Raw genomic sequence first — 57,671 nt, forward strand, 5'->3', positions numbered from 1 at the left:
AATCAGTACGAGGCTTTGTGTTTTTGGTTTTCTTAGAACGTCATGCGTACGCCGCCGCGCCAGATGCGGCCGTCGTAGGCAAGGGCATCGTTCTCCTTGTTGAAGATGTTGTCGACGCCGAGGTAGGCGCTGAACTGGTCGTTGAATTTCTTCGTAACGACGAAGTTCATGAGTCCGAGAGACGCGTCTTTGTAAATGGTTCTGGCAGCCATGCCGCTTCCAACCCGCTCCGCATAGCGGTAGCCGGAGATCCAGTCCTGCCAGAGCGTTGCGTTCCAGCCGTGCCTCGGGTCGTCATAGCTGAGCTGGAGGCTTGCCTTGTGGCGGGCACGCCCGACCAGCCGAATATCTGCCTTGTCGTCATGCGCATCAAGGTAGGTGTAGAGACCGCGCAGAGAAAATCCGCTGCCGAGATCCTGCCGTGCCTCCAGCTCGATTCCCTGAATCGTTGCGCTGTCAATGTTCTGATATGTGCCGGTTGCAAGCAGGCGCGGCGGAAATCCGGGAAGGGTGGTTATGACCGTATTGATGTTGATCAAATCCTCCACCTTATTGCGGAAGTAACTGAGTTTTCCAGAAGTTTTTCCACGCTCAGCCTCGATGCCAATATCGAAGTTGAAGGATTTCTCGGGTTTCAAATTCGGATTTCCAATAATGTGGACATCCATTCGAGCATTCGGTGTATGCCGCCAATCAAAGTACAGTTCGCTCGCTGTCGGAGCGCGGTAGGCAGTGCCGATGTTCGCCTTGAAGCGCAGGTTCTTGCTCACCTTATACGTTGTACCGAGCTTGCCCGTGATCTCGCTGCCGAATATTTCGTTGTAGTCCCAGCGAATGGACGGGATGAGCAGCCAGCGCGGGCTTGCCACCCACTCGTCCTGGAGATAGAGAGCGGCGTAGTTCATCGAGCTGTCGCCAAGCTGATTCGTCATGCCTTCGAGTGTTTTGGTTTTTGTTCCACGAATGCGTGTGCCTTTGTAATCCTCCTTGCGGTACTCGCCGCCGACGGTCAGCAAATGGTCCTTTGCAATCTGCATGGAGCGTCTGCCGTCGAAGATGAGAGAGTTGAACGTCATGTCGTCAAAACTGTGGAGGCTGCCGCTTGCGCGGTTTCGCGTGCGCTGGTTCTTGTCGAAATACGTGTAGTATGCCTGCATCTCGTAGTCGCCGCGGCGGTCACGTCCGGAATATTTGACACCCGTGGAAAAGCGGTCGTGGTCATAACTCGTGCCCTGCGTGAGCGAGTCCTTCATATAGAGGTCTTCCTTCAGATAGTCGAAGAAGACGTCGAGCCATTTGTTTTGTGCCACATCCATACGGCCGTCGATGTTGAAGAAATACTTTTTGCCGTGCATGTTGCTTGTAACATTCGTTCCGCGTTCACGTATATCCATATGCTTGAAGCTTGTGCTGAACGCCCATTTTCCGACCTTTCCGGAGTCGAGGCGGATGCCCTGATCGCTCTGCCGGGTGGTCCAGTCAAGTGTCAGCGAAGCCTGTGCCTTAGCAGGGCGCTTCCGAATGACGTTGATGACGCCGCCAAGCGCCTCCGAGCCATAGAGGGAGCTGACAGCGCCGCGCACAATCTCGATGCGTTCCACGTCGTCCATATTGATGCGCTGGAGTTCGTAGTAGTTCATCGTTTCGCTTGTATTCTCTGTCCGGACACGGCGGCCGTCGACGAGGATGAGCGTCTGGTTGGTATTCATGCCGCGGAGGCCAGAGCGGTTGCCGACCATCGCGTTCTCCTGTATGTCGATGCCGATGGCCAGCTTCAGTGCCTGAGCGAGTGTCTCTGCGCCCATCTTGTCAATATCGGCGCGCGTGATGACCTCAACGGCACTGGGCGTTTCCTTGACCTCCTGCTCTGTGCGGGATGCCGTAACGACAATGTCCTTCGTTTGTACATTTTTGCCCTCTGCCTGATCCGTGCTCTCTGCTGCGTAGGCGGGAACAGACATCGCACCGAGGACGGCGGCGGTCAGAAGCAGGTTTTTCTTCATGTATTTTTGCAACATTTTTCATCTCCGATCACTGGATACCAATACGGCGCACACAGCGCCTCCGCTGCTCGTTCGGCTCTCCTAAAATGCTGCATTTTTTTGTGCGTATTCCTCCCCTCACTGCGGTGCAGGATACATGATGTCTGCAAGCGCCTGGAGGGCGTCGGCTGCGCGAACGCCCGGGTTCACGGCGAAAAGATCGTAGGGCAGGACGTAGACGCGGCCGTTTTTGACGGCGTCGACACCGGCCCAAGCCTCGTTTTCCTGCAGATCGCGGCGCATCTTCGGTTCGAGCGTCTCTGCGGGTCCGTGTACGATGACGAAGATCACGGCGGGGTCCTCACGTGCAACAAACTCCATGGAGATCGGCAGATAGGCACCGTCGCCCTCCGCCCGGTCCGCGATGTTGCCGCCGCCGAGCATGTCGATGAGGCCGCCTGTGAAGCACTTTGATGTGCCCATGTTAAAGCTGTCCGGCGCGCCGAAGATGAGAAGGTTCTTCGGTGGAGTGCGGCCTTCGGCCTGTTTTTTTACGGCATCGAGTTTCTCCTGTATCAATGCGGCCTGTGTGCGGGCAGTCTCCTCATTTCCCGTGAGCCTGCCGTAGAACTCGAGTGTTCCGAGCAGGGCAGGCACGTCATCGAGCGCCTGAATATAGAGCGGAATGCCGGCATTGCTGAGCGTTTCCTCAAGTCCTGTGTGGAACGGCACATTTGTACCGATGACAAGATCGGGCTGCAGTGCAAGAATTTTCTCGATGTCGGGCTGGTGGATGATGCCGACCTCCTCCGCCGCGGCCGTCTTTTCCTTCACCGTCTCCGAGAGCGTCTGTGAGGTCGGCTTTCCGACGATGTTCTCGGCGCCGCCCGCCGCAACGTAGAGATCGAGGTTCGATGGATTGAGGATGACGACGCGCTCGGGATGCGACGGCAGTGTAACCGTACGCCCCGTGCTGTCCGTCACCGTCAGCTCCTTCTGCTCCGGCGGATCCTGCGCCCGCGGCCAGAGGAGAAATGCCGCAGCTGCCGCGAGGCAGAGCAGAGCCGTGATGATACCGATTTTTCGCATAGACACCTCCGATGCGATATGATCAACTATGAAGCCGCTTCGTTGACTGCCGTTTCCGCGACGCGTTCCGGCAGGCAGAGTTTCGTGCGGCGGCCTGCGATCTCAATGTCGCTGACGCGGCTTTCCACGCCATAGAGATCGCGCACTAGTGCGCGCGTGAAGACCTCGTTCGGCGGACCGTCCGCGAGGAGCTCTCCGGCACGGACGGCAATGATCCGCCGCGCATGGCGCACCGCCTGATTGAGATCGTGCAGCACCATGACAACAGTGAGACCGAGTGCATCGTGAAGATCCTCCACAAGCTCCATCAGAGCGAGTTGGTGACGAATATCAAGATACGTTGTCGGCTCGTCGAGGAGCAGAATCTCCGGCTGCTGTGCAAGTGCCATAGCAAGACGCGCCCGCTGGCGCTCGCCGCCAGAGAGTGCACGGATCGGGCGCATGGCAAAGGACTCCATCCCCGTCCGCACCAGTGCTTCGCAGCAGATTTCTTCATCCTCTTTCGAGAATGTATCCCAGAAGCTCCGATGCGGCAGGCGTCCCATGCGGACGAGTTCGAGCACGGTGATGTCGCCGGGCGGCTCTGCACTTTGCGGGAGAAAGGCAATCCTCTGCGCGACCTCCCGTTCCGGCTTGCTCCAGATATCCGTGCCAAGGAATTCCACTGTGCCGCTGCGCGGCTTTAAGAGGCGTGCAAGGGCCTTTAGGAGCGTCGACTTGCCCGAGCCGTTCGGCCCGATGATGGCGGAGATCTCCGCGCGGCGGATGGAAACGTCGACCGAATGGATGATCTCCGTGCTCCCATACGCAACGGAAAGTCCACGCGCCCGCAACAGTTCCTCCATATCGTCACCCCCTTCGCATGCCCTTCTTAAGCAGGTAGAGAAAAAACGGTGCGCCCAAAAAGGACATGAATACACCCACCGGAACCTCTATCGGTGCGAAAGCGACGCGTGCTGCAGCATCTGCGCCGGTCACGAGCGCCGCACCCCAGATCGCTGATACGGGCAGCAGCCAATCAAAATCAGAGCCGGTCAGGAGACGCACCATATGCGGGACGACGAGACCGACGAAGCCGAGCATGCCCGCGGCACTTACGGCGGATGCGGCAAGCAGCGCAGCAAGAACGAGGAGGATCAGACGGGCCCGCGGGACGTTTACGCCGAGACTACGCGCCGTCTCCTCGCCCAACTGCAGCGCATTCAGCCAGCGGCTGCCGAGCAGTGTTCCTGCAAGGCCAACGAGCGTGTAGGGGAGAACCATTTCCGCATGACTCCAGCTGCGCCCGGCAAAGCCTCCGGCCATCCAATTCACCGTGCCCTGCACGCGATCGGAGTAGAAAACCATCAGCGCCGTCATTGCCCCGCCGAAAAAAGCTGCGACTGCGACGCCTGCGAGGACCATGCGCATCGGATGCACGCCGTTTTCCCAGGAGAGGACAAAGACAAGCGCAACGGCGATCATTGCTCCGACGAACGCGCCGAGCGGGACGAATTTCGTCTCGGCCGGCAGCAGGATCATGATGCACATGGCGGCAAGCCCCGCACCCGCAGAAACGCCGATAATGCCGGGATCAGCGAGCGGATTTTTCAGGATGCCCTGGAGAATGCAGCCGGCCAATGCGAGGTTGATGCCCGTCAGTGCGCCCGTGATGATGCGCGGCAGACGGATGTGCCAGAGAATGCGGTAGTCCTCCGGCGTGCCGTTTCCCAGAAGCGTCGGCAGCAGATTGTGCGGAGCGATCTCAATTGCACCTGATGAGGCGCTCACGACCAGAGCGCATATGAGTACGAGGAAGCCAAGCCCCAGCGCCAACCGCCGTCCCATTGTGCGCGGGTGCATATGGGGGACCTTTTCCAATGCTTCCATATAGATAAACTCCATTCTGTAATCTGTGAGAGGTGTAATTATTATCAATAATGAGCGAAAAGAAAAAGGGACTTATCCCTTTTTTGAATGCAATAAACGCTCTGTATTCTTTGCTGGCAATCAAATCGCTATATTATAATAATTTTGTCATCTGTTCATTGCTAGGATACCCTATCCCATTTCTCTTGTCAACTTAAAACGACAAACAGAAAACCGCCGTATTTCAACCTCAATACGACGGTTCTGAGTTTCCCATATTTTATTCGCCCATCACAACAATTGTGCACTTGCGCGTGCGCGCACGCGTGCGGTCGAAGTCGGCGAAGTAGCAGTAGCCGGTGGTGCCGACGCCGAGCTTGCCATCGGTGACCTCGAAGGTCTCCGACGAGCCGATGAGGGTTGCCTTGAGGTGGGCATCGCAGTTCCAGAGTGCCGTGCGGTCGCCGCCCGGGAGGTATGCCTCCGCATCGGGCCAGCTCTCGACCGCGCGGTAATGCTCCTCGCCCGGATACTGGTACTGGTTCCAGCCTGTCTGGTCGGGGATGATCTTCTCGAGGACGGTGTTCAGATCGTTCTGCAGGAACTCGGTGCCCGTCTCGTCGACATCGTGCACGAACTCCTCGAAGAAGACGGCGCAGGTGGTGTGCGGTGAGATGACCGTTGCCGTGCCTTCCTTGATGCCGCTCTCGGCGATGGCCGCACGGAGTTCCTCGGTGATGTTGATAAAGGTCGGCGTTTTGCCGTGGGATTCGAGCGTCAGTTTTTTCTTAAAAACAGTCATGCCTGCTCTCCTTATGCTGCGCTTTCCTCTGCCTGACGTACCTTGGCAGCGCGTACAATCGCCTTTGCCATCTCCATGATGCGTTCCGCCGGGTCGGGGGCGTTCAGAATGCCGCTTGTTGCGCCGCTGCCGTCGGCACCGAGGCGGACAACGCGGTAGACATCGTCCGCCGTTGTAATGCCCGAGGCAATCATGACGGCAATCGTCGGATCAATGCTGCGGATCTTTGCGACGATCGAGGTCGTGTAGCTGTCGTCTGCAGTCCTGCCTGTCCCGATGAGATCCGTCGGCTCGCAGAGGAGGATGTCAGGGCGGAATGCAGCGATGGCCGTGCCCTCGGCAAGCGAATCGGCGCATGCAATCGTCTCGATGCCGAGCTCTCGTGCGCGGGCGATGGTCTTTGCGAGTTCCGCCATCGTCATCGGGTTCTCTGCATGGTTGAGGAACGTCGCGCGCGCGCCTGCGTCATAGAGCGCCTCGGGAAGGAGATGCCCCATGCCGCGCCCCGGTTTCAGGCTCTCCATCGCCTGTGCCGTGACGATGATTGCGTCTGTGTTCTCGCGGATATAGCGGATGTCGGGGAAGGGACAGGTGAAGTAGATCTTCAGCCCCGTCTTTTTGGCGGCATCGTCAGCAGCCTTTGCAAGTGCAAGCGACTCCTTGCCATAGAGATAGGATTTCGGATTGACAACGAGGAATGGCGCGAGACTGCTCTTCATGATGACTCCTCCTAATCAAAATAAAATTACCATTGGATAATTAAATGTTACCACAGGTAAAATCCCATTGCAACCGTATTTGTGTTGACAAAAGGATAAGTAATCAAATACTATAACAAAAGTAAAAGAAGCGGGAGGCACATCTATGACGAGCAGAAAGCAGCAGCGCCTGCATGAGAAAATCCGCGATGCGATGGAGCGGCAGTTTGCCGACCTGGCGTATTTCTCACCGATCCCCGGCGAACGGGAACTGTGCCAGCAGCTGGGGGTGAGCCGCCCGACGGTGCGCAAGGCGCTCGAACTGCTTGAGGCAGAGAATAAGATTGTCCGCATGCAGGGACGCGGCTCGTTCTACACAGGGGAGAAGATCCCCGTCGACTACGCTGCAGCGGGCGAGCGCGGCTTTGGGCTTGCACAGATGTTCTCGGCAGAGGGGCGTGTGACACGCAGCACGGTGCTTCAGCAGGTGGTTGAGACGGCGCGCGGCAACCTTGCGGCGATGCTCGGCATCCCTGCGGAGACGCTGGTCTTTCATCTGAAGCGGCTGCGCTATGTGGATGAGCAGATCTATGCAGTGACAGACGACTATATCCCCCTTGCACTCTGCCCGGAGCTTGTCCGCACGGACTTCACGAAGAACGGCCTTTTGCGTACGTTGGAGGCACATGGCGTGCATGCCTACGCAGAGGATAAGACGATCGAGGTCATTCACGCCGCACCCGAGATTGCACTCTATCTCGAGGTAGAGGAGCAGGCACCGGTCTTCGTTACGCGGATTCTGACAACGGACCGCGAGGGACGTGTTATACAGTATGCGACCGCGCAGGCAGACGCGTTCCGCAGTCGCTTCCGTGTACGTTCCACGATAAAAGAATAACCACTGGTAAATAAAATGATTGACAAAAGGATTGCCCTGAAATATGATAGGCACACAATGAACGTGTTGTCAGACAAGGGGGAATTCTCATGCTGATCGATGGAAAATCCGTGCTCGATGCGGCAAAGGCAGGCCGTTACGGCATCGTCGCGCCCGATTTTTTAACACTGAACGCCGCGCGTGTCTTTGTGCAGACTGCGGATGCGCTCAAAACCCCGATTCTGCTCTCTTTTGCACAGGGGCATGCGGGCCTGATTTCCCTTGAGGAGGCGGCGCTCGTCGGCAAGTACTGGGCGGAAAAGGTCGATACGCCGATTGTTCTGCATCTCGACCACGGGCAGGATTTTGACTTCCTGCAGCGTGCCGTCGAACTCGGTTTTACCTCGGTCATGCTGGATGCCTCGATGAAGGACATGGACGAGAACATCCGCCTGACCAGGGAAGTCGTCGCCTGCGCGCATGCAAAGGGCGTGAGCGTTGAGGCGGAGATCGGTCATGTGGGCGGCGCATCGGAGGGGATCGAGGGGGCGACCACAGACAGTGTCTACACGACGGTGGAGGAGGCAAAGACCTTTGCTGCGGCCACGGGGGTTGATTCTCTCGCCGTATCGATCGGTACGTCGCACGGTGTCTATGCGGGCAGCCGAACTCCGGAACTGAACTTTAAACGCCTGCAGGAGCTCGCTGCCGCCGTTCCTGTTCCGCTCGTTCTGCACGGCGGTTCCGGCACGGGCGATGAGAATCTGCGCCGTGCTGTGCGCGAGGGGATTACAAAGCTGAATGTCTATACAGATTTCCTCGTCGGTGCGATGGCGGAGATCAAGGCGGCGGAGCCGGATTCACTGGTCGAACTGCAGAAGGCTTCGGATGAGGGCATGCGCAAGGTGCTGACGCACTACATCGAGCTGATCTCAAAGCAGCCCTGAGAAGAATTTCATACAAAACGCTGTCGATTTGATCGACAGCGTTTTTGTATTGGAACAAATGACAAGGCGGTCCGAATCAGAAGTTTACATTTACAAAAATTCAACAAAGTATTTATTGTAAAAAATGTTTCCCGATGCTATAATTTAAAACATCACAGAGAAAATAAATGCCGAAGGGGGAGGGGATTTCTTGCAGACAGAGATGCTCCTCGGCGGACTGTTCCTGCTCTTTGTTGTTCAGGTTGTCGGAACGCATCTGCAGGTCAAGGAGTACAAGCGTGCCGTGCGCGAGATGCACAAGCTGGGCAACGTCGGCATCGGCTCGCGCCGCCGAAAGCTCGGCCCCTCGAACATCGTGATCATCGCCTGCAATTCCGACGGTGAGATTCTGGATGGGCGCATGATGCAGGGGATGACCATCCTCAGCCGTTTTCGCCCGATCGAAGGGATCACGGGACGGACGATCTATGATTTACATGCGGAGTACGCTGCGCTGCCGGATAAGAGGCGAGCGCATTACAAGGGGCATATCGCGGCGCTTGACGCGCTGATTGCTCGGCTTGGCGGCGTGCAGCAGAAAAACGGTGCCGACACATGACAGCGAAAATTTATAGAATTTATTGATGATTAGGAGGAAGGCGTATGTTCAAATCCGTGAAGATCGTTGCCGGCAACGGCGGCTGGGGCGGCCCTCTCGTCCTCGTGCCGACCGAGACGCGCAATAAGATCGTCAGTATTACAGGCGGCGGTATTCATCCTGTGGCGGCGAAGATTGCCGAAATGACGGGATGCGAAGCGGTGGACGGGTTCCGCGCGGGCGTGCCGGATGAGGAAATCCTGCTCGCCGTTGTGGACTGCGGCGGCACGGCGCGCTGCGGCGTCTATCCGAAGAAGGGGATTTTGACGGCGAACCTCCTGCCCGTCGGTAAGATGGGTCCTTTGGCGCAGTTTATTACGAAGGAGCTTTACGTCTCGGCGGTGGATGCATCCTGTCTTTCTTATGCGGACGAGGCGGAGGCCGCCGCCGTACGCGCGGCGTCGGACTACGTGCCAAAGACCAAAGAGCAGGCAAAGGCGGAGGTCGCCCGCCTGCAGGGCAGCCGCGACAAGAATTTCGTCACGCGGCTCGGCATCGGCATCGGCGGCGTGGTCAATAAATTCTACGCGGCGGGGCGCGAGACCATCGACATCACGATTAAGAGCATCCTGCCGTTCATGGCGTTCGTCTCGATGATTCTCGGCATCATCAGTGTGTCGGGGCTCGGCAATGTCATTGCAACGACCATCTCCCCGCTGGCGAGCACGCTCCCGGGGATGCTCGTCATCTCGCTCATCTGCGCGATCCCGTTCATCTCCCCGGTGCTGGGCCCGGGCGCAGTCATCGCGCAGGTCGTCGGCACGCTGCTCGGCGCGCAGATCGGCATGGGAAATATCCCGCCGCAGTATGCGCTCCCCGCGCTCTTTGCCATCAACGCGCAGGTCGGCGCAGACTTTGTCCCCGTGGGGCTGAGTCTCGGCGAGGCGGATCCCGAGACCATCGAGCTGGGCGTTCCCGCCGTACTCTATTCGCGCGTGATCACGGGACCGCTGGCGGTGCTCATCGCCTATGCGGCGAGTATTGGACTTTACTAAAGGGGGGCATGGATATGGAACTCATTGCGGCGGCAGCCAACGGCTTTATGGAACTCTTCCGCGCGGGTGCGGCGACGTTCACCTCGTGGGTCACGGGCATCATTCCTCTGCTCGTCATCATGATGACGGCGGTCAATTCGGTCATCAAGCTCATCGGCGAGGATCGCGTGAACGGCGTGGCGCAGCGTGCGACGGAGAACATCATCACGCGCTATACGGTGCTCCCCGTGCTTGCCGTGCTCTTCCTCGGCAATCCCATGTGCTACACGTTCGGCAATTTTGTTGAGCAGAGATATAAACCCGCGTACTATGATGCGGCGGTCAGCTTCGTCCATCCTGTGACGGGGCTCTTCCCACATGCGAACGGCGGCGAACTCTTCGTCTACATGGGGATCGCGTCGGGCATCACAATGCTCGGACTGCCGCTCGGCGATCTCGCCGTGCGCTATTTCCTCGTCGGTGTTGTCGTCATCCTGATCCGCGGCATCGTCACGGAGAAAATCTATCTCTATATGACGCGCCGTGAGGAGAAACGGGCATAAAGAGGAGGAAGCGGTCATGAAATTCTACTGCGAAATCACGAGCTGGGGCGAAGAGGCACTGCACTTCCTTGACGATCCGAGCGCCAATTTCATTGTTATCTTTGACAATAACGCGCCAGCGGAGCTGGCGGAGTTTTCCGTCCTGCATACGACCGCGAACTATAATGAAGATCCGGCGGTCGGCGATACGATGATCATCTGTGACAAGGCGTTCGACATCACCGCGGTCGGCGAAGAGGCGCTGCACACGCTGCGGCAGATCGGTCACTGCACGCTCTCGTTCAAGGGTGGTACGGAGCCGGAGCGCCCCGGCTGCATTATGCTCACGGGGGATACGCCGCTCACGACTGCGGATTTCAAAATGGGCGCGACCATCGAGGTTTACTGATCTTTTTTAAGATATTCCGGGGGCTGGCGCACGGACAGCCCCTTTTTCACACAGTTTGATAGAAAAAATGTCAACATTAAGAATAAATCTTGCAATAATTTCTATGCGCTTCGGTTATGAAAGGAGGGGCTTGTGAAGAAGATTATTGACGATGTACGTCTCATATTCAAATGCTGCAGTCTCTACTATCTCGACGGCCTCGGACAGAAGGAGATCTGCGAGACGCTCGGCATATCGCGCCCGACCGTCTCGCGTATGTTGAGCATCGGCAAGGAACGCGGTATCGTCCGCATCGAGATACAAAATCCGGACAACATCGCCTATGGGCGTATGGAGCGTGACCTGGAGCAGAAATACGGTTTGCAGGAGGTTATCGTTGTCCCGTCCGCCCCTGTCTCGACGCCCGGGGAGGCTGCGCGCTCGGAGGTTGGCAGCGCCGCGCTCGAGTATCTTGCGCGCATCCTCGCGGACGGCGATCTTGTCGGCATTACGATGGGCTTTACCATGCAGCAGATCGTACGGTCGGATTACTTCATCCGCAGCGCCATCAGGGCGACTTTTGTCCCTCTTGTCGGCGGGGTGGCGGAGAGTCGCCTCGATATTCACTCGAACTATCTGGCGCAGGAGTTCGCCGACCGGTTTGCGGGCGACTGCGTGCAGTTCTTCTCGCCCGCTGTGTTCTCGCGCCGCGAGGTGCTCGAGGGGTTCCTTGAGGAGCGCACGATCCGCAATGTGACGCGGCTCTACGAGCGTCTTGACATTGTGCTCATGGGGATCGGCGTCCCTTCCGTCGATGACTCGACCATCCTGCAGACGGGCTATGTGGACGGCACGATGCTCGACGACTTTACGGCACACGGCGCGGTAGGAGATATAGCGCTGCGCTACTTTAACAAAGACGGCGACACGGCGCCCTTTCGTGCCTTCAACGAGCGCGTTGCGGGCATCCCGCTCGATACGCTGAAAAAAATCCCGCGGCGCGTGGGCGCTGCGGGCGGCAGTCAAAAGACGGAAGCGGTGCGCGGTGCGATCCGCGGCGGATTCATCAATGTACTCATCACCGATATTGACTGCGCGCAGCAGCTGCTCTGACCCAACGGCCGCACATTCGCCTAGAGGTGCGGCTTTTTTGTGCGCGGGGCTTTCTTCGGGCGGGGCGTTTATGGTACAATGCAGGAAAATTACTGTTTTGTGAGGTGCGCATTTGCATGAATGATGATAAAACACTTGCCTGGCCGGTTTATCTCTTGCTGCTCGCGATCGTTTCGTTCCAAATTCTCTACGGTATCGGTGCGACGCCGCTGCTTGACCCGGACGAACCGGTCTATGCGGAGACGGCAAAGGAGATGATCCGGTTCGGCGACTATCTGTCACCGCGCATCTACAATGAGTATTGGTATGATAAACCGCCGATCTTCTACTGGATGGTCGCCGCTTCGTTCAAAATTTTCGGCGGCTTCAGCGAAACAGCGGCGCGCCTGCCCGCCGCGCTCATGGCGATCGGCTCCGTCCTCATGACGGCGCTGGCATCGGCGCGGCTCTTTGGCGCGCGTACGGGCTTTTGGTCGGGGATCGTCATGGGGACGAGTGTCATGCTCATATATATGGGGAAGGCATCCGTGACCGATACGACGCTGCTCTTTTTCGTGACGGCGGCGCTCTTTAGCTTTATCCATCGGCATTATTGGTTCATGTATATTGCCTGCGGCTTTGCCGTTATGACGAAGGGCCCCATCGGCGTTGTATTTCCGGGCGCGATTATATTTTTCTATCTTCTCCTGACTCATCGGCTTGAAGAGTTCCTGCGGATGCATGTTGTGCGCGGTCTGCTGCTTGTCGTTGCGGTCGGGCTGCCGTGGTACGGCTATATGTATGCGGTACACGGCATGGCGTTCGTCAACGAGTTCATCGGCTTTCATAATGTCAGCCGATTCACTGCGCCGCTGCATCCCGTGCGCGCACATTGGTGGTTTTATCTGCCTGTCATCATTCTCGGTTTTTTCCCGTGGACGGGACTGCTCGTGCAGTCGGTTCGAAATGCATTCTATCGCAGCTTTGGCGAGGAGGCACAGCTTCTTTCCTTTTTCCAAGTGTGGTGGATTTTCGTCCTCGTATTCTTCTCTATTGCGCAGACGAAGCAGGTCTCCTATATGCTGCTTCTGACGCCCGCGCTCTCGACGATCATTGCGTGGAACCTTGCACGTATGATGGAGGATTGGCGCGGGACGCATTTTGCATGGGCGGGCGGGAGTGCGCTCATGTTCCTTGTGCTCGGCCTTGGGTGGCTGATGAGCGGAGACAGCATGGCGGAACTCGCGGAGGGCGGGCTTTGGCTCGGCGTGCTTACGCTCGTTCTTGGGGCGGCGATCGTCTACTCTATCACTGCCTCACATCGGCTTCTCCTCGCGGCGTGGCTGCACGCCGCGGCGGGCGTTTTGACGATGATCCTCGCGTTTGGCGTGATGATCCCCGCGGTTTCCGGGCATTTCAGCGTCAAGGAACTCGCCCTCCGCTATGCGCAGGAATATCGTGATTCTGCCGAGGCAGAGGGGCGTGTGCTCTACATCGACAAGCAGCTGCGCCCCGGGGTGATGCTCTATACGGATATTCCGGGCATCGAGGCGGATACGAACCGTGTGGAATCTCTTGCGGCGCTGCGCGAGGACGGGCGTCCGAAGTACATCATCATGCGCGACTATATGTATCAAAAGATGAAAAAAGAGCTTGGCGCGGATCATTGGACGCTCGTAGAGAGCCGCGACGGACTCTCTGTCTATAAGGACGATCGGTCATGAAGCCGCCCGTACTCTATCTCGTCGTTCCCTGCTACAACGAGCAGGAAGTGCTCGACGATACGGCACATGTTCTTACGGAAAAACTTTCCGCGCTGATTGCGTGCGGCAGTATCAGTGCGCATAGCCGTGTCGTGTTTGTCAACGACGGCAGCAGGGACGGGACGTGGCAGCGCATCACCGCGTGGACGGAGAATAATAAACTGTGCACGGGCATCAACCTCGCACACAACGAGGGGCATCAGAATGCGCTTCTCGCAGGGCTCATGACCGTGCGTCCCTATGCCGACGTGACCGTCAGCATGGATGCGGATCTGCAGGACGATGTGGATGCCGTTGATGGCATGATTGAAAATACGCTGCGGGTGCGAATATTGTCTATGGTGTGCGCGCGAGCAGAGAGACGGACACGTTCTTCAAGCGGTTCACGGCGGAGAGCTTCTACCGCGTCATGCGCGGTCTCGGCGCGGACATCGTGTTCAACCATGCGGATTTTCGCCTGATGGATCGGCGCGCGCTCGATGCACTCGCAGCGTATCCGGAGGTCAATCTCTTCCTGCGCGGTCTCGTGCCGATGATCGGGCTCGCGCACGATGTCGTTTACTATAGCCGCGCCCCGCGGCGCGCGGGGGAATCGAAATACCCGTGGCGGCGCATGGCATCGTTCGCGTGGGAAGGGGTGACGTCGCTCTCGGCGCGCCCCATCCGGCTCATCGCGCAGATGGGCATGTTCATCTCCTTTGTGAGCGGCTTGATCCTCCTGTGGTCGATCTTCCGCCACTTCATCGGCGAGACTATCGTCGGCTGGACGAGTCTCGTCGTCTCGCTGTGGTTTCTCGGCGGCCTCATTCTCCTCTCAATTGGAGTCATCGGTGAGTACGTCGCAAAAATCTATTTGGAAGTCAAACGGCGCCCGCGCTATCTTGTGCAGGATTTTATCGGCGTACATGTGCCTGTTGAGGACAACGAAAACAAAAATAAAAGATAAATTATTTTTACGGCAAAAGAAGGATATTTCCTTTTTATGGAGAATTATTATTCGTGAAAGGCAATATAGATGACGTTTATACCGTCCCGCCTTTATCTTTGCTGTGTATTTACTTTTGGGAAGCTCGACCGCTATGGGAGCTTCCGCGATAGGAGGGCTTTTTATGTCAAAATTTTATCTTGCGCACAACGCGCATGTCGTTGAGGTCTATGGGGATGAAGCGCATGAGCTGACGTGCTGCGGCACGGAGCTGAAGGAACTGACGCCGAACACGGTGGATGCCGCACACGAGAAGCATGTGCCGGTCGCGACCTATGATGCCGCGAAGAACGAAGTGCATGTGAGTGTCGGTTCGGTGGCACATCCAATGACGGATGCGCATCTCATCGACTGGGTTCTGCTTGTCACCAAGCGCGGTGAGCAGCGCGTGAACCTCACGCCGTCGGATGCGCCGGAGGTGACATTCCGCCTTGCGGACGGCGATGCCCCGGTGAAGGTACTTGCTTACTGCAACCTCCACGGTCTGTGGCAGGCTGCGATCTAAGAAACGCCCGGCTTTTGACTGAGAGCTGTCGTACGCCTTTGGCGCGCGGCAGCTCTTTTTCAGAGGAGGCAGCTTGCGGGCGCTAAAAAAAGAATATTCTAATCGCTTTTCCCGCCTATATCATGTATAATAAACGCAGCTATTTCCCACCGGAGAAGTGTGGATTGCGGAACCGGGAATAGGAGGAGTCGATATGCGCTGGGCAAAAGTAAGTGTAGTGACGACGCATGAAGCTGCGGATTTGATCGGGAATATTCTGCTCGAGCTCGGCGCGGGAGGCGTGGAGCTCGACGATCCGTCGCTGGTCAATGAGTACATTGATGCCGGGCTCTGGGACTACACCGACCTGCCGCGCGCCGAGGACACGGACACCGTGACCGTATCCGCCTATCTGCCGGATGATGCGCATCTCCAGGAGCGCCTGCGTACGCTCGCACAGCGTGTCGCGGCGCTGCAGGAGAGCGCCGTGCGCGTCGGTGCCGGGACGATTTCGCATACGTTTATGGCGGATGAGGACTGGGCGGAGACCTGGAAGGAATACGTTCATACGGAGAAAATCGGGCAGCGCATTGTCGTGCGTCCTACATGGGAAGAATATACGGCAAAAGACGATGAAATCGTCATTGATCTCGATCCCGGCGCGGCGTTCGGTACCGGTGCTCATGCAACGACCGCAATGTGTCTGCGCGCATTGGAACATCTCGTCGTCCCGGGGACGCGCGTCTATGATGTGGGATGTGGTTCGGGGATCCTTGCCATTGCCGCGGCAAAACTCGGTGCCGGGGAAGTTCTCGCGATGGACTGCGATCCGGTGGCTGTGCGTGTCGCGGAGCAGAATATCGTACAGAATGACGTGCGGGGGCATGTCGTCGCGATGGAGAGCGATTTGCTCGCTATCTGCCGCGGTATGGAGCCTGCCGGTCTCATTATGGCGAATATCATTGCGTACGTTGTCATCCGCTTGCTCGATGGACTTGACGAATTCCTTGCCCCCGGAGGTACATTCCTTGCGTCGGGTATCATCGACGACCGTATCGGTGATGTGGAGCGTGCCGCAGAACAGCACGGCTTTACCGTGCTTGACATGACCTGTGATAAAGAGTGGGCGGCGATGATCATGCGCCGCAAGGAGGAAGTCTTCGAATAATGCGCCGGCTGTTTTACCCGGGGGAACTCACACCCGAAATCCGTATTACGGGCGGCGATGCGCATCATCTCGCGCGCGTGATGCGCGCGCAGCTCGGTGCTGTACACGTCGTCGCGGGCACGGACGGACGCGCCGCGCGCATGACGGTCACGGCGGTTGCACGGGATGCCGTGACGCTGCGGCTCGATTCGTATGTGGAGGACGATGCCCCCGCCCGCGCGGAGGTCATCCTCGTGCAGGCTCTTCTCAAAGGGGAGAAGACGGACTTTGTTGTGCAAAAGGCGGTGGAGCTGGGCGCGGCGGCGCTCCACCCGATCGTGACCGAGCACGTCGTCGTGCGCTACGATGCCAAGAAGGCAGCAGCAAAGACCGCACGCTGGCAAAAGATCGCAGACGAGGCGGCAAAACAGTGTGGGCGCCTGTTGCTCATGCACGTTGCCCCTGTCGGCTCTATCGACAGCATACTTGGGGATGCAGAGATTTTTGGCGGCGTGGATACGACGGTAATTTTCTGCTATGAGGGAGAGCGGATGCAGTCGATGCGCGCCGTTCTTCGGACTGTGACGAGTGCGCGCGTCGTCCTCATCGTCGGCGCCGAGGGCGGATTTTCACCCGCCGAGGCGGCGCGGCTGACGGCGGCAGGGGCGCAGCCCGTATCGCTCGGGCATTTGATCCTGCGTGCGGAGACCGCGGCGATCGCAGCGCTGACCGTCGTGCAGTATGAACTTGGTAATCTCGATGTATAAATATGAAAGGAAATCCTATGAAACGAACATATATGGCAGCATTTGCGGGACTCCTCTCGCTCTCTCTCTTCGTCGGCTGCGGGAACAGCGACAGCGGTGCGGCGGCGGGACAGACCGCGAGCGCACAGCATCAGTCACAGGAACCTGCGGGTAAGGGGCTGACGGGAGATGTCGCGCCGACCTTCACGCTGAAGAATCCAGCGGGCGAGGATGTCACCGTCAAGGCGAACGGAAAGCCCTACGTCATCAATTTCTGGGCGACATGGTGTCCGCCCTGTCAGGCAGAGATTCCGGACATCGCCGCGTTCTATGCCGCGCATAAGGATCAGGTGGATTTCTATGCGGTGAACTTGCAGGAAGAAGCTGCGCCTGTACAGAAATTCCTCTCCGACCGCGGGGTGGAGCTGCCCGTTCTCCTTGATGCAAAGGGCGAGGCAGCGACGCTCTACGGGGTTCGTGCCATCCCGACGACCGTTGTCGTGAATGCCGAGGGCAAGGTAGTCTATCGCCGTACGGGCGGCGTGACAAAGGAGCAGCTTGAAGATGTCATTAACCACCTCTAAGCGGCTCTTTGATCCTGCGTACGCGGAAAGGGGGAGTCTATGACCGTCACCATGCTTGGCGGGGCGTTCCTTGCGGGTGTACTCTCTTTTGTCTCTCCCTGCGTTTTGCCGCTCTTGCCGACGTTCTCGCTCATCCTTGCGCAGAACAGCAAGCAGGACGGCGGAGAAGCGCGGCGTCTCTATGCAAATACGACGGCATTTCTCGCGGGATTTACCCTCGTCTTTGTCCTCCTTGGTGCGACCGCTTCACTCATTGGATCGTGGCTCTTCTCCTATCAGGACATTCTGCGGCAGGGGGCGGCGGTGCTCATCATCATCATGGGATTCTTTATGACGGGGTGGGTGCGCATTCCACTGCTGCTCAGAGAATACCGCCCGTTCCAGCGGCGTGGATTTGACGGCATCGGCGGCGCGTTCCTTCTCGGCTGCGGCTTCACACTCGGATGGACGCCCTGCACGGGTCCTGTGCTCGGCACGATCCTCCTCTATGCGGGTGACACCGCCACAGTCGGCGCGGGTGCGCTCCTGCTCTTCGTCTACAGTCTCGGCTTTGCAGTGCCGTTCTTCCTGCTCGCGGTCATTTGGCGGCGCCACATCGTCAAACTGAGAGCGTTCTACCAATATCTGCCAAAGATTCAGCGCGCCGCGGGCGTCGTGCTCATCCTCCTCGGCATCCTGCTCTGGTCGGATTCGCTGACGCGGATCGTGCGTATCCTTTCGTAACGATATATCAAAAATGACCTCCTTCACCATATTTGAGCGACGGAGGTCATTTGTTTTGCTGTGCTTACAGATGATACATTGTATTTTAATCCCGCATGTGCTATGTTATATTCTGTAAGATGAACAGAGGAGCATGATATTTTGTATAGCAGTTTTTCCACACGTGAAATTGTCTTTACGGGACTTATGACAGCGCTTGTTTTTATTGCAACATTTGTGCCTCATATCCCGATCCCGCTCGGCTATGCGCATCTCGGCGATGCGGTGATCTTCCTGTTGGCGCTCCTTGTGCCGCGCCGCCCCGCACTCATCGCCGCATGTCTTGGCTCAGCGCTCGCGGATCTGCTTGGCGGGTTTGCCCTTTGGGCTGTGCCGACGATTGTGATCAAATACGGCATGGCGGAGATTGTCTATCGCATTGCACCGCAGGGGCGTGCAATAGGGCAAGGGAGAATCGTGACGGCGCTGCTGCTCTCGAGCCTGTGGATGGCGTTTGCTTATACGCTTGTCGGCGCGGTGCTCTACGATGGTCTCATAGCGGCGCTCACTTCGACGCCGGGATTGATTGTCGAGGGCATTGTCAACAGCGTCATCGCACTTCTGCTTTTGCCGATGCTGCGGGGGCGTATGCCGCAGATTTGAATGCAAAAATGGGCTTACTTCGATTTCATCCGATACGAAAAGGAGCTGTTGCACATGAACGTGCAGCAGCTTCTTTTCATATCGGCAGTTAAAAATTTTCGATGATGCGGATTTCGTTCTGCATGATATAGCGTTCGCGTGAGGGAGCGATGCCGCTGATGAGGCGGTCGTAGGTGAGCTGCATGGCGATCTCGCCCTGCCTGCGCGGGTGCTGATAAATGGCGGCGTCGATGATGCCGGCACGCAGGGAGCGCTCGATGGCGGGGATGGTGTCAAAGGTGACGATGGTGACATCCTGTGTGCGCCTGCGCTTGACGAATGCTTGGCAGACGCCGTGAGCGCCGCCTGAGGTTGCGATGAAAAAGGCGTTCATCTCGGGGTGTTCGTCGATCATGCGGAGCGTTTCCTCGTAGGCGTGGATGTCGTCGTCGGAGTCCTCCTCGACGGCGACGACGCTGCAGCTCTCCTCCATGGCGAGGCGGCTGCGGAACCCTTCGACGCGCCGGAGATGCCCGAGCATCCGCTCGCCGCTGTAACTGACGCCCGCGTTGATGCTCCCCCTGCAAATTTTGCGCAGGAGCGCCGCCGCCGTGCGCCCGCCCGCTTCGTAATCGCAGCCGACATAGATGTGCGGCTGCCGCGTCTCAAAGTCGTTGTTGAGCGAGACGACGAAGATGCCGTCGGCGATGGCTTCCTCGAGCGCGGAGATGACCTCCGGGTCGTTGATGGGGTTGATGATCAGCGCCTCCGCGCCCGCCACACGCAGAGCGGCAATCGCATCGCATTGTTCCCGGACACTGTACCCTGTGAGGAGGTGAAACTGCGTTTCGAGCCCGAAACGGCCGTAGTAATCGGCGGCTTTGCGCAGGGCAGTGATGATGGGGGAGAAGAATTGTATTTCGCTCGCCGCGATGACGATGCCCGCGACGGGGCATTGTTTCTGTGAGACGAGCGCGCGTGCCGCAGGATTTGGACGGTAGCCGAACTCTGCCATGGTCTTGAGGATCTGCGCGCGTTTTTCCTCCTTGACGTTGCCGCGCCCGTTGATGACGCGATCCACTGTGCCGCGCGAGACGCCGCACAGCTCGGCGATCTGTTTGATGGTGATCATAAACTCCCTCCCCGTTTGCCACATTATACGTTCTTTTTTCCTGTTTGACAAACATTTTATAGAAATTCTGTCAATTTGGACTTGACAACTCTATGCCGCTCTGATACTCTATAACTGTGCTCGAGCACAGAAAAAGATATACATGATAAATCAATAATATGAATCGTACTTTCGTGTATAAATTTTGCTCGAACACATATGGAGGAAAAAGTCCCGGGAGGGACGTCGGACACTATTTAGGAGGCTGATAAGGATGCGCATGAAGAAACTCCTCGCCTGCGGTCTGGCACTGGTGACGGCGGCGTTTTTCGCCGGATGCGGCGGCTCGAACGGGGGCGGCAGTACATCGGATGCCGGCAAGGGGATCAAGGTCGGCGTCTCGATGCCGACGAAATCGCTCCAGCGCTGGAACCAGGACGGCGCGAACATGGAGAAGAAGCTCCGCGAGAAGGGCTACGACGTGGACTTGCAGTTCGCAGAGAACAAGGTGGAGACGCAGGTCTCGCAGATTGAGAACATGATCACGAAGGGCTGCAAGGTCGTCGTCGTCGGCTCGATCGACGGCAGTGCGCTCTCCTCGGTACTCAACGAGGCGAAGGACGCGGGCGTTGCGGTCATCGCCTATGACCGTCTCATCATGAATACGGATGCGGTCAATTACTATGCGACGTTCGACAATTATCTCGTCGGCAAGATTCAGGGACAGTACATCGCTGATAAACTGGGGCTTGCCGAGGGCAAAGGTCCATTTAACCTCGAGATTTCGACGGGGCCGATGGACGACAACAACGTGAACTTTTTCTTCGGCGGTGCGATGGACGTACTGAAGCCCTATATCGAAAAGGGGCAGCTCGTCGTGCGCTCGGGTCAGATGACGCGCGAGCAGTGTGCGACACCAAACTGGGATGAGGCAAAGGCACAGGAGCGCATGGACAACATCCTGACGACTTACTACACGGGTGCGAATGTAGATGCGGTGCTCTGCTCTAACGACTCGGTCTCTCTCGGGGTTCAGTCGGCATTGAAATCTGCGGGATACAATACGGCAAGCAAAAAGATGCCGGTGATCACGGGACAGGATGCGAATCTGCCGAATGTGAAGGCAATCATTGCGGGCGAACAGTCCATGTCGGTCTTCAAAGACACGCGTGCGCTCGCGGATGAGGTTGTGAAGATGGTCGAGGCTGTCCTGAACAAGCAGGAGCCGGAGGTCAACAATACGAAGGACTACGACAACGGCGTGAAGATTGTTCCCTCGTACCTACTCGAGCCGAAATTCGTCGATGCCTCGAATTATAAGGCGCTGCTGATCGATTCCGGATACTACACCGAAGCCGAATTGCAGAAATAAATAAGAGCGGCGTGCGTCCTCTGTCGATTCCTCGGGAACCGGAATGGTCTCATCGGATCGCAGAGGACGTTTTTTCTAGGAGGTGAAACTATGGCGGACGTACTGCTGGAAATGCAGGATATCGAGAAGGTTTTCCCGGGGGGCGTGCGCGCGCTTGATAAGGTCAACATCTCCGTGCGCGCGGGGGAGATCCACGCGCTCGTCGGTGAGAACGGTGCGGGGAAATCCACGCTCATGAACGTGCTGAGCGGCGTATATCCCTATGGGAGTTACGGCGGGAAAATTCTCTACGACGGGGAAGAATGCCGGTTCCGGGACATTCGCGAGAGCGAGCGTGTCGGCATCGTCATCATTCATCAGGAGCTTGCGCTTATCCCCTATCTTTCGGTGATGGAGAATATCTTCCTTGGAAATGAGCAGCAGCGGCGCGGTATCATCGACTGGGAGACGGTCTATGAACGTGCGGCAGAACTCATACGGCGCGTAGGCCTCAGCGAGTCACCGGAGATGCCGGTGAACAAGATGGGCGTCGGCAAGCAGCAGCTCGTCGAGATCGCGAAGGCGCTCGCCAAAGATGTGCGACTCCTCATCCTTGACGAGCCGACGGCTGCGCTCAATGACGACGACAGTGAAAAACTGCTGAATCTTATTTTAGAGCTGCGGCAGCGTCTCGGCATGACGGCAATCATCATCTCTCATAAGCTGAACGAGGTCACGCGCATCGCGGATAAAATCACGGTGATCCGCGACGGACGGACGATCGAGACGCTCACAAAGGGCACGGACGAGATCTCAGAGGAGCGCATCATCCGCGGCATGGTCGGGCGCGCGATCACGGATCGCTATCCCGCGCGCACGGAGCAGCATGTCGGTGAGGTCTGTCTCGAGGTGCGGGACTGGTGCGTGGATTCGCCCTACATCGCAGGGCGGCGCGTGGTGGATCGTGTGAATCTGCGCCTACGTCGCGGTGAGGTGGTCGGCATCGCGGGGCTTATGGGTGCGGGACGGACGGAGCTGGCAATGAGCCTTTTTGGCAAGTCGTTCGGACGCAATATCACAGGAAAAATTTTTAAGGACGGCAAGGAAATCACTGTGAACAGCGTGGGCGATGCAATCGCGCACGGCATCGCCTACGTTACGGAGGATCGCAAGGGGCAGGGACTCATCCTCGGGCAGAGTATCCGCGAGAACATCAGTCTGCCGACCCTCCCGCGCCTTTCCGCACGCGGCATTATCCGCGAGGAGGAGGAGATCGGCGTCGCCGAGGACTATCTGAAGAAGCTGCGCATCAAGGCACCCGGCATCTATCAGCGCACGCGCAATCTCTCGGGCGGCAATCAGCAGAAGGTCATGCTCGCACGCTGGCTCTACGCCGATCCCGACGTGCTCATCCTCGACGAGCCGACGCGCGGCATCGACGTGGGGGCAAAATACGAGATCTACTGCGTGATCAACGAGCTGGCGGCAGCGGGCAAATGTGTGCTCGTCATCTCGTCCGAGTTGCCGGAGGTGCTCGGCGTCAGCGACCGCATCTACGTCATGAACGAAGGGCGGTTCGTGGGCGAGCTGCCTGCGGAGGAAGCCTCGCAGGAGAGCATCATGCGGTACATCATGCAGAGCAATACCCGGCGGGCAAATGCCGGATGACGGAGGAGGAATACTTATGAGCGGACAAAAAGAAGGGGCGGCGGGGATGAGCGCTGCGGGGATTTTGCAGACGGCGGTGCATAAATACGCGATGTTCATCGCGCTCGTCGTGATCGCGCTCTTTTTCCAGTGGTGTACGGACGGCGTGCTGCTCGCCCCGATGAATATCTCGAAGCTCGTCATGCAGAACAGCTACATTTTGATTCTCGCGATCGGGATGCTGCCCTGCATCCTGACGGGGGATATCGACCTTTCCGTCGGATCGGTGGTCGCCGTGATCGGCGCGGTTGCGGCGACGATGATCGTCACGATGGGGATGTCTGTGCCGCTGACGATCGCTGCGTGCATCCTGCTCGGCATCGCCATCGGCGCGTGGCAGGGCTTTTGGATCGCGTTCGTTCGCGTACCTGCCTTCATCGTGACGCTCGCGGGGATGCTGCTCTTCCGCGGGGCGACGATGATTATTCTGGACGGCAATACGCTCTCACCGTTCCCCGAAAGCTATCAGTTCGTCGCGCAGCGCTTCCTTGCGGACATTCCCGGCATCGGCGCGCTCCCCATGAGCACGATGCTCGTTGCCGTCCTCATCGCCGCAATCGGCATCTATCTTGTCGCAAACGGACGGCGGCAGCGCCTGCGCCACGGGATCCCCGCGGACAGTGCCGCCGTATTCACGGTGAAATGCGCGGCGATCGCGCTCGTCAGCCTTGTCGCGTGCTATTGGCTCGATCAGTTCAAGGGGCTGCCCGTCATTTTGATCCTGCTCGGATTCCTCGTGGCGCTTTATTCGTTCATTTGCAGCCGTACGGTCTTCGGACGTCACATTTATGCGGTGGGCGGCAATGAGCGTGCGGCGCAGCTCTCGGGCATCAAGACACGGTGGGTGCGGTTCATCGTCTTTGTCAACATGGGGCTGATGGCTGCAATCGCGGGGCTTGTCTTCTCCGCGCGTCTCAATGCGGCGGCACCCTCGGCAGGCATGATGTTCGAGTTGGACGCCATCGCCGCGTGCTACATCGGGGGCGCATCCGCGAGCGGCGGCGTCGGGACGATCATCGGCGCTGTGGTCGGCGGTCTCGTCATGGGCGTACTCAACAACGGTATGTCCATCATGGGCGTCGGCATCGACTGGCAGCAGGCGATTAAGGGGCTGGTGCTCCTCGCGGCGGTTGCGTTTGACATCTACAATCAGTCGGCGAAATCGTAAGCGCCGCACGGGAGAGGTGATGAAATGCTTTACATCGGCATCGATCTCGGCACGTCCGCGTGCAAGCTGCTCCTGACGGACGAGACGGGCGATATTAAAAACATTGTGTCCCGCAGCTATCCGCTCGACTTTCCGCAGCCCGGCTGGAGCGAACAGGATCCCGCGGCATGGTGGCAGGCGGTGGAGGAGGGGATCCCTGCGCTTCTCCGCGGACATGACGGCGCGCAGGTGGCAGGCATCGGCGCGGGCGGCCAAATGCACGGCCTTGTCGTGCTCGACGCGGCGGATCGCGTGATACGCCCCGCGATTCTCTGGAACGACGGGCGCACAGCGGATGAGGTCGACTATCTGAACGAGACCGTCGGCAGGGAGACACTCAGCGCGCGTACGGCGAATATTGCCTTTGCGGGCTTTACGGCGCCAAAGCTCCTGTGGATGAAAAAACACGAGCCGGAACTCTTTGCGCGCATCGATAAGATCATGCTGCCCAAGGACTATATCAACTATCGGCTCACGGGCGTGCACTGCACCGACCCGTCGGACGCGTCCGGAATGCTCCTCTATGATGTTCGGCGCGGCATGTGGTCGGCGGAGATGCTCGATCTCTGCGGCGTGCGGGAGACGCAGATGCCGCGGGTGTTCCCGTCCGCCGCCGCCGTCGGTACCGTGCTGCCGGAGGTCGCGGCGCGTCTCGGCATACCGGAGACAACGGTCGTCGCGGCAGGCGCGGGGGACAATGCCGCAGCCGCCGTCGGCACAGGTACGGTCGGCGAGGGTGCGTGCAATATCTCCATCGGGACATCGGGGACGATTTTTATCACGAGCAAGTCGTTTGGCGTCGACCCGCACAACGCCCTGCATTCGTTTGCACACGCGGACAACGGCTATCATCTGATGGGCGTCATGCTGAGTGCGGCGTCCTGCAACACATGGCTCATGGAGCGCATCCTGCGGACGAAGGACTATGCGGCGGAGCAGGCGGAGATCGCCGAGGATCGGCTCGGGAACAATCGCGTGTTCTTCCTGCCGTATCTCATGGGGGAACGCAGCCCGATCAACGATACGGACGCCCGCGCGGCGTTCGTCGGCATGTCGCTTGATACGATGCGCGCCGATCTCGTGCAGGCGATGCTCGAGGGCGTTGCGTTCGGGCTGCGTGACAGCCTCGCGGTGGCGCGCAGCCTTGGAATTCCCATTGTGCGGAGCAAGATCTGCGGCGGCGGGGCGAAGTCTCCGCTGTGGCGAAAAATCTTTGCCAATGTGCTCGGGATCGCGCTGGATGTTCCCGCCGCGGAGGAAGGCCCCGGGATGGGGGGCGCGATGCTCGCGATGGTCGCCTGCGGCGCGTACCGGGACGTGGCGGAGGCAGCGGCGGCGATCGTGCGTGTCACGGAGACCATCGTGCCCGATCCCGCGCTTGTTGCACGTTACGACGCGCGGTATGAAAGGTACCGCAAACTCTATCCCGCGCTGAAAGAGGTGTTTCCGCAGCTGCATTGAGGTGGATTTGAAGAAATGTATGAGCGGCGCTCGGGCATATTTCTTGCCGCTGCACGAAACGTCGCGCGCGGTTCCCGAATATCGCATAGAACCTGCGCCGCTGAAAACCGCTGCGGCTTTTCAACACATCGCTGCCTAGATGATTGTGCGGCGCCGCGCCGCCCCTGCGGGGGAGACGTTTCGCGGCTTCGATAACACGCCCTTCGCGCCGCACCGATGATTTCCACCGATGCGAAAGACTGTTGCACACATATGCGGAGTCTCGCCGGGAAGGAGGGGAACTATGTCCGGTGAATACGAAGTGATTTCCTATGAACAACTCAGCGATCTGAACGTCTTTCTCGTTCGGATGCAGGAGCGTGCCACGCATCTGCATCCCGATATGGAACTCGGACTTGTGCTGGACGGCGGCATCGTGCTTGAGCGCGGCGGGGCGCGGCGTACGCTCCGCCGCGGCGATCTCTATCTCGTCAATCCGCTCGAGGCGCATTGCTTTACCTCCACCGAGGAGGGGGGCGGCGTGCTCCTCATCGCGCAGATTTCCGCGCGGCTCGTGGAGCGTATCTTCAGCGGTGCAAAGAATATCCGCTATGCCTGCGGCATTTCTCTGCGTACAGCGATGCCCCGGCAGTGTGAAGAGCTCTCCGCACTTCTGACGGAACTCGGCGGCGCTTTTTTGCGCGACGATCGAGCTATGAGTTCCAATGCCTCGCCTGCGTGGGACGCATCTACCATCTGCTCAACACGCATCTGCCGTGGTCGTTTCTCGATACTTCGGAAGAAGTACCGCGCAGGGAGCGGGCAGACCGGATGCTTGCCGTGCTCGACTACATCGAAAAGAATTATACGCGCAAGCTCCTGCTCGGGGAGATCGCTCGCCGCGAACATCTGTCGCTGACGTATCTCTCGCATCTCTTTAAGGAGGTGCTCGGCATGTCGTTTCAGGACTATTTACGGAAAAAGCGGTTCACGCACGCGCGGCGGCTCGTGGCAGAGACGCAGCGGAGCATTCTTGACATCAGTCTTTGCTGCGGATTTTCCGACGTACGCTATCTGACGAAATTGTTCCACGAAGAGCTGGGCTGTACGCCGACGGCATACCGTAAAAAAAAGCGGGTCTCCTGCAATCGGAGACCCGCTTCAGCGGTGTGTTCTGAGAAAATTTTTTCGGCGGCGGACAGCCTGCGGCTGCTCGGCGCTTACTGTGCGACGAGGGCACAGACGCGCCGTCCTGCGCCGTGCGTACGCTTCACGGCGGCGTTAGCCCGCGGAGCCGAACAGTATGTTGTTCACGACGCCCTCTAGGTATTCCTGCCCGCCGGAACCGGGATCGGCGGGGGCTTTCAAAGCGGCGGCATGTGCGGCGCATTCTTCGAGCGTTGCCGTGCCGCTCTTTATTTTTGCTCCGATGCCCGTTTCGTAGCTCGCATAGCGCTCCTTGACAAAGGCGTCGATGCGCCCGTCCTCGATGAGCGCCGCCGCCTTGATGAGACCGAGCGCGAACGAATCCATGCCGATGATGAAGGCGGTGAACATATCCTCCGGCGTGTTGCTCGGACGGCGGTTCTTCGCGTCGAAGTTGAGCCCGCCGCGCAGACCGCCCGCTTTGAGAATTTCGTACATCGCGAGCGTCGTGTCATAGACGTTGGAGGGGAACTGATCCGTGTCCCAGCCGAGCAGCATGTCGCCCTGGTTCGCGTCGACCGAACCCATCATGCCGTTCACCGCGCAGACGCGCAGCTCGTGCTGGAAGGTATGCCCGGCGAGCGTCGCATGGTTCGCCTCGATATTCATCTTGAAATCGCCGTCCAGCCCGTGCTTTTGCAGGAAGCCGATGGCGGTCGCCGCGTCGAAATCATACTGATGCTTCATCGGCTCTTTCGGTTTCGGCTCGATGTAGAAATCGCCCTTGAACCCGATGCTGCGCCCGTAGTCGCGGCTCATGCGGAAGAGCTGCGCCACGTTGTCCTGCTCAAGCGCCATATCCGTGTTGAGCAGGGTCTCATAGCCCTCGCGTCCCCCCCAAAAGACATAGCCGCGCGCGCCGAGCTTCACCGCGAGCTCGATGCCCTTTTTCGCCTGTGCCGCAGCAAAACAGAAGACATCCGCCGAGTTGCTGCTGCCCGCGCCGTTCATGAAGCGCGCGTTGCTGAACATGTTGGCGGTCGCCCAGAGGCACCGGATGCCGGTGCCTTTGGTCTTTTCGAGGAGGTAGTCGGTCAGCTCGTCGAGACGGCGGTTCGTCTCATTGATGTCGGTCGGATCCTCGGGGACAATATCAGCGTCGTGGAAGCAGTAATACTTGATGCCGAGTTTCTGCATGAACTCGATGCCCGCATCGACTTTTGCCTTTGCGTGCGCCATCGTGCCGGGCTGTGCGCCGAACGTCTTGTCCGCCGTACCCGCGCCGAACATATCCACGCCAACGGCGCAGAGATTGTGCCACCACGCCATCGCAAACGTGAGATGCTCCTCCATCGTCTTGCCGAGGATCACGCGCTGCGGATCATAGTATTTGAACGCCAGACGGTTTTTACTGTCTCTGCCCTCGTATTTGATGTGAGGGATATTTGGGAAAAATTCGCTCATGATCCTGCTCCTTTTCTGTTTCCTGAGATGTGTGCCGCATCTTTGCGGTATATAACGTTATTATAGTGATTCTGCCGGAAAATTTCCTGCATAAATCGGCTGTCAAAGACGATTAGTTTGCTGTCTCGGCATAAAAATGAGAATTTCTATTGATTATCAGCGAGTAACATATGTTACATCCTTCACAATATTACCTTTGCTATAATCGCATCAAGAATTGTGTATTAGGCAAAGGAGATTTTGTTATGGATGCTAAAATGTTTTGTTATCAGTGCCAGGAGACGGCGGGCGGCAAGGGCTGCACGGTGCAGGGCGTCTGCGGCAAGAAGCCGGACGTTGCGGAGATGCAGGATCTCCTCGTCTACGTGACGAAGGGGCTCGGTGCGGTGACGACGGCGCTGCGCGCTGCGGGCAAGCCGGTCTCGGTGGAGACGAACCACCGCGTGACGATGAACCTCTTCATCACGATCACAAATGCGAATTTTGATCTCGAGGCAATTAAGGATGCCGTCGAAGAGTCGCTCGTGCTCAAGGCGGAGCTGCTTGCGCAGCTCGGCGATGCGTCGAGCCTCCCTGAGGCGGCGCACTGGACGGCGGCGCGTGCGGATTTCGCGGCAAAGGCAAAGACGGTCGGCATTCTCGCGACCAAGAACGAGGATGTCCGCAGCCTGCGCGAGCTGACGACTTACGGGCTCAAGGGGCTCGCCGCCTATGTGGAGCACGCGAATGCGCTCGGCTTTGAGAACGAGGAGATCGACGCGTTCTCGCAGCGCGCGCTTGCACAGCTCCTCGACGACTCGCTCGACGGCAGTGCACTGACGGCGCTCGTTCTCGAGACGGGCAAGTGGGGCGTCGCCGGCATGGCGCTCCTCGATACGGCAAATACGAGTTCGTACGGCAACCCCGAGATTTCGAAGGTGAAGCTCGGCGTCCGCAACCGTCCGGGCATCCTCATCTCCGGGCATGACCTCAAGGATCTCGAGCGCCTTCTCGAGCAGACGAAGGGCACGGGCGTCGACGTCTACACGCACGGCGAGATGATCCCCGCGCATTACTATCCGAAATTCAAGCAGTACGACAACCTCGTCGGCAACTACGGCAACGCGTGGTGGCAGCAGAAAGAGGAGTTCGAGAAGTTCAACGGCGCGATCCTCATGACGACGAACTGCGTCGTTCCGCCGAAGGACAGCTACAAAGGGCGTCTCTTCACAACGGCTGCGGTCGGTGTCGAGGGCTGCACGCACATCCCGCTTGTGAACGGCGATAAGGACTTTACACCCGTCATTGAATGCGCGAAGAAATGCGCGCCTCCGACGGAGCTGGAGACGGGCGAGATCGTCGGCGGATTCGCGCACGAGCAGGTCTTTGCCGTCGCGGACAAGGTCGTCGAGGCGGTCAAGACAGGCGCGATCAAGAAGTTCGTCGTCATGGCGGGCTGTGACGGGCGCATGAAGTCGCGCGAATACTACGGTGAGTTCGCAGAGCGTCTGCCGCACGATACGGTCATCCTCACGGCGGGCTGTGCGAAGTATAAGTACATCAAGAAGGATCTCGGCGACATCGGCGGCATTCCCCGCGTGCTCGATGCCGGACAGTGCAACGACTCCTACTCGCTCGCACTCATCGCGCTCAAGCTCAAGGAAGTCTTTGGGCTCGACGATGTCAACAAACTGCCGATCGCATACAACATCGCGTGGTATGAGCAGAAGGCCGTCATCGTTCTCCTCGCCCTGCTCCACCTCGGCGTGAAGAACATCCACCTCGGCCCCACGCTCCCTGCATTCCTCTCGCCGAACGTGGCGAAGGTGCTCGTCGAGAACTTCGGCATCGGCGGCATCACGAACGTCGAGGACGATATGGCAATGTTCGGCATCGAAGTCGAAGAAGAAGTCCGTGCCGAAGCTGTGTAATTAAATACGCTGTGTATAGATAAAGCGTCTGCCCGATTGCGGCAGGCGCTTTTATGTATGGTATATTTTGTGATATGATAATGCTGTTAAAATATAGGACAGGAGAACCCCATGACTGCTGAAAAGATTGTAAAGAAAACAGGAACAGTGTTCCGTGTGTTTTGGACAGAGATACGTACATTCAGTTTACCTGTCATAGTCTTTTTACTGGGGCTGGGATGTGCGGCGTTTCTCTCTCTATTTAGCTCCTATATCGGCGGAATAATGCTGTTTTGCACGATTTTATTCTATCTCCTATCGCGCAGATTCGACTTCTGGATGCAGGTCTTTTTGGGGAGCGGATTTATCATGTTTATGGGAGCAGCTTCTTTTTTCACCCTTATGACAGCGCTTTTTATTGATTTGGATTTTCCGCCGAACGGCGCGGAAAATTACAAGCATGTGTTGATAGGGGACTTTTTTCCGAGTGAAATCCCGGAGACAGCATACGATGTGCAGGTTTACAGTATCTCAGGATTTGGCCAGGGGTGGAACGAGGCGTATCTATCCTATCGCGATGCGCCCGAGCATATCGCGCCCTATGCGGAGATGGCACGGGAGCGGGCGCAGAAACAGTCGCGGTCGCCCTATATCAACGAAGGAATACGAGTGCCAAAGATAACGGTTGATGAGACATGCATAGATCCAAGGTTTCTTGAAGATTCGTGGGCGCGGTTTTTTCTCGACTATGTGCCGCATCCCGTCAAAATTGAGAGCTTAGACGAACCGTTTGTCTTTTATATTTGGGATACGAACGAGAGTTGGAACCATCCGAAGGGAAGCATAGTTGGTGTCTCTGAGGACGGCACGCATATCATCTTTTATTTGGTCGGACCATGATGTGTGTGCGCAGAAAAATATGAAGCCTCGGATATTTATTTCATATACTTTTCTTAACAAACACTTTTTTAGATTTAATATTTGTGGTATGATAGCGGAGAGAGAAATGTGTAAGGAATTGTTGTGTGATGTTTTTGAAAAAGTGTTTATCTGTGGTGAAGCCGGGATTGCGCGTCATTTTCGAAGATTTGCGCGCATTCAATGCGCCCGCTTTGCTCCTTGCGCTCGGCAGCTGCTGTACGCTGCTGCTGCATACATGGGGGTCAATCTATATCACGTGCATTATGGCCGTATGCACACTGCTCGTCTATCTTGCTGCGCGGAAATGCGGCGGGTGGGGGCAGACTTTTTAGGTGTTGTTTTTTCCTTCTTTATGGTAGTTGTGGGGCTTGCGGCGGTTGCCATCCGATTTTTTCTCTATCCGGATTTCTCGCCGAATGGGAAGGACAGTTACACATATGTGCGGCGTGATTTTTTCCCGGAGGAGATTCCGGATACCGCCTACGACGTGCAGGTCTGGAGTCGTGTCGGATTTGGACCCGGGGAGGATGAGGCATATCTCTCATATCATGATACGAAGGCGAATATTCGCCCCTATGCGGCAATGGCGCGGGAGCGTTCGGAGATGCGTACGCGCATTCCGCGCATCAATGATTTGATCAGTGTGCCAAAGGTGCGCGTGGACGAGACGGCGGTCGTGCCGCGCTTTGAGGCGCTCCCGCTGTGGCAGCACCTCTTCATCGATTATGTGCCGCATCCGGCGGAAGTCGGTGTGCTCAAGGAGAAATTTGTCTTTTATGTGTGGGGGATGGGGGACGGTCTCAGCCATCCGCAGGCAAATATTGTCGGCATCTCGGAGGATGGGACGCATATTATTTTTTATTGGGTCGGCGGATAAGGCATGAAGCGTGATCGCTGCGCCTAGCGTCGTCATTTTTGGCAAACGCTTCGTCGACGTAGGTTTTTGGCTACGCCTTCCTCGCGTTTGCCGCAATTCCTAGCTATGCATCAGCGCTGACGCTTCATTTACCATCCGGTAATGCTAGCGTGTGTGCATATCTTAAGAATTTTTCTCATTAAAAAAACGAGTTGCATTTATGCCATAAAAATAAAGACAGCCCCGCATACGCTGAAATTGTATGCGGGGCTGTCTTTATATCATATGTTGCCGGGTGTCAGAGCGCCGCGCGCAGGAGATTTTTGGTATAGTCGTCCGTGGGATTTACGAGCACGTCGCTCGCCGATCCTTGCTCGACGATGCGTCCCGCCCGCATGATGAGCACGCGGGATGCGATGGAACTCACGAGCGGAAGATCGTGCGAGATAAAGATGAGGCTCATGCCGTGTCCTTTTGCAGATGGAGCAGGAGGGACACGATCTTTGCCTGTACGGATACGTCGAGCGCCGAGGTCGCCTCGTCGCAGAGGAGTATGTCTGGATGTACCGCCATCGCGCGCGCGATCGCGGCACGCTGGCATTCGCCGCCGCTCATCTCATGCGGGTAGCGGTGTGCGTAGGATGCGGGCAGTCCCACCTCGGAGAGGAGAGCTGCGATGCGTTCCTCCGTGCGGCGACCGTCGGGACTGCACAGGCGGCAGATGGTCTCGCCGATCATCGCGCCGACAGTGCGGCGCGGGTTGAACGAGCCGGGCGCATCCTGAAACACCATCTGAATACGCGTATAGAGTGCGCGCCGCTCTTTGCCCGATGCGCGGGTGATGTCCGCGCCGCCCAACAAAATGCGCCCGCCCGTCGCCGTATGCAGTCCCGTGAGGAGCTTTGCAACGGTCGATTTCCCGCTGCCGCTCTCTCCGACGATGCCGAGGAGTTCTTTTTGCCGCAGGGAAAACGAGATGTTATCCACCGCCTGTATATGCGCCGCCCCGTCTTTGAAATGCATGGAGACATTTTCGAAACGAAGCAGATCAGATGCGGCATCAACGCCCTTATGTGCATAAATGTGTATGGACGACGGATGCGCGGCGTGCATGTGGCACGGATCGCAGTCCGTCTCGGACGCGTCCCGCACATACATCTTCGGCACTGCTGCGAGCAGCGATTTCGTGTAGGCGTGCTGCGGATGTTCTAATACCTCGCGCACACTGCCCTGTTCGACGATGCGCCCCTTTGACATCACGGCGACGCGGTCGGCGATGTGCCGCACGACGCCGATGTTGTGCGTGATGAGGAGAATCGCCGTTCCCGTGCGATCCTTCAGCGCGCGGAGCTCGTCGAGCACTTGCAGCTGGATCGTCGCGTCGAGCGCGGATGTCGACTCGTCCGCGAGGAGGAGCTGCGGGCGCAGGATGACGGCAAGTGCGATCGCCGCACGCTGCGCCATGCCGCCCGACAGCTCGAACGGGTAGGAGGCGAGGATGCGCCCTACGTCCGTAAAGCCCATGCCGCCGAACACTTCCTCCGCCCGCGCGCGAATCTCGGCGGCGCTGCGTTTTTCGTGTGCGCGTACTGCCTCGACAAGCTGCGCTCCAATCGTCCGCGCGGGACTGAGCGACGCGCCCGCGTATTGGAATACCATCGCAAGCTCTTCGCCGTGGAGACGGCGTTTATCCGCCGCCGAGACCATAGCCATGTCGTGTTCTGCAAAGTGCACACTGCCTGCGATGATTTCCGCCGCAAGCCCGCGCACCTGTGCGACGGACTTGAGCAGGGTCGATTTGCCGCTGCCGCTCTCTCCGACGATGCTGAGCACCTCGCCCGGACGGAGCGTCAGACGGACATCCCGGATGACGGGGACGCCGCCGTAGCCGGCTGTAAGTCCCTCGATCCTCAGTAGTTCCTGCATGATACGCTCCTCCGGATGCTTTACAAATTACTTCTTGTCGAGATCTTTCGACACCTGATAGTAGTCGCTCGGCGAGGTCAGGAAGCCGGTGACGTTCTTCGAGATGCCGGTCAGCATATTGTTGAAGCCGATGAAGTCCATCGCGCCGTCGTCGATCGCCTGCTGTTGAATACGGTTGACGAGTGCGACACGCTTGTCAAAGTCAAACGTATTCGGGAGCTCTGCGAGCATCCCCTGTACCGCAGGGCTGTGATAACGGCTGAAGTTTGCCGCGCCCTTCTCGCTCATCGTATCGCGCAGGAAGGCGTACGGATCGCCCGTCGGCATCGTGACGACGGAGTAGAGGGACATCTCGAAATCGCCGGGTTTCAGATAGTTTGCCTTCTCGTGCGGGACGATCTCGACGTTGATGCCGATCTTCTTGAGCTGCGCCTGCATCTCCGTCGTGATGTTCTCGTTGAAGAGACGCTTGTAGACGCCCATCTGCACCGTCAGCGGCTTGCCGTTCTTCTCGACGATGCCGTCGCCGTCGCTGTCCGCGTAGCCTGCCGCGGCGAGCACAGCCTTTGCCTTCTCTGCGTCAAATGCGCGGATCTTGAGCGCGGGATCACCGAACGGCGTTGCGGCGAGGAATGCGCTGCCGGAGGCGGTCATCGCGCCCTTGAGCACGTTGTCGCCGATGGTCTTTTTGTCCACGCCGTACATGATCGCCTCGCGCACGGCGGGATCGGTCAGCTTCTCAAGGTTGAAATAGAGCTGGTAGGTGCGCGACTGCGGTGTCTTGACGAGCGTGTGCTTGTCCGACTTTGCAATCGTCTCCGCCGTCTCGGGGCTCAGATCGAGCGCGACGTCGATCTCGCCCGACTGGAGCGCCGTTGCGAGCGTGTTAAAGTCCGCAATGCGCGTGTACTCAAGACCGTCGAGCTTCACCTCGCCGCCCCAGTACGTTGCATTCTTTTCCATGACGGCGGATTTCTCCGAGTCAAATGCGGTCAGGATAAAGGGCCCCGTGCCGATGGGGGCGTTGTCGAAATCCTTTGTTCCCGCGACGTCGAGAATGACGGCGTACGGATCGCAGAGATCGTTGACGAGCGTAGCGTACGACTCTTTCGTCTTGATGGTGAGGACATTGCCCTCCGCCGTGAACACGGCGTCCTTCAGCCATGCCGCGCGGTCGTTCGTCTCGGCGGTGCGCTTCAGGGACTCGATGACTTTTTCGGCGGTCATCTTCTCGCCGTTGGAGAACGTGACGTTATCCTTCAGCGTGATGCGCCAGACCGTCGGTTCGATATTCTCCGCCTTTTCCGCGAGCCACGGCTGTGCCTTCATCTCGTTGTCCAGACGGAACAGTGTCTCGCCGACGCCGTAGCGCACGGCATACCAGCCGTTCCAGTCCTTCGCAGGATCCATCGTGCCGCTCGTGACGGCGACGGTGCCGCCGACGTGGACGATCTTTTTGCCGCCCGCTGCCGGGGCGTCCGAGCCGCCGCAGCCGGCGAGAGAGACAGGCAGGGCGACCATCAGAGCCGCACACAGCGCTTTACGGAAATTGAATTTCATGTGTACCTCCTGTGTATAAAGAGACTATATATTCAACGTGCCGCTTTTCTTAATCGGCGCGTCGTTCACGCATTTTGGGATCGAGCAGATCACGCAGCAGGTCGCCGAACAGGTTAAATACCATCATCACGGCGACCATCACCGCGCTCGGGGCGAGTACCGCCCACGGCGCCTGCTGGAGATATTTTTGTCCCTCGCTGATCATCGCGCCCCACTCCGCCGCCGGGATCTTGACACCGATGCCGAGGTAGGAAAGCCCCGCGAGCCCCATCATGATGATGCTGATGTGGAGTACGGCGGTCACGACGAGCGTCCCCGCGATGTTCGGCAGGATGTGCAGGAGGAGGATGCGCATATCGCCGCATCCGCTCAGGCGCGCCGCGTGGATGTACGTCTCCTCCTTTGCCGCAATCGCTGCGCTGCGCGCAATGCGCGCGTACTGCGTCCACGTCGTTGCTACGAGCGCGAGCACGGCGTTGAAGAGCCCGCCGCCGAGGACGCCCGCCACCGCAATCGCGAGCACAATGTCGGGGAACGCCTGAAAAATGTCCGTGATACGCATGAGCAGGGCGTTCGCCCGCCCGCGATAATAGCCGGCGAGAAGCCCGACAAGACTGCCGAGCGAAGAGGCGGCGAGCACGATAAAGAGCGCCGAGAAAATCGACGTGCGCCCGCCCGCGAGGATGCGCGAGAGAATATCCCTGCCGTAGTTGTCCGTGCCGAGGAGATGTTCTCCCGAGGGGGGAGCGAGGATGAGCTGCGGATTTGTCTCGTATGGATCGTAGGGAACGAGCTGCCCTGCAAAGAGCGCGGCGAAGAGGATGAGTGCACAGACGAGCGCGCTGATGCGAAATGCCGGCGGCAGATGTTCTATCATTGATATGCGCATGGCGTTATAGATCCTTGATTTTTGGATTGAAATAGCGGTAGGAGAGATCGGCGAGCAGGTTGACGAAGAAGAACGCAAGCGCCATCCATACGACTGTCGCCTGTACGATGGGATAATCGCGGTTGCTGATCGCCGTCATGATGAGATGCCCGATGCCCGGCCAGTTGAAGATCGTTTCTACAATGACCGTGCCGCCGAGCAGAGAGCCGACCGAGATGCCCGTGAGCGTGATCACGATGACCATGATGTTCTTGAGCACGTTGCCGAAGAGGATCTGCCGCTCGGGTATGCCGCGTGCGCGCAGACCGACGATGTAGTCCTTGTCCAGCTCGTCGAGCGCCGCCGCGCGAATCTGGCGGATGTAGCGCGAGGACATGACGATCGCGAGCGTTGCCGACGGCAGGATCATTCCGATGGGCTTTGTCGTTGCGAGTACCGGGATCAATCCAAGTTTGAATGAGAAAATATACATGAGGACGATGGCAATGACGAAATTCGGCATTGCGTTTGTGACAAAGGTCAAGAGACGTATGCCGTAGTCGAAGCGGCTGCCCCTGAGCGCCGCGATCGAGATGCCGAGCGGCAGAGAGACGAGGAGCGTGAGCAGCATCGCCATGCCCGCCATGCGCAGCGTGTAGGGGAGGGCGGACGAGAAGGTCTTTGCGACCGGAATATCCGTGATGTAGGATTTGCCCATATCGCCCTGCACGAAATGCGTGAGCCATGTGCCGTACTGCACGAGGAACGGTTCGTCGAGCCCCATCTCCGCCCGCATCCGCGCGACGACCTCCGGATTCGCCGCCGTGCCGTCCTCCGTCAGACGTATGCTCACGGGATCGCTCGGCGCGATGTAGAGCAGTCCGAACGAGAGAAGCGTGATGCCAAAAAAGACGGGAATGAACTGCAGGCATCTCCGCAGCAGTGGTTTCATCAGCACAAATCCCTCCTCCGCGTTCTTTTCGCATTCTTTTACCTATAAATGTGATAAATGAATACATAGTATATAATGTTTCTTAGAAAAAAGTCAATGGGATTGCATAATTTTATCAAAATATTTTGCTTTTATGCGAAAGTCCTTATATATTCATATGTTGTGTTCAAGGAGATGGCGATGTTTATCGCGGGCATAGAAAAGATGATGCGAAGAGCGCGGTGTGATTACGATAAATTTTTCATATGAGCCTACGAAATATCAGTATATGAACAAATAGAAATGCAACAATGGGGAGAGGGATGAAAATTTGACAAATTACTTCTATCGTCTATAATTGATGAAATGTTATTCAGCAGAGTGCGGTCATGTGCCGCAGGGAGGAACCGATGATGAAGATTTTGGCTGCCGACGGGATTTCGCCCGAGGGGATCGCACTGCTCGGGGATTATGAGGTCGATGTGCGCGACAAGCTCTCGCATGAGGAGCTGCTGGACGTCATCGGCGGCTATGACGCGCTGATGGTGCGTTCGGCGTCAAAGGTGTCGGCGGACGTGATCGCGCGCGCGGAAAATCTGAAGATCATCGGCAGGGCGGGTGTCGGCGTTGACAACATCGATGTGAAGGCGGCGACCGAACGCGGCATTATCGTCATCAACTCGCCGGGCGGCAATACGATTGCGGCGACGGAGCACACGATGGCGATGATGCTCTCGATGGCGCGCAATATCCCTGCGGCGGATGAGACCATGCAGCGGGGGAGTGGAACCGCAAGGCGTATGTCGGTGTCGAGCTGCGCGGCAAGACGCTCGGCGTCATCGGCATGGGACGCATCGGCAGCGGCGTTGCAAAGCGCGCCCTCGCCTTTGACATGAACGTCATCGCCTACGATCCCTATATCAACGAAGAGCGTGCAAAGGCGCTCGGCGTGACGGTCGGTTCGCTCGACGATATTGTAGAAAAATCCGACTTCATCACTGTCCATATGCCGCTCACGAAGGAGACGCGCGGCATGATTTCCATGAAGGAAATGCGGCGCATGAAAAAGGGGGTGCGTCTCGTCAACTGTGCGCGCGGCGGCATCATCAACGAGACAGATCTCGCTGCGGCAGTGCGCGAAGGGCTCGTTGCCGGGGCGGCGATCGACGTATTCGAAGAGGAACCAATGGCGGCGGATCATCCGCTGCGCGGTGTGCCGGGCGTCGTCCTCACGCCGCATCTCGGCGCATCAACGGTTGAGGCACAGATCGGCGTCTCCGTTGACGTTGCCGAGGGCATCCGTACCGCACTGCGCGGGGAGCCTGTGACGACGGCGGTCAACATGGCGCCCGTTTCAAAGGAAGTCATGCGCGTCATCCGCCCCTATATCACGCTCGCGGAGCGGCTCGGCTGCACGGTATGCTCGCTTGCCGAGGGAGCGGTGACCCGTGTGGAGGTCATCTACAACGGCGAGATCACGGAAGTCAATACGAGCTTTCTCACGACGGCGGTACTCAAAGGGATGCTCAATCCCATCCTCGAGAGCGAGATCAACTACGTCAACGCCCCGAGCATCGCAAAGTCGCGCGGCATCAAGGTGACGGAGGTCAAGGAGAAGGAAGCATCCGATTTCTCCACGCTCATCACTGTGCGCGCCGCGGCGGGGGATAAGGTCACGGAGGTGCAGGGAACCCTCTTCGGCACGGAGGGGCGCATTGTCCGCATCAACCGTTTCCGCGTGGATGTCGATCCGCATGCGCGCATCCTCATCTGCCCGCACATCAATCGCCCCGGTGTCATCGGCACGATCGGCTCCATCATGGGGGAGGCAGGCGTCAACATTTCCGCCATGCAGGTGGGTAAGTCCGACCGTGCGGGGACGAACATCATGGTACTCACGGTGGATCACGACATTTCCGACGAGACGCTTGCACGCGTTGTGGCGCTCGACGGCATCTTTGATGCAAAACTGGTCAATTTCGAGTCGGTCTAATAAGGCAAGCTGCATATGGAACCGGGCGAATTTCAGCCTATTTCCATAATCCTTCGCTATTATAGTCAAAAAGACAAAGTTAATTGATCAAGGAGGAATTTTTATGAACTCCCTTAAGACAACAATGCTCATGGCGCTGCTGATGGCGCTCATGGTTGCACTCGGCGGCGTGTTTGCCGGACACACGGGCATGACCGTCATGCTCGTCATTGCGCTCGGCATGAACTTTTTCTCGTATTGGTTTTCCGACCGCATGGTGCTCAGCATGTATAATGCACAGGAAGTTGACCGCTCAAGTGCGCCTGAGCTGTACGGACTGGTCGAAAAACTCGCGGGGCAGGCACAGCTGCCCATGCCGCGCGTCTACATCATCAATGAGGATGCGCCGAACGCCTTTGCCACGGGGCGCAATCCGTCCAACGCGGCGGTCGCCGTCACGACGGGGTTGATGCGTGCGCTCGACTACAACGAGATCTCCGGCGTGCTCGGGCATGAGCTGGCGCATGTCAAGCATCGCGATATCCTCATCTCGACCGTTGCGGCAACGATGGCGACCGTCATTTCCTACGCGGCAAATATTGCCCAGTGGGCGGCGATCTTCGGCGGCGGACGCTCGAGCGACGACGACCGCGGCGGTATCATCGGGCTGATTGCCACAGCGATCATCGCGCCGATCGCGGCAGCGCTCATCCAACTGGCGATCTCACGCTCGCGCGAATACAGCGCGGATGAGACGGGCGCAGAGTTCTGCGGCAACCCGAACTACCTCGCCTCAGCGCTTGAAAAGATCGAATACTATGCGATGCACGGCGCCCCGCTTCCGGAGGCGACTCCTGCGACCGCGCACATGTGCATCATCAACCCGCTCACGGGCAGAGACATCTCCTTCAAGAGTCTCTTCTCGACACATCCGGACACGCAGGAACGCATCGCACGCCTCCACGCACAGGCGCAGCGCATGGGTGTTCGGTGAGCAGCCTGCTTATAGATGTCATATGGAATGACCATATGGCATCTTTTTTATTGCCGTATTTCCATGTGCCGCCTTGCCAACTTCGCTGCGGGACTGTAAAATAGAGCGGAAAGGAGCATGTTCATGGCTATACTGGTTTGCGGCGGTGCGGGCTACATCGGCTCTCATGCGGTGCATCAATTGATTGCGAGGGGCGAAGAGGTCGTCATTGTCGATAATCTGCAGACGGGACATCGGGGCGCGCTGCATCCGCAGGCGACGTTCTGCAAGGGGGATATTCGCGATGCGGCGGCACTTGACCGTATCTTTACGGAGCGCAGTATCGAGGCGGTAATTCATTTCGCGGCAAATTCTCTGGTGGGGGAGAGCATGGAGCAGCCGCTCCTCTATTTCAACAACAATGTCTACGGGATGCAGGTGCTGCTCGAAGCGATGGTGAGGCATGGTGTGGATAAGATCGTCTTTTCTTCGACGGCGGCGGTCTACGGCGAGCCGAAGCGCGTGCCGATCCGCGAGGACGACGAGACGAATCCGACGAATGCGTACGGCGAGACGAAGCTCACGATGGAGAAGATGATGAAGTGGGTGAGCCGCGCAAGCGGCGTGCGCTATGTTTCGCTGCGCTATTTCAATGCGGCGGGGGCGCTGCCGGACGGCTCGATCGGCGAGGATCACAAAACGGAGACACATCTCATTCCGCTGATTCTGCAGGTTCCGACGGGCAGACGCGATCATATCACGGTCTATGGCGACGACTATCTGACGCCGGACGGTACCTGTCTGCGCGACTACATTCACGTCGTTGATCTCGCGGATGCGCATATGCGCGCGCTTGACTATCTGCGGCGCGGCGGGGAGAGCGACATTTTTAACCTCGGGAGCGGCAGCGGCTTCTCGGTGAAGGAGATGATCGCCGCGGCGGAAAAAGCGACAGGCAAGGCAATCGCGGTGGAGATCGGCGCGCGCCGTGCGGGCGATCCGGCGCAGCTCATCGCGTCGAGCGAGAAGGCGCGTACGGTGCTCGGCTGGCAGCCGCAGTTCACAGATGTGGAAGAGGTCATCGGCACGGCATGGCGGTGGCACGCCGCGCATCCGCACGGGTATGAGGACTAAAGGAACGTGAAAGAGCTTTTGATAGGAATATGGCATTTACCAAATTGTAAAGGAGCATTTTTATGAGTACACCGCATATTGCCGCCGCCCCCGGAGAGATCGCAGAGCGCATTCTGCTGCCCGGCGATCCGCTGCGCGCGAAGTTCATCGCGGAGCATTTTCTTGAGGGCGCACAGGAGTATACCTCTATCCGCAACATCCTCGGTTATACGGGGATATATCGCGGCACGCGTGTCTCTGTGCAGGGGACGGGCATGGGGATGCCGTCAATCTCCATTTATGTCAATGAGCTGATGGAGCACTACGGCGTGCAGACGCTCATTCGTGTCGGCACCTGCGGCGGAATGCACGAGCGTGTGAAGCTGCGCGACGTGCTCATCGCGCAGGGGGCGACGACGGACTCGTCGATGATCCGCAACATCTTCGGCGGGAGCATCAACTATGCACCGCTCGCAGACTATGATCTGCTTGCCGCGGCGGTGGCACATGCAAAGAAGCTGCGTCTCTCCGTACGCGTCGGCAATGTGATTTCGGTCGATCGGTTCTACGATGAGGAGATCGACAATGAGAAGCTGCGCAAATACGGTGTTCTGGCGGTCGAGATGGAGGCCGCGGCCCTCTACACGCTCGCAGCGAAGTTCGGGCGGCGGGCGCTGGCACTCTTTACGGTCAGCGATCATCTCGTGACGGGTGAGCGCTGCACGGCGGAGGAGCGGCAGACGACATTCGAGGATATGATCAGGATCGCGCTCGAGACGGCAGTCGGGGAATAGCGGTTGCATATTTTATGCAGTTCGGATAAAATAGAACATGGGATGATAGCTTCATAGAAGAGGGGGTTCCTATGTCTGTCAAACGAATCTTTGTGGAAAAGCGACAAGGATTTTTCGATATCCCGGCGCAGCGCCTGTGCACCGACCTTGTGGAGACGTTCCGTCTTACGCATCTGCGTGCAGTACGCCTGATCACGCGTTACGATATAGAAGGGCTGAGCGAAGAGGAGTTTGCGCAGGTGCGCAATATTGTCTTTGCCGATCCGCCCGTTGATACGGTGTATGAGGATGCGCTTCCGTATTTTTCGGATGCACATATCTTTGCGATTGAGCCTCTGCCGGGGCAGTTCGATCCGGCGGCGGCAGCCGCGGCGGAGTGTGTGCAGCTCGTGACGCAGGGGGAGCGTCCGGTGGTTCGTACGGCGCGTGTTGTGGTTCTCGTCGGCAAGGTAGACGATCCAACCTGTGAGCGCATTAAAAAGTATCTCATCAATACGGTGGAGAGCCGTGAGGCATCACTGGCGACCCCCGCAACACTCGATGCGCAGGTGTCGATGCCGATGGATGTGGAGGTACTGACCGACTTTACGCGCCTCACGCGTATTGAGCTGGAGCGGTTCCATGCGGCACGCGGCTTTGCGATGAGCGAAGCGGATCTCGAATTTGTGCAGCAGTATTTCCGCGACACAGAGCGCCATGCGCCGACGATCGCGGAGCTGCGCGTCATCGACACCTACTGGTCGGATCACTGCCGGCACACGACATTTACCACGGCGATTGATGCGGTGAATATCGAAAACGGCTTTTTCTCTCTGCCCATTCTCGAAGCCTATCAGCAATATACGGACGACCGCCGGGCGCTCTATACGGACGGAAAAAAGCGTGAATCTACGCTGATGGACATCGCGGTCATCGGCATGAAGGCGCTGCGTGCGGAGGGCAAACTCAAGGATCTCGACGAATCGGAGGAGATCAATGCGTGCAGCATCCGCATCAAGGTGGACGTGGACGGCAAGGACGAGGACTGGCTGCTCATGTTCAAGAACGAGACGCATAACCACCCGACGGAGATTGAGCCGTTCGGCGGTGCGGCGACCTGTCTCGGCGGCGCGATCCGCGACCCGCTCTCGGGGCGCTCCTATGTCTATCAGGCGATGCGCGTCACGGGGGCATGGGATCCGCGCGTACCGATCGAGGACACCTTACAGGGCAAGCTCCCGCAGAAGAAAATCACAATCGGCGCGGCAGAGGGATACAGCTCTTACGGAAATCAGATCGGACTTGCGACGGGGATTGTGCGTGAAATCTATCATAAAGGATACCTCGCCAAGCGCATGGAGATCGGTGCGGTCATCGGCGCTGCTCCTGCGGCGCAGGTTGTGCGCGAGCGCCCCGCGCCGGGCGACGTCATTGTCCTGCTCGGCGGACGCACGGGACGCGACGGCATCGGCGGTGCGACAGGCTCATCGAAGCAGCATACGGAGGCGTCGCTGACGACCTCGGGCGCGGAGGTGCAGAAAGGAAATGCACCGACCGAGCGAAAGATCCAGCGGCTGTTCCGGAATCCTGAAGTCAGCCGCATGATCAAGCGCTGCAATGATTTTGGTGCGGGCGGTGTCGCCGTTGCGATCGGCGAGCTCGCCGACGGACTGATGATCGACCTCGATGCCGTGCCGAAAAAATACGAGGGGCTTGACGGCACGGAGCTTGCCATCTCAGAGTCGCAGGAGCGTATGGCGGTCGTGCTTGCGCCCGGGGATGTTGAGGCGTTTCTGCACCACGCAGACGCCGAAAATCTCGAGGCAACCCGCGTCGCGGTCGTGACGGCGGAACCGCGTCTCGTTATGAAGTGGCGCGGCAAGGAGATCGTGCGGCTCGCGCGCAGCTTCCTTGCGACGAACGGTGTGCGTCAGCGCGTACGCACGCTTGTCGAGACGCCGAATGAGAAGAATCCGTATCTGCAGCAGGTTCCCGGCGTTGTCAGACGCGCCGGACGTGATCTTGAGAAGGCGTGGCTCAGTAATCTGCGCGACCTGAACGTATGCAGTCAAAAGGGGCTCGGCGAGCGCTTTGACGCCACCATTGGCGCAGCCTCCGTTCTCATGCCGTTTGGCGGGAAATATCAGCTGACCCCCGCAGAAGCAATGGTTGCAAAGATTCCTGTGCGGAAAGGGGCGACGAATACGGCGTCGGCGATGGCGTTCGGATTCGATCCAGATCTTTCGACATGGAGTCCGTTCCATGGTGCAGTCTATGCGATCGTTGAGGCAGCGTCGAAGATCGTTGCAACAGGGGGCAATCCACAACAGATTCGCTTGACCTTACAAGAGTATTTCGAGCATCTTGGCACCGATCCGAAGAAGTGGGGCAAGCCCTTTGCCGCGCTTCTCGGCGCGCTTTATGCCCAGCACGCGCTGGGGATGCCCGCCATCGGCGGAAAGGACTCGATGTCCGGCACGTTCGAGGATCTGAACGTGCCGCCGACGCTCGTGGCATTTGCCGTTGCGCCCGTTCGTGCGGATGAGGTGATCTCACCTGAGTTCAAATTCCCGGCGAACCGCGTCGTCATGATCCCCGTGCCGCGCGATGCGCAGGATCTGCCCGTCTTCCCGCGCCTGAATAAAAATTTTGAAAAGATCTATCAGCTGATCGCCGGGCAGAAGGCATTCTCTGCGCAGACCGTCGGAAAGGGCGGCATCGCGGCGGCGCTTTCGAAGATGTGCCTGGGCAACAATCTCGGCTTTAAGTTCAAGGCATTTATTCCGCAGGATGATCTTTTTAAGCCTCTTTATGGAACGGTATTGCTTGAGGTCGCTTCGACACTCGATATTCCGAAGGAGCTTGCGGGGACGGGCGCCGTTGAACTCGGTGAGACGCGCGACGTGCCGAGTATCATCACGGATCTCGATACCATCGTGCTTTCCGATGTCAAGGCGGCGTATACCGAGCCGCTGGAGAAGATCTTCCCAACAACGGTGCCGCAGACGGTGCGGCAGATCGACCGCCCGACCTATGCGCCCTATACGAGCGGACGCCCGCTGAGCCGTGCGGTAAAGATTGCGCGTCCGCGCGTACTCATTCCCGTATTTCCGGGGACAAACTGCGAATATGACTCCGCGCGCGCATGGGAGCGTGTCGGTGCGGTTCCGGAGATCCTCGTTGTGCGCAACCTCACGCCGCAGGCGGTTGAGGAGACCGTGCACGCGATCGCTGCGGCTCTGCGGCAGGCTCAGATTCTCATGCTGCCGGGCGGGTTCAGCGGCGGTGATGAGCCGGGCGGATCGGGCAAGTTCATTGCGGCGATGTTCCGTGCGCCCGAGATCGCGGAAGGAGTGCAGCGTCTCCTGCGCGACCAGGACGGGCTGATCCTCGGCATCTGCAACGGGTTTCAAGCGCTCCTCAAACTTGGACTGCTGCCCTACGGGAAAATCTGCGATCTCGACGAAAACACGCCGACGCTCACCTACAACAATATCGCACGTCACGTGTCGCAGACCGTGCGCGTGCGCGTTTCGTCGAATCTCTCGCCGTGGCTGACGAATGTCAACGTCGGCGATGCACATACGATTGCCGTCTCGCACGGCGAGGGGCGTTTCTATGCCGATGCGAGAACCGTGGCGAATTTGCGCGTGCGCGGGCAGATCGCGACACAGTACGTGAACGATCAAGGGGATCCGACGCTCGAGCAGCCGTACAATCCGAACGGATCGGTCAACGCGATCGAGGGCATTACCAGTCCAGACGGGCGCATCTACGGGCGCATGGCGCATGCGGAGCGCATTGGCGAGAACATCGGAAAGAACGTTGTCGGCGATATGAATCAACAGGTGTTCGAGTCCGGCGCCGCGTATTTCATGCGGTAACATCAAGGAGCAGGAAGCATGCCTGTCAACAGGAAGAGGAGTTTATTTTTTGTGTATATCACAGCGTTTATTTTATTGCTCGTTGGAAAATGTCTCCTGCAGACGATCGTTTGGTATCGGCGGGGTGAAGCAAGCGGTGCCGCGCTCATGTGTACGGTCGGCGTCTTCGGATCGGTACTCATCGCGCTCATTCCGTTTGTGATCCACGACCTAGACCTCGTGCCCGGATACGATTTTGAATCCGAGAAAGCACAATCCATGCTCAGATTCTTCATCGGCTGTATTCTGCTTTGCGGCGGGCTTCCTCTCTATTTCATTCGGCGTTCATTTGCGGCACGCATCGGCATGGCGGCCAATGAAGAAACCGTAAAACAACTGCCGCGTGCCGATCAAGGGCTGTACTTCTTCGTGCAGCGTCTGCCGCGCGCCGGCGTCTACGCGTGGGCTGTCGGTATTCTCCTGATCATTTGGGGACTTGCCGACGCATTTATATACGCGTGAGTGAGAGATATACACATGACGAATGAAAAGGCTTTCCCGAGAAGAGGAACTCGGGAGAGCCTTTTTCTGCAAAGGGGAGAATCACGGTGCCGTTTGAACTCATACGAAATGATATTACAAAGATGAATGTCGATGCGATCGTGAACAGTGCGAATCCGCGCCCGATCATCGGGGGAGGTGTGGATGGTGCGATTCACCGTGCAGCGGGGGCGGCGCTGATTGCGGCACGCCGCAAAATTGGCGATATTCTCACCGGCGAGGCGTTCATCACGCCGGGATTTGACCTGCCTGCGCACTATGTCATCCATACGGTCGGCCCCGTGTGGCAGGACGGAAAGCACGGTGAGCCGGATCTCCTGCGTGCGGCATACCTATCGTCGCTGCGTCTTGCACGGGAACATGGCTGCAAGACGGTTGCATTTCCGCTCATCTCGGCGGGGATCTTTGGCTGTCCTGTCGAAGCTGCCCTGGAGACTGCCGTGGGAGCAATCAGTGAATACATTTTACGGCACGATATGACTGTCTATCTCGTCGTGTTCGACCGCAAGTCATTTCAACGTTCGGGACACCTTTTTGACGATGTGCGTACATATATTGACGAGAATTATGCGGCACGGGCGGCAGCGCGGGATATGCGTACTGCGGAGGAGGAGCCGATATTTGAGGTGCGGCGTCCCCGCAGCGCGGGGGCGAGACCGCCGCACCGCTTGATAGGTCTCGGCACCGGAACGGTATCCTCTCTCGGCCGATGGCTGGGACGCAGGGATGAGACGTTTTCCGAGCGGCTGATGCACTATATCGACGCAAAAGGATTCAAAGATCCCGAGGTCTATAAGCGGGCGAATATCGACCGCAAACTGTTCTCAAAGATTCGCAGCAATTCGGATTATCAGCCGCGCAAAAGTACGGCACTCGCGCTTTCCGTGGCGCTTCGTCTGAGTCTTGATGAGACGCGCGATCTCCTTGAGCGTGCGGGCTATGCGCTCTCGCACAGCAGCAAAGCGGATCTCATTGTCGAATACTTTATCACACGTGAAAAATACGATATTTTTATCATCAACCAGGCGCTGTTTTCGTTTGAGCAGCCGACCCTCGGCAGCTGATTTGTCGCTTTGCAGGCGACCGCCGCGCCCTTCCTTTTTGCTAAAATCATGACAGTAAAAGTCTTTCAGCAGAGAGGGAGGATTTATCATGAACAAGGTAACGGAGATTGTATTTATTTTGGATCGCAGCGGATCAATGGGCGGTCTCGAAGCGGATACTGTCGGCGGATTTAACTCCATGCTTGCAAAGCAGCAGGAGGAAGAGGGAGAAGCGTATGTATCGACGGTGCTCTTTGACAACGAAATCGATATGATCCACGATCGCCTGCCGATCGCAGAGGTTCCGCAGCTCACCGCGCGCGAATACTTCGTACGCGGCAGCACGGCGCTCCTTGATGCCGTGGGCGGCGCGATACGGCATATTGCCAATGTCCATAAGTATGCGCGGCGTGAAGATGTGCCGGAAAAGACACTTTTCATCATTACGACGGACGGCATGGAAAATGCAAGCACACGCTATACCTATGAGCGCGTGAAACAAATGGTGAAGAAGCAAAAGGCGCGTGGTTGGGAGTTCCTCTTCCTTGGGGCAAATATTGATGCCATTGAGGCTGCTGGGCAGTTCGGCATCGGCGCAGGGCACGCTGTGAACTACCGTGCGGATGCCCGGGGGACAACGCTGAACTTCATGGCAATGTCCGAAGCGATCAGATGTGTGCGTGTCTGTGAGGAGCCCCTTTCCGCGGACTGGAAAAAGGGGATCGAGGAGGATGTGCGGCGGCGCGGCAGATCATAATCCGCACATTGTTATCGAAAAGAGCTGCGGCACATATGTATTGTACAATGTGCTGCAGCTCTTTTTAGCGGGGAAAATGGCGCAGTGCGAGGGCATTTATCGCAGCTGCGAAACGTCAGTATTCGACGGCATGATGAAACTAGGTACGGTGATCATGATTCATGCGCACCAGCGAATAGAAAAAATATACCACGGGCAGCCCTAACGCGAGAACACCGACGATGTTGCCGATGCCGCCTGTGATGGGAGCGAATAGACCGATCACAGAGAGAACGGCGATCAACACGGGGGCGCGCCATATGGACGCCCCGATGCGGCGTACCGCTTTCGGTGCATTCGGGTAGACTGCATTGTATTTCCTCGTCCACAGGAGCACACAGCCCGTTACGATCATCGCTGCTGTCAGAAGGAGCATCGCCGCCCAAATAATCTTGAGAGGGATCGTATCGTGGTTGTGGATATGCAGGTTGAGGAAGATCGGCGTCATGCGCAGCCAGTCCGGCGGCGGGACGAGCAGCGGTTCAGCTCCGCGGTCGTCCGGCAGGAACACCATCTCGTCAAGGACAAAATTTGTCGGCTTCGCAGGCGGGTCGGCGATGTGGAACGTATAATGCCCGTGGTCGCGTTCGGGCAGGGACATCGTGAGGATGTTCTTGTCCGGATAGGCATTCTGCACCCTGAGGAGCGCATCCTCCGGCGTGATCGGGATGCCGAACGGCACATAGGAGGAGAACGCCTCCATCGCAGCTATATGCGCGTCGCGGTGGTAATTTCGCGAGCCCACGGAGTAGGAGGCGATGAAGACGGCGCTGAGACAGAGTACAAGAGCCCACACGAGCGCAATGGCGGAGACGTATTTATGCCAATCCGACCACAGCACGCGCCGCGCATTTTTCCGGATCGTACCGAATGCGAGCCCCTTCATCATCGGCGCGTAGAGGATGACACCTGAGATCATAGAGAGGATCGCGAGGAGACACATGAGCGCGAGAAAATGTTTGCCCGCCATGCCGGCGGTGCCGAGCTGCGTGTGCAGGAGATGTGCCCACCGCAGCATCGTTTCGATGCCCTGCACGTGGTAGACGCGCTCCTTGCGGTTAAAGATCTCTCCCGTGCGTACGTCGTACATGATCTGCTCGCCGCCCATGCGCATGTGTGCGCGCTCGGCAGTCTTGCTGCCTTTATCCTGCACAAGGAAATAGAGCGTACCGTCCGCAGGATTTGGCGTCACGGCACGGATTTCCTTGCCGGGGAAGCGCGCAGCGACTGTGGAGAATCCCTCCGGCAGTGCCTGCCAGATCTCCCCTTGCGGAAGCGGATCGCTTGCTGCGGGCAGATTGACCGTGTTCCATGCGCGCAGCTCGTCGCGAAAGAGCATCGGGAGCCCCGTCAGCGTCAGCATCAGGAAGAACAGCGCGCAGACGAGACTCACCCACCGGTGGATTTGATAACAAAGACGCATTGCCATAGTGGTCATCTCCCATGAATGGCAGGAAAGAAATTTTTACACACGCGCCGCACCGATTTTATTTGCCTCCGCAGAGAGCGCAAGGTGTCCCGTCTCCACGTCGTAAATGTAGCCGTGGATGATTATCTCGGGCGGGACGAGCGGATGCAGGCGCAAGCGCCGTACATCGCGCACGACGCTTTCCTCGATCGTGCCGCGGATGGGCATGAAGTCCATATAGTACGCCTCGGGCGATCCCGTATCGGCGGCGAACTGCTCCTGCGCCTCTTCGTTGGTAAAGGACTGCATCCCGCAGTGCGTATGCTGAATGACGAACCACTCCGTCGTGCCGAGCCTCTTGTGCGAGATCAGCAGCGAGCGGATCACATCCTCTGTGACGCGCCCGCCCGCGTTGCGGATCACATGCGCGTCCCCTTCGGCAAGCCCTGCGAATTTCGCGGGGTCGAGCCGGCAATCCATGCAGGTGACGACCGCAAAGGCGCGCGTCGGATGGTGCGAGAGCCGCCCCTTATCTCCAAAGTCCGCCCGATACGCTGCATTGGCAGCGCGAATCTCCCGCGCATTTTCCGTCCCCATCGTTATACCTCTTTCCCGTTGATTCAATATTCCCCAAAAAAGAAAAAACCGCCCGGCGTGCCGGACGGCTTTCTCTATGCACTGAATGCTCAGACGGCACGATCGACGTTGCCCGAACGCAGGCAGCGCGTGCACACATTGACGTGTTTGATTTCACCCTTCACAAGGGCGCGGACACGCTGGATATTCGGCTTCCATTTGCGTTTCGTCTTTACATGGGAGTGACTCACATTATTCCCGCTCATCGGTCCTTTGCCGCAGACCTCGCATACACTTGCCATTGTTACACCTCCTCGGCGCAGACTTCACTCAAGCCGTGCGCAATACCAAGCTATTATACTATGCTTCCCGTCATTAGGCAATATGCCGTGAAAAATTTTTCTGTACATCGCGAAAAAATACGTGAGATTGTCCTTTGCGTCACAATATTATTGAAAATATTTTTTTCGATTTATTTTTTGAAAAATTTTTGGAAGATGTTTGCATTTTCTATTATATGTGATAAAATCATGCCGGTCTATTTTTTGTTTTCTCCTCTTATTATTTTTATTCTGAATTAAGTAGAACTGAATCTTTACGAATTGGAATCTTCTGAGTCGTGTTTTTTATTGCGTAATGTAGCAAAAATGAAAAACATTCAAGTTTTTCTTGAAATTTAGAAAAAAAGTAGTATGATATATGCAGGAGAAGATATTAAAGTAGGTATGGGGTATGGCAACATGGTTTCACGGGCAGCGGATGCAGCCTGAGAAAGAGGGGGGATTCACATGATTTCACTGTTGGGGAAGACACGGCAAATCAACCGTCTCCTGCAGCGCTCCGAAAGCGTTGAGTATGATGGGATTTCGCGTGTGTTGAGCAACGTCCTTGAGGCGAATGTCTACATTACCGACGAGAGCGGCGCGATATGCGGGTATGCCCTCTTCGATGATTACGACGAGGATCTCATGGTCAATGAAGTAATCGAACAAGGGCGCTTCCCGCGCAAGTATGTCGATTGGCTCAACCGTCTCGAGGAGACGCACGTCAATCTGCGTGTCGAAGGGCAGGCGTCCTATGAAAAGGAGATTGCACAGCTCTTCAGAGGGCAAAACATCGCGATCACACCGATTTTTGGTCCACGGCGCCGTTTGGGAACGCTCGTCGTGGCAACGGGGAAGAAGGAGTTCGGCGATCCGGATCTCCTGCTCTGCGAGTATGGCGCAACCGTTGTCGGCATGGAGATGCTGCGCGACGAGGCACAGCGCAGCGAGGTAGAGGCGCGGCAGCGCGAGGCAGTGCGCATCGCAGTCGAGACGCTTTCCTACTCCGAGCGCAAGGCGGCACATGCCATTTTGCAGGAGCTCGCCAGCCAGGGCAAGTTTGAGGGCAGGCTGATCGCCTCGCGCATCGCTGACGAGGCAAAGATTACGCGCTCGGTCATCGTCAATGCGCTGCGTAAATTCGAGTCGGCGGGCGTTATCGAGTCAAAGTCGCTCGGTATGAAGGGGACGTTCGTGCGCGTGACGAACTCCTACCTTATGGAGAAGCTGCCGGAACTTGAGGAGTATGCCGCCGACGTCCAGTGGGCGAACCTTGGCAGCGGCATCAATCTCTGACATGCACGTATAAAGGTATTGACAACAGCGTGAAAATCCAATATAATGGCGTTCGTGAGTGCACTGCGAACGCCATTTTCTTTTGCAGTCAAACAGTCACGGCGCGTTGGTCAAGTGGTTAAGACACCGCCCTTTCACGGCGGCTTCACGGGTTCGAATCCCGTACGCGTCACCAAATACGGCCCGGTAGTTTAGTTGGTTAGAATGCCGCCCTGTCACGGCGGAGGTCAGGGGTTCAAGTCCCCTTCGGGTCGCCATTTTTGCCTCGGTAGCTCAGTTGGTAGAGCAGGGGACTGAAAATCCCCGTGTCAGTGGTTCGATTCCGCTCTGAGGCACCACCATGAACGTCGGTCTCCGGTACAGTATGCACCGGGGCTTTTTTTGTAGGGATTAGAGAATTTTATAAGGGAGCGCATTTCGGTGGAGTATTTTAATCAGCTTTTTCTCTCGTTTATCGCATCGTGGGGATATGCCGCCGTCGCCCTTCTGATGGCGGCGGAGAATGCCTGCATCCCCATCCCGAGTGAGCTCATTCTTGGCTTTGCAGGCTATCTTATCTTCGCGGGGCATATGTCATTCGAGGGCGCTCTTGCCGCAGGTATGACCGGCGGTCTGCTCGGCTCGATTTTTGCCTATGAGGTCGGTGCGTACGGCGGCCGCCCGTTCGTGGAGAAATACGGGAAATATTTCCTCATCAAGCAGTCCCATGTGGACGTGGCGCAGCGCTGGTTCGACCGCTACGGTCTCAAGGCGGTCTTTTTCAGCCGAATGCTGCCCGTCGTGCGTACCTTCATTTCGCTCCCCGCAGGATTCGCGCGTGTGAATCGAAATCGGTTCTTCCTCTATACGATTGCGGGATCGCTTCCGTGGACGGCCGCCATTCTTTACGCGGGAATGCTGCTCGGCGAGAGCTGGACGGATCTCATGGCATACGGACATGAGGCGAGCCTTATTTTTATCGTCGGCGCGGTGATTGCGGCAGTTGTCTTTTATGTACGTTGGAAAAAGAAAAAGGAGCGCAGGCTGCGCTGACAGTATAAAAATAAACCGGCCGATCAGGCTTATCTGATCGGTCGGTTATTTTTTGTGATTTTAGTTTAGGATAAACGGAACTGCTTGGTGGCCTGCTGCAGCTCTTGTCCCAATTCGGAAAGCGTATGGCTCGCGGCGGCAATCTCCGACATGGCGGCGGATTGCTGTTCGGCGGCGGAGGAGATTGCCGATACTTCTTCCTGCATCTTGGTATCGGCATCGCTTGACCCGCTCTTGATGTTTTCGATGGAGCTGACCGCGCGGTGACTGGTCTTCTGAACCGAGGCGGCGATTTCTGCGATGTGGTTGATTTGTCCCGAGAGACCCTCAATGAGTTCGGCGATGGCGGCAAACTTCTCACCGGAGCGATGGATCTCTTCGACACTCTCCTCAACGTTGGTGGTCTGCTCTTCCATTGCACGGAAAGTTTTATCCATCTGCACGGCGTTGCTGCCGAGGAGTGTAGAGATGTTCTGTGTTGCTTCCTTCGACTGCTCGGCGAGCTTGCGTACCTCGTCCGCTACGACGGAGAAACCCTTGCCGTGTTCGCCCGCACGAGCGGCTTCGATCGCGGCGTTGAGCGCCAGGAGGTTGGTCTGTTCCGAGATATTTGTGATCATCTCTACAATGGAAGAGACCTCGTGCGCGCTGCTTTGCAGTTCCTTGACCGTATCCGTGACGGCAACCGTTCCGTCTTTGAGACTGTTCATCTTGCTGATCGTATGGGAGAGGATCGTCTGACCTTCGCGGGTTGCTTCCTCTGTTGCTTTCGCGGAGTCGACAATCTCGCTGATGACGTCCGTGACCTGAGAGATACTGGATGAGGACTCCTGCATGAGACCTGTCGCCGACGAGATGGTCTCACTCTGCGCGCGCGATGCATCCGCTACCTGCGCGACAGATTTGGCTGTGTATTCCGAAGCCTGTGCCGCCTCTTTGGTATTTTCTGAGAGATCGGCAGAGGACTCGGCGATGTGTCCCGCGACCTCGCTGACCTGGCGAATGAGTTTGCGCAGATTGTGTGTCATGTTGCAGAACGAATTGTGCAGTGTGCCGATTTCGTCCGTGCGCTCGACCGGCAGCGCGGTTTTGCGCAGATCTCCCTGCGCGATGGTCGCGGCGAATCCGGCGAGATCCTCGACCGGTACGGAGATCAGGCGTGCGATGTAGAAGAGAATGCCCGAGAGGATAATGAACGCGACGACTGCAATACCGACCATGATGCCGAGGAGGGCGCGCGAGGAGGCAAAGACCTCGGACTGCGGCACGCGCAGGACAAGAACCCAGCCCGAATCACCGACCGGGGTCGAGGCGTAAAAACTATCCGCGCTCTCGCTGAAGGCGGACGACCCGGAAAAGAATGTAGGGGCAAGCGTTTGGAGCTCCGGCTCGTTCACGGACGAAATACTGTCGTCGATCGAGTATTTTTCATGATAGATAAAATTGCCGTCCTTCGTGAGGAGGAATGCCTTGCCCGTGTCGTAGACTTTTGCCTTGGAGAGCATGTCGGCGACAAGGCTGAGGTTCAGATCGCAGCCCGCGACGCCGACGACGGTATTGCCGTCGCGGATGGCGGAGCTAAAGCTCATGACGGGCATACCGTTGGCGGCCTTGTAGACGGAGGACTGGCAGACCTTGTTCGAGGAGAGCGCATCTTTGTACCAGCCGCGCGACGTCGCGTCGAAATCGCTCGGTATATCATATCCTGCACCGTCGATGAACGGCTTATCGGGGAAACCCACAAAGAAATCGGAGTTCTGCGTCGCAAACTCCTTTGCACCAAGCGTCATGTCCTCATAGGAGGTGGGTTTTGTGCTCCATAGACGCGTGACCGTTTCGAGGGTACGCGATTTTGCCTGGAGCGCCGTGTTGATGTTGGCAGCGTAAACATTCGCCATCTGAAGCATTTCTTGTGAGGCGACTTGCTGAATACTTTCCGAAGCCTTCCAGTAAATCGTGCCCAACATGATAAGAAATATGCAGATGAGCGGAACACCGACAAGTGCCATGATTTTTGCACGCAGATTCATAGGAGTCCTTCCTTTCTAGAACCGAAGGTACAATGTACCTATAATTTCCATATGGGCATATTGTACCTCTTTCTCCTGCATGTTGTCTATAACATTTTATCAATATTGAAATAAAAATTTAAGAAAAAATCATGAAAAATAATTATATTGCAAAAATAATATGTAAAAAACTTCTATGCATGAAGAAAAATCACAGCTCTGTCGTAACTCTTATGATAAAATGGAATTCAACCGATGCGACTCTGTGGAAATAATGTATTGGGAGGCGGACAGGATGAAGCGATACTATGAGAGACGCTTGTGGCACGGTATACAGGGAATCGACGTCATCCATAACTATGCGCTGAACGGGAAGATCACGGGGGCTCTTGCGGCGCTGCGCGAGATCCCGGGGTGCATTCCCGTGCTGCACGGGCCGATCGGCTGTGCGTTCCACTACCGGCGTTCGACGCGTACGTCTGCGCCCGTCTACGAGGCGCTGTCCACGCGGCTCGATGATTCGGATGTGGTGTTCGGCGGTGAGGAGAAGCTGATCGATGTGCTCGAGCGCGCGGCGGCGGAGCATCCGGAGCTGATTGCGGTGCTCCCGACCTGCGTGACGGACGTGATGCAGGAGGACATCGACGGCATTGTGCGGCGGTTCCGCGAGATGCATCCGGGGGCGCCGCCCGTCATCTCCGTGGCGTCGTCGGCGTTCTCGCACCGCAGCAGCAGTACGGTGGTCGAGCATCTGAAGGAGCGCGTCGCGGCGAAGGGGCGTGTTTATGGGAACAAGACGAAGGTGGAGTATCGCGGCTGCGGCTTCGTCGAGGTCCTGGAGGCGCTCGTCGATCAGGTGATGGAGGAGCAGACAGTCGTGCCCGGTACGGTCAATATCGAGGCGTTCGCGTGGGGAGATCACAGCGCACATGCCGTGCAGTCCGTCGTCGACACGCTGCGCGCAATCGGCATCGAGACGAATACACTGCTCCCCGCAGCGTCCTGCGCCGAGATTGCGCGTGCGCCGCGCGCGGCGCTGAATATTGCACGGCGGATGCGATGGGCGCGGCGCATGGAGGAGCGGTTCGGCACGCCATATCTCCATTTTTCAAATCTGTACGAATGGTACGGTGTCGAGGGGATTCGCGACTTTTACCTGACGATCGCGAACGCACTCGGATGCGGGGCGGCGGCAGAGCGCGTTCTTGCGGCGGAGGAGCGGCGTATCACGCCCGCGCTGCGGGAGCTGCGCGCGTATCTTGGAAAGTTCCGGTACGGTCTCGTGAGCGCGTCGTTCAGCAAAATTCCGGAGCTGATTCGTATCTATGAGCGCGAATACAATATGAAGCTGGACTTTGTTGCGCTGCTCCTGCCGCCCGATTATGAGCGGACGCGGGGGCTGGAGGAGGGGACGGCGGCGCGGATGCATGAGAAGATTCGTGCGGCGATCCGCGAGACTGCGCCGCATATCGCGCTCTATGTGTGCCCCGACGAAGGGACGCTCGCCCGACTCGCTGCGGGTGTCGATGCGCTCGTGGGGAGCGGGGCGCAGCGGTGCGAGCATTTTGGGACGCCGTGGATTCCCGCGATGTACGATCGGCGTGCCTTTTCGATGGAGGATTATCGGGATGTGCTCGCGGGGCTTGCGCGTGCGGTGGAGCGGCGGCGCGGAAAGCGGCATTTGCTCCTCTCGCGGCTCAGGTACAGCGAGGAGCATTATCCGATGACGGACGAGCCGAATGCGCTCGCCTCGCGTGAGATGTGGGACAGGATGTGGAGGATGCGGCAGTGAAGCCGGGAGAGAGCTGCAGGCTGTTCGGCGCGTACCGCGCATGTATCGGGATTCGCGATGCCGTGATCCTCTTTCACTCCGTCGTGGGGTGCAATGCGGGGACACTGCTGCTGCATCTGGCGCAGCATCCCGCAGATGTGCGGCAGGCGTGCACGGTCATGTATGAGTCGGACGTCCTCTACGGCGGCACGGAGACGCTGCGCGACGGGCTGCGACATGTCGCGCAGCTCTATCCCGATCCGCAGGCAATCATCGTTATCAGCGGCTGTGTGCCGAATCTCATCGGTGACGATATGGCGGCGGCGATCGCGGCCGCGGGGCTCGACGTGCCCGTCCTGCACGTAATGGGCGCGGGCACTGTGGGAACGATGGGGGGCGGCTACGAGGCGGGGCTGCGGGCGCTCGGCGCATATATGCGCCCGGGGGAGATCGTTCCAAGATCGTGCAATATCCTCGGAATCTCTTATGACGATCCGTGCGCGGAGGGGGATATTGCGGCGCTTCGGGAGATGCTCGCGCCACGTGTGCAGGTGCAGTCCGTGCCCGGCTGCGGCAGCTTTGCAGAGATGCGGGACGCACCGCGTGCCGCGCTCAATATCGTGCTCGGCGGCGGGGGACGCGAGCTCGCGGCGTATATGCAGGAGCAGTTCGGTACGCCCTATATCGTGGCAGACTATCCCTACGGTATTCACGGCATGACGGCGTTCATTGAGTGCGTGGCGGACGCGCTCGGCATCGCGGAGACAGATGCGTGGACGGCGCCGTTTGTCCGGGCGGCGGAGGAGATCGTTCGCCGTGCCGCAGAGCCTCTGCGGTATCTCTATGGAACGCCCGC

50 protein-coding genes, 3 tRNA genes and 3 pseudogenes (1 of these 56 running past the window's edge) are annotated in these 57,671 nt (G+C 57.9%); 40 read left to right on the plus strand and 16 right to left on the minus strand.

Going from position 1 to position 57,671, the window contains the following annotated elements; translation table 11 throughout:
* Nucleotides 1–32: 32 nt before the first annotated feature.
* The 6 genes from HMPREF9162_RS09460 to HMPREF9162_RS09485 all read right to left on the minus strand — a co-directional run bounded on the left by HMPREF9162_RS09460 (nt 33) and on the right by HMPREF9162_RS09485 (nt 6,440).
* Nucleotides 33–2,018, minus strand: coding sequence for a TonB-dependent siderophore receptor (locus tag HMPREF9162_RS09460; RefSeq protein WP_009439151.1), 1,986 nt, complete (start codon nt 2,016–2,018; stop codon nt 33–35).
* A 102-nt stretch (nt 2,019–2,120) separates the two neighbouring features.
* Nucleotides 2,121–3,071: an ABC transporter substrate-binding protein gene (locus HMPREF9162_RS09465; protein WP_009439218.1), complete on the minus strand. Its 951-nt coding sequence runs from the start codon at nt 3,069–3,071 to the stop codon at nt 2,121–2,123.
* 26 nt (nt 3,072–3,097) lie between these two features.
* Nucleotides 3,098–3,916 (minus strand): ABC transporter ATP-binding protein, encoded by an 819-nt coding sequence (locus tag HMPREF9162_RS09470; protein ID WP_009439181.1) that lies wholly within the window; start codon nt 3,914–3,916, stop codon nt 3,098–3,100.
* 4 nt (nt 3,917–3,920) lie between these two features.
* Nucleotides 3,921–4,940 (minus strand): iron ABC transporter permease, encoded by a 1,020-nt coding sequence (locus HMPREF9162_RS09475; RefSeq protein WP_009439223.1) that lies wholly within the window; start codon nt 4,938–4,940, stop codon nt 3,921–3,923.
* 259 nt (nt 4,941–5,199) lie between these two features.
* Nucleotides 5,200–5,721 (minus strand): YjbQ family protein, encoded by a 522-nt coding sequence (locus tag HMPREF9162_RS09480; protein WP_009439155.1) that lies wholly within the window; start codon nt 5,719–5,721, stop codon nt 5,200–5,202.
* An 11-nt stretch (nt 5,722–5,732) separates the two neighbouring features.
* Nucleotides 5,733–6,440 (minus strand): triose-phosphate isomerase, encoded by a 708-nt coding sequence (locus tag HMPREF9162_RS09485; RefSeq protein WP_009439212.1) that lies wholly within the window; start codon nt 6,438–6,440, stop codon nt 5,733–5,735.
* 145 nt (nt 6,441–6,585) lie between these two features.
* Between HMPREF9162_RS09485 and HMPREF9162_RS09490 the strand changes: the two genes are divergently transcribed.
* From HMPREF9162_RS09490 to HMPREF9162_RS09560, 15 genes and pseudogenes are all read left to right on the plus strand, one after another.
* On the plus strand, nt 6,586–7,317 hold the full coding sequence (locus tag HMPREF9162_RS09490) for a GntR family transcriptional regulator (RefSeq protein ID WP_009439144.1): 732 nt from the start codon (nt 6,586–6,588) through the stop codon (nt 7,315–7,317).
* A gap of 89 nt (nt 7,318–7,406) precedes the next feature.
* A complete protein-coding gene (locus tag HMPREF9162_RS09495) occupies nt 7,407–8,243 on the plus strand; it encodes a class II fructose-bisphosphate aldolase (protein ID WP_009439244.1) in 837 nt (278 codons plus the stop codon).
* A 190-nt stretch (nt 8,244–8,433) separates the two neighbouring features.
* Nucleotides 8,434–8,841 carry a transcriptional regulator GutM gene (locus tag HMPREF9162_RS09500; protein ID WP_009439268.1) on the plus strand — a complete coding sequence of 136 codons (408 nt, stop codon included), beginning with the start codon at nt 8,434–8,436 and terminating at the stop codon, nt 8,839–8,841.
* Nucleotides 8,842–8,885: 44 nt separating this feature from the next.
* Nucleotides 8,886–9,875, plus strand: coding sequence for a PTS glucitol/sorbitol transporter subunit IIB (locus HMPREF9162_RS09505; protein ID WP_009439156.1), 990 nt, complete (start codon nt 8,886–8,888; stop codon nt 9,873–9,875).
* Between the two features lie 14 nt (nt 9,876–9,889).
* On the plus strand, nt 9,890–10,417 hold the full coding sequence (locus tag HMPREF9162_RS09510; RefSeq protein WP_037350585.1) for a PTS glucitol/sorbitol transporter subunit IIC: 528 nt from the start codon (nt 9,890–9,892) through the stop codon (nt 10,415–10,417).
* Between the two features lie 16 nt (nt 10,418–10,433).
* Entirely contained in the window at nt 10,434–10,805 is a 372-nt protein-coding gene (locus HMPREF9162_RS09515; protein WP_009657355.1) for a PTS glucitol/sorbitol transporter subunit IIA, read from the plus strand.
* 132 nt (nt 10,806–10,937) lie between these two features.
* Nucleotides 10,938–11,897: a sugar-binding transcriptional regulator gene (locus HMPREF9162_RS09520; protein WP_009439230.1), complete on the plus strand. Its 960-nt coding sequence runs from the start codon at nt 10,938–10,940 to the stop codon at nt 11,895–11,897.
* 116 nt (nt 11,898–12,013) lie between these two features.
* Nucleotides 12,014–13,600: a glycosyltransferase family 39 protein gene (locus HMPREF9162_RS09525; RefSeq protein WP_009439217.1), complete on the plus strand. Its 1,587-nt coding sequence runs from the start codon at nt 12,014–12,016 to the stop codon at nt 13,598–13,600.
* Nucleotides 13,597–14,585: pseudogene (locus HMPREF9162_RS09530) on the plus strand (glycosyltransferase family 2 protein). The gene HMPREF9162_RS09525 and the pseudogene HMPREF9162_RS09530 overlap by 4 nt, the downstream one beginning before the upstream one ends.
* Before the next feature lie 163 nt (nt 14,586–14,748).
* The gene (locus HMPREF9162_RS09535) at nt 14,749–15,129 is read left to right on the plus strand and encodes a desulfoferrodoxin family protein (protein WP_009439255.1); all 381 of its coding nucleotides are present in this window, start codon (nt 14,749–14,751) and stop codon (nt 15,127–15,129) included.
* Nucleotides 15,130–15,322: 193 nt separating this feature from the next.
* On the plus strand, nt 15,323–16,276 hold the full coding sequence (gene prmA, locus HMPREF9162_RS09540) for a 50S ribosomal protein L11 methyltransferase (protein WP_009439131.1): 954 nt from the start codon (nt 15,323–15,325) through the stop codon (nt 16,274–16,276).
* Nucleotides 16,276–17,022: a 16S rRNA (uracil(1498)-N(3))-methyltransferase gene (locus tag HMPREF9162_RS09545; RefSeq protein ID WP_009439235.1), complete on the plus strand. Its 747-nt coding sequence runs from the start codon at nt 16,276–16,278 to the stop codon at nt 17,020–17,022. The genes prmA and HMPREF9162_RS09545 overlap by 1 nt, the downstream gene beginning before the upstream one ends.
* A gap of 17 nt (nt 17,023–17,039) precedes the next feature.
* A complete protein-coding gene (locus HMPREF9162_RS09550) occupies nt 17,040–17,585 on the plus strand; it encodes a TlpA disulfide reductase family protein (protein ID WP_009439141.1) in 546 nt (181 codons plus the stop codon).
* Nucleotides 17,586–17,624: 39 nt separating this feature from the next.
* Nucleotides 17,625–18,308, plus strand: coding sequence for a cytochrome c biogenesis CcdA family protein (locus HMPREF9162_RS09555; RefSeq protein ID WP_009349776.1), 684 nt, complete (start codon nt 17,625–17,627; stop codon nt 18,306–18,308).
* A 141-nt stretch (nt 18,309–18,449) separates the two neighbouring features.
* Nucleotides 18,450–18,950, plus strand: coding sequence for an ECF transporter S component (locus tag HMPREF9162_RS09560; RefSeq protein ID WP_009439194.1), 501 nt, complete (start codon nt 18,450–18,452; stop codon nt 18,948–18,950).
* 88 nt (nt 18,951–19,038) lie between these two features.
* Here HMPREF9162_RS09560 and HMPREF9162_RS09565 read toward each other — a convergent pair whose 3' ends face one another.
* Nucleotides 19,039–20,061, minus strand: a complete 1,023-nt coding sequence (locus HMPREF9162_RS09565; RefSeq protein WP_009439206.1) for a LacI family DNA-binding transcriptional regulator — start codon at nt 20,059–20,061, stop codon at nt 19,039–19,041.
* Between the two features lie 253 nt (nt 20,062–20,314).
* Here HMPREF9162_RS09565 and chvE point away from each other — a divergent pair, with 253 nt between their 5' ends.
* The 6 genes from chvE (at nt 20,315) to HMPREF9162_RS12810 (ending at nt 27,071) form a co-directional block, all read left to right on the plus strand.
* A complete protein-coding gene (gene chvE / locus HMPREF9162_RS09570) occupies nt 20,315–21,412 on the plus strand; it encodes a multiple monosaccharide ABC transporter substrate-binding protein (RefSeq protein ID WP_009439263.1) in 1,098 nt (365 codons plus the stop codon).
* Between the two features lie 90 nt (nt 21,413–21,502).
* Nucleotides 21,503–23,059 carry a multiple monosaccharide ABC transporter ATP-binding protein gene (gene mmsA / locus HMPREF9162_RS09575; RefSeq protein ID WP_009439198.1) on the plus strand — a complete coding sequence of 519 codons (1,557 nt, stop codon included), beginning with the start codon at nt 21,503–21,505 and terminating at the stop codon, nt 23,057–23,059.
* A gap of 16 nt (nt 23,060–23,075) precedes the next feature.
* Nucleotides 23,076–24,266, plus strand: coding sequence for a multiple monosaccharide ABC transporter permease (gene mmsB, locus HMPREF9162_RS09580; protein WP_009439173.1), 1,191 nt, complete (start codon nt 23,076–23,078; stop codon nt 24,264–24,266).
* Between the two features lie 24 nt (nt 24,267–24,290).
* Nucleotides 24,291–25,766 (plus strand): xylulokinase, encoded by a 1,476-nt coding sequence (gene xylB, locus HMPREF9162_RS09585; RefSeq protein WP_009439260.1) that lies wholly within the window; start codon nt 24,291–24,293, stop codon nt 25,764–25,766.
* A 283-nt stretch (nt 25,767–26,049) separates the two neighbouring features.
* Nucleotides 26,050–26,664 carry a cupin domain-containing protein gene (locus tag HMPREF9162_RS12805; protein ID WP_009439148.1) on the plus strand — a complete coding sequence of 205 codons (615 nt, stop codon included), beginning with the start codon at nt 26,050–26,052 and terminating at the stop codon, nt 26,662–26,664.
* On the plus strand, nt 26,577–27,071 hold the full coding sequence (locus HMPREF9162_RS12810; protein ID WP_254655385.1) for a helix-turn-helix transcriptional regulator: 495 nt from the start codon (nt 26,577–26,579) through the stop codon (nt 27,069–27,071). Before HMPREF9162_RS12805 ends, HMPREF9162_RS12810 begins: the two co-directional genes overlap by 88 nt.
* On the opposite strand, the gene xylA is transcribed toward HMPREF9162_RS12810, so the two are convergent.
* Nucleotides 27,027–28,355, minus strand: coding sequence for a xylose isomerase (gene xylA / locus HMPREF9162_RS09595; RefSeq protein WP_009439233.1), 1,329 nt, complete (start codon nt 28,353–28,355; stop codon nt 27,027–27,029). The two genes, HMPREF9162_RS12810 and xylA, sit on opposite strands and share 45 nt — an antisense overlap.
* Nucleotides 28,356–28,600: 245 nt before the next feature.
* Between xylA and hcp the strand changes: the two genes are divergently transcribed.
* The 4 genes from hcp to HMPREF9162_RS09610 all read left to right on the plus strand — a co-directional run bounded on the left by hcp (nt 28,601) and on the right by HMPREF9162_RS09610 (nt 32,042).
* Nucleotides 28,601–30,265: a hydroxylamine reductase gene (hcp, locus tag HMPREF9162_RS09600; protein ID WP_009439269.1), complete on the plus strand. Its 1,665-nt coding sequence runs from the start codon at nt 28,601–28,603 to the stop codon at nt 30,263–30,265.
* Between the two features lie 111 nt (nt 30,266–30,376).
* Nucleotides 30,377–31,144: a hypothetical protein gene (locus tag HMPREF9162_RS09605; RefSeq protein WP_009439142.1), complete on the plus strand. Its 768-nt coding sequence runs from the start codon at nt 30,377–30,379 to the stop codon at nt 31,142–31,144.
* Nucleotides 31,145–31,296: 152 nt separating this feature from the next.
* A complete protein-coding gene (locus HMPREF9162_RS12815; protein WP_254655386.1) occupies nt 31,297–31,497 on the plus strand; it encodes a hypothetical protein in 201 nt (66 codons plus the stop codon).
* A gap of 20 nt (nt 31,498–31,517) precedes the next feature.
* Entirely contained in the window at nt 31,518–32,042 is a 525-nt protein-coding gene (locus tag HMPREF9162_RS09610) for a hypothetical protein (RefSeq protein ID WP_254655387.1), read from the plus strand.
* 277 nt (nt 32,043–32,319) lie between these two features.
* Here the strand turns inward: HMPREF9162_RS09610 and HMPREF9162_RS09615 are convergent.
* The 4 genes and pseudogenes from HMPREF9162_RS09615 to HMPREF9162_RS09630 all read right to left on the minus strand — a co-directional run bounded on the left by HMPREF9162_RS09615 (nt 32,320) and on the right by HMPREF9162_RS09630 (nt 37,327).
* Nucleotides 32,320–33,947, minus strand: a pseudogene (locus HMPREF9162_RS09615) (dipeptide ABC transporter ATP-binding protein).
* 27 nt (nt 33,948–33,974) lie between these two features.
* Nucleotides 33,975–35,507 carry an ABC transporter substrate-binding protein gene (locus tag HMPREF9162_RS09620; protein WP_009349791.1) on the minus strand — a complete coding sequence of 511 codons (1,533 nt, stop codon included), beginning with the start codon at nt 35,505–35,507 and terminating at the stop codon, nt 33,975–33,977.
* 49 nt (nt 35,508–35,556) lie between these two features.
* A complete protein-coding gene (locus HMPREF9162_RS09625; RefSeq protein WP_009439186.1) occupies nt 35,557–36,396 on the minus strand; it encodes an ABC transporter permease in 840 nt (279 codons plus the stop codon).
* A 4-nt stretch (nt 36,397–36,400) separates the two neighbouring features.
* Complete coding sequence (locus tag HMPREF9162_RS09630; protein WP_009349793.1) at nt 36,401–37,327, minus strand: ABC transporter permease; 927 nt, start codon at nt 37,325–37,327, stop codon at nt 36,401–36,403.
* Between the two features lie 392 nt (nt 37,328–37,719).
* On the opposite strand from HMPREF9162_RS09630, the pseudogene serA reads away from it, so the two are divergent.
* The 8 genes and pseudogenes from serA (at nt 37,720) to HMPREF9162_RS09670 (ending at nt 48,361) form a co-directional block, all read left to right on the plus strand.
* A pseudogene (gene serA / locus HMPREF9162_RS09635) lies at nt 37,720–39,299 on the plus strand (phosphoglycerate dehydrogenase).
* 103 nt (nt 39,300–39,402) lie between these two features.
* Nucleotides 39,403–40,272 carry a zinc metalloprotease HtpX gene (gene htpX / locus HMPREF9162_RS09640; RefSeq protein ID WP_009349796.1) on the plus strand — a complete coding sequence of 290 codons (870 nt, stop codon included), beginning with the start codon at nt 39,403–39,405 and terminating at the stop codon, nt 40,270–40,272.
* Between the two features lie 123 nt (nt 40,273–40,395).
* Nucleotides 40,396–41,385: a UDP-glucose 4-epimerase GalE gene (gene galE / locus HMPREF9162_RS09645; protein WP_009439273.1), complete on the plus strand. Its 990-nt coding sequence runs from the start codon at nt 40,396–40,398 to the stop codon at nt 41,383–41,385.
* Nucleotides 41,386–41,447: 62 nt separating this feature from the next.
* Nucleotides 41,448–42,158, plus strand: coding sequence for a purine-nucleoside phosphorylase (deoD, locus tag HMPREF9162_RS09650; protein ID WP_009349798.1), 711 nt, complete (start codon nt 41,448–41,450; stop codon nt 42,156–42,158).
* A gap of 71 nt (nt 42,159–42,229) precedes the next feature.
* Complete coding sequence (locus HMPREF9162_RS09655) at nt 42,230–46,021, plus strand: phosphoribosylformylglycinamidine synthase (protein ID WP_009439192.1); 3,792 nt, start codon at nt 42,230–42,232, stop codon at nt 46,019–46,021.
* Between the two features lie 51 nt (nt 46,022–46,072).
* A complete protein-coding gene (locus tag HMPREF9162_RS09660) occupies nt 46,073–46,522 on the plus strand; it encodes a hypothetical protein (protein WP_009439248.1) in 450 nt (149 codons plus the stop codon).
* A gap of 86 nt (nt 46,523–46,608) precedes the next feature.
* Nucleotides 46,609–47,625, plus strand: a complete 1,017-nt coding sequence (locus tag HMPREF9162_RS09665) for a macro domain-containing protein (RefSeq protein ID WP_009439183.1) — start codon at nt 46,609–46,611, stop codon at nt 47,623–47,625.
* Nucleotides 47,626–47,713: 88 nt separating this feature from the next.
* Nucleotides 47,714–48,361, plus strand: coding sequence for a VWA domain-containing protein (locus tag HMPREF9162_RS09670; RefSeq protein WP_009439237.1), 648 nt, complete (start codon nt 47,714–47,716; stop codon nt 48,359–48,361).
* Nucleotides 48,362–48,500: 139 nt separating this feature from the next.
* On the opposite strand, the gene HMPREF9162_RS09675 is transcribed toward HMPREF9162_RS09670, so the two are convergent.
* The 3 genes from HMPREF9162_RS09675 to rpmB all read right to left on the minus strand — a co-directional run bounded on the left by HMPREF9162_RS09675 (nt 48,501) and on the right by rpmB (nt 50,686).
* Complete coding sequence (locus HMPREF9162_RS09675) at nt 48,501–49,838, minus strand: PepSY domain-containing protein (RefSeq protein WP_009439271.1); 1,338 nt, start codon at nt 49,836–49,838, stop codon at nt 48,501–48,503.
* A gap of 27 nt (nt 49,839–49,865) precedes the next feature.
* Nucleotides 49,866–50,405 carry a carbonic anhydrase gene (locus HMPREF9162_RS09680; protein ID WP_009439167.1) on the minus strand — a complete coding sequence of 180 codons (540 nt, stop codon included), beginning with the start codon at nt 50,403–50,405 and terminating at the stop codon, nt 49,866–49,868.
* Nucleotides 50,406–50,494: 89 nt separating this feature from the next.
* A complete protein-coding gene (gene rpmB, locus HMPREF9162_RS09685; protein ID WP_009349805.1) occupies nt 50,495–50,686 on the minus strand; it encodes a 50S ribosomal protein L28 in 192 nt (63 codons plus the stop codon).
* Between the two features lie 486 nt (nt 50,687–51,172).
* Between rpmB and codY the strand changes: the two genes are divergently transcribed.
* From codY to HMPREF9162_RS09710, 5 genes are all read left to right on the plus strand, one after another.
* Nucleotides 51,173–52,003 carry a GTP-sensing pleiotropic transcriptional regulator CodY gene (gene codY / locus HMPREF9162_RS09690; RefSeq protein ID WP_009349807.1) on the plus strand — a complete coding sequence of 277 codons (831 nt, stop codon included), beginning with the start codon at nt 51,173–51,175 and terminating at the stop codon, nt 52,001–52,003.
* 100 nt (nt 52,004–52,103) lie between these two features.
* Nucleotides 52,104–52,178, plus strand: a tRNA-Glu gene (locus tag HMPREF9162_RS09695).
* 5 nt (nt 52,179–52,183) lie between these two features.
* Nucleotides 52,184–52,260: transfer RNA gene (locus tag HMPREF9162_RS09700), tRNA-Asp, on the plus strand.
* Between the two features lie 5 nt (nt 52,261–52,265).
* Nucleotides 52,266–52,341, plus strand: a tRNA-Phe gene (locus HMPREF9162_RS09705).
* A gap of 82 nt (nt 52,342–52,423) precedes the next feature.
* On the plus strand, nt 52,424–53,035 hold the full coding sequence (locus tag HMPREF9162_RS09710) for a DedA family protein (RefSeq protein WP_009439132.1): 612 nt from the start codon (nt 52,424–52,426) through the stop codon (nt 53,033–53,035).
* 65 nt (nt 53,036–53,100) lie between these two features.
* Here HMPREF9162_RS09710 and HMPREF9162_RS09715 read toward each other — a convergent pair whose 3' ends face one another.
* Nucleotides 53,101–55,065: a methyl-accepting chemotaxis protein gene (locus tag HMPREF9162_RS09715; protein ID WP_009439245.1), complete on the minus strand. Its 1,965-nt coding sequence runs from the start codon at nt 55,063–55,065 to the stop codon at nt 53,101–53,103.
* 274 nt (nt 55,066–55,339) lie between these two features.
* On the opposite strand from HMPREF9162_RS09715, the gene HMPREF9162_RS09720 reads away from it, so the two are divergent.
* Together HMPREF9162_RS09720 and HMPREF9162_RS09725 are read left to right on the plus strand one after the other, a co-directional pair.
* On the plus strand, nt 55,340–56,836 hold the full coding sequence (locus HMPREF9162_RS09720; RefSeq protein WP_009439251.1) for a nitrogenase component 1: 1,497 nt from the start codon (nt 55,340–55,342) through the stop codon (nt 56,834–56,836).
* Nucleotides 56,806–57,671 carry the 5' portion of a nitrogenase component 1 gene (locus HMPREF9162_RS09725; RefSeq protein WP_254655388.1) on the plus strand. It continues 355 nt past the right edge of the window, so the window shows 866 of its 1,221 coding nt (coding positions 1–866); its start codon is at nt 56,806–56,808; its stop codon lies off the right edge, out of view. The genes HMPREF9162_RS09720 and HMPREF9162_RS09725 overlap by 31 nt, the downstream gene beginning before the upstream one ends.

It is taken from the genome of Selenomonas sp. oral taxon 137 str. F0430 (assembly GCF_000183625.1).
Classification (GTDB): Bacteria; Bacillota; Negativicutes; order Selenomonadales; family Selenomonadaceae; genus Centipeda; species Centipeda artemidis.

Coding starts and splice junctions, on each gene's coding strand:
- HMPREF9162_RS09630 (WP_009349793.1), bottom strand. CDS start 37,327: ATGAAACCACTGCTGCGGAGATGCCTGCAGTTCATTCCCGTCTTTTTT.
- HMPREF9162_RS09720 (WP_009439251.1), top strand. CDS start 55,340: ATGAAGCGATACTATGAGAGACGCTTGTGGCACGGTATACAGGGAATC.
- HMPREF9162_RS09485 (WP_009439212.1), bottom strand. CDS start 6,440: ATGAAGAGCAGTCTCGCGCCATTCCTCGTTGTCAATCCGAAATCCTAT.
- HMPREF9162_RS12805 (WP_009439148.1), top strand. CDS start 26,050: ATGTCCGGTGAATACGAAGTGATTTCCTATGAACAACTCAGCGATCTG.
- prmA (WP_009439131.1), top strand. CDS start 15,323: ATGCGCTGGGCAAAAGTAAGTGTAGTGACGACGCATGAAGCTGCGGAT.
- xylA (WP_009439233.1), bottom strand. CDS start 28,355: ATGAGCGAATTTTTCCCAAATATCCCTCACATCAAATACGAGGGCAGA.
- HMPREF9162_RS09465 (WP_009439218.1), bottom strand. CDS start 3,071: ATGCGAAAAATCGGTATCATCACGGCTCTGCTCTGCCTCGCGGCAGCT.
- HMPREF9162_RS09510 (WP_037350585.1), top strand. CDS start 9,890: ATGGAACTCATTGCGGCGGCAGCCAACGGCTTTATGGAACTCTTCCGC.
- HMPREF9162_RS12810 (WP_254655385.1), top strand. CDS start 26,577: ATGCTTGCCGTGCTCGACTACATCGAAAAGAATTATACGCGCAAGCTC.
- deoD (WP_009349798.1), top strand. CDS start 41,448: ATGAGTACACCGCATATTGCCGCCGCCCCCGGAGAGATCGCAGAGCGC.
- HMPREF9162_RS09525 (WP_009439217.1), top strand. CDS start 12,014: ATGAATGATGATAAAACACTTGCCTGGCCGGTTTATCTCTTGCTGCTC.
- HMPREF9162_RS09565 (WP_009439206.1), bottom strand. CDS start 20,061: ATGATCACCATCAAACAGATCGCCGAGCTGTGCGGCGTCTCGCGCGGC.
- HMPREF9162_RS09555 (WP_009349776.1), top strand. CDS start 17,625: ATGACCGTCACCATGCTTGGCGGGGCGTTCCTTGCGGGTGTACTCTCT.
- HMPREF9162_RS09545 (WP_009439235.1), top strand. CDS start 16,276: ATGCGCCGGCTGTTTTACCCGGGGGAACTCACACCCGAAATCCGTATT.
- HMPREF9162_RS09490 (WP_009439144.1), top strand. CDS start 6,586: ATGACGAGCAGAAAGCAGCAGCGCCTGCATGAGAAAATCCGCGATGCG.
- xylB (WP_009439260.1), top strand. CDS start 24,291: ATGCTTTACATCGGCATCGATCTCGGCACGTCCGCGTGCAAGCTGCTC.
- HMPREF9162_RS09495 (WP_009439244.1), top strand. CDS start 7,407: ATGCTGATCGATGGAAAATCCGTGCTCGATGCGGCAAAGGCAGGCCGT.
- mmsB (WP_009439173.1), top strand. CDS start 23,076: ATGAGCGGACAAAAAGAAGGGGCGGCGGGGATGAGCGCTGCGGGGATT.
- mmsA (WP_009439198.1), top strand. CDS start 21,503: ATGGCGGACGTACTGCTGGAAATGCAGGATATCGAGAAGGTTTTCCCG.
- HMPREF9162_RS09460 (WP_009439151.1), bottom strand. CDS start 2,018: ATGTTGCAAAAATACATGAAGAAAAACCTGCTTCTGACCGCCGCCGTC.
- HMPREF9162_RS09470 (WP_009439181.1), bottom strand. CDS start 3,916: ATGGAGGAACTGTTGCGGGCGCGTGGACTTTCCGTTGCGTATGGGAGC.
- HMPREF9162_RS09550 (WP_009439141.1), top strand. CDS start 17,040: ATGAAACGAACATATATGGCAGCATTTGCGGGACTCCTCTCGCTCTCT.
- HMPREF9162_RS09655 (WP_009439192.1), top strand. CDS start 42,230: ATGTCTGTCAAACGAATCTTTGTGGAAAAGCGACAAGGATTTTTCGAT.
- HMPREF9162_RS09610 (WP_254655387.1), top strand. CDS start 31,518: ATGGTAGTTGTGGGGCTTGCGGCGGTTGCCATCCGATTTTTTCTCTAT.
- HMPREF9162_RS09625 (WP_009439186.1), bottom strand. CDS start 36,396: ATGCGCATATCAATGATAGAACATCTGCCGCCGGCATTTCGCATCAGC.
- galE (WP_009439273.1), top strand. CDS start 40,396: ATGGCTATACTGGTTTGCGGCGGTGCGGGCTACATCGGCTCTCATGCG.
- codY (WP_009349807.1), top strand. CDS start 51,173: ATGATTTCACTGTTGGGGAAGACACGGCAAATCAACCGTCTCCTGCAG.
- HMPREF9162_RS09480 (WP_009439155.1), bottom strand. CDS start 5,721: ATGACTGTTTTTAAGAAAAAACTGACGCTCGAATCCCACGGCAAAACG.
- hcp (WP_009439269.1), top strand. CDS start 28,601: ATGGATGCTAAAATGTTTTGTTATCAGTGCCAGGAGACGGCGGGCGGC.
- HMPREF9162_RS09505 (WP_009439156.1), top strand. CDS start 8,886: ATGTTCAAATCCGTGAAGATCGTTGCCGGCAACGGCGGCTGGGGCGGC.
- HMPREF9162_RS09680 (WP_009439167.1), bottom strand. CDS start 50,405: ATGGGGACGGAAAATGCGCGGGAGATTCGCGCTGCCAATGCAGCGTAT.
- HMPREF9162_RS09605 (WP_009439142.1), top strand. CDS start 30,377: ATGACTGCTGAAAAGATTGTAAAGAAAACAGGAACAGTGTTCCGTGTG.
- HMPREF9162_RS09515 (WP_009657355.1), top strand. CDS start 10,434: ATGAAATTCTACTGCGAAATCACGAGCTGGGGCGAAGAGGCACTGCAC.
- HMPREF9162_RS09675 (WP_009439271.1), bottom strand. CDS start 49,838: ATGACCACTATGGCAATGCGTCTTTGTTATCAAATCCACCGGTGGGTG.
- htpX (WP_009349796.1), top strand. CDS start 39,403: ATGAACTCCCTTAAGACAACAATGCTCATGGCGCTGCTGATGGCGCTC.
- chvE (WP_009439263.1), top strand. CDS start 20,315: ATGCGCATGAAGAAACTCCTCGCCTGCGGTCTGGCACTGGTGACGGCG.
- HMPREF9162_RS09535 (WP_009439255.1), top strand. CDS start 14,749: ATGTCAAAATTTTATCTTGCGCACAACGCGCATGTCGTTGAGGTCTAT.
- rpmB (WP_009349805.1), bottom strand. CDS start 50,686: ATGGCAAGTGTATGCGAGGTCTGCGGCAAAGGACCGATGAGCGGGAAT.
- HMPREF9162_RS09475 (WP_009439223.1), bottom strand. CDS start 4,940: ATGGAAGCATTGGAAAAGGTCCCCCATATGCACCCGCGCACAATGGGA.
- HMPREF9162_RS09670 (WP_009439237.1), top strand. CDS start 47,714: ATGAACAAGGTAACGGAGATTGTATTTATTTTGGATCGCAGCGGATCA.
- HMPREF9162_RS09715 (WP_009439245.1), bottom strand. CDS start 55,065: ATGAATCTGCGTGCAAAAATCATGGCACTTGTCGGTGTTCCGCTCATC.
- HMPREF9162_RS09620 (WP_009349791.1), bottom strand. CDS start 35,507: ATGAAATTCAATTTCCGTAAAGCGCTGTGTGCGGCTCTGATGGTCGCC.